Genomic DNA, 40,631 nt, shown 5'->3' with positions numbered 1-40,631 from the left:
GCCGACGACCTCGACCTTGTACCCGGATCCCTCCAGCAACGCCAGCGCCGCCGGGGTCGTCATCGCGGGGGGCGCGGTCGGTTCGTAGCCGGGGTCGCTGGGGGCCCGGATCTGGGCCTGATCCAGCGTCACGGTGTTGTCGCTGCCCGCGCCCCCCGCGATGACGACCCCGGCGGCGCTGGCGTTGCTGGAGGGATCCGGGTACAAGGTCGAGGGCAACTCGTCGGGGTCTTCGGCGCCGACGCCGACGAACACCGCGCCGCCCGAGGTCATCCGCGGCCGGATCAGCAAGGACGGTCAGCAGCTGGCGCTGGTCATCGGCGTCGCGGTCAACGACCCGACGTCCGTCGCGGTGGCCAACACCGCGGCCGACCAGTTGCGCAACGTCGGCATCGCCGCCAGCGTGCTGGCGCTGGACCCGGTGACGCTGTATCGCGACGCGCTGAACAACAACCAGGTGGACGCGATCGTCGGCTGGCACCAGGCGGGCGGAAACCTGGCGACGCGGTTGGCGTCGCGGTACGGCTGCCCGGCCCTGCAGGCGACGCAGGTACCGGCATCGACGGGGCCGACCACCAGTCCTGCGGCGACCGGCGGGCCGACGACCACCGGGCCCGGCACCTCCGCCACCACGCCGACGTCGACACCGCCGCCCAGCCGCCCGGCTGACCCCAACGCCTTGGTGCAGGCGCCGTCGAACCTCACCGGGATCTGCGATCGCAGCGTTCAGTCGAACATCGACGCCGCGCTGAACGGCACCAAGAGCATCAACGACGTGATCACGGCGGTCGAGCCGAGGCTGTGGAACATGTCCACCGTGTTGCCGATCCTGCAGGACACCACGATCGTCGCCGCCGGACCGAGCGTGCAGAACGTCAGCCTGTCGGGCGCGGTGCCGGTCGGCATCGTCGGCGACGCCGGCCAATGGATCAAGACCGGGCCATAGCCCGCGTCGTCAGTCGGCCGCCCGCCCCCGTCGCGGCGGAATCACGGTGTCGACGATGAGCGCCAGCTCCCGACGGTTCGGCGGCGATCCGGTCAGCAGGAAGTGCTGATTGATCAGGGCCGGGCCGATGCGGGCGGTCAGCGGGGTGATCAGCTCCGCATCGAGCTCGCCCTCCGCGACGGCGGCCTGCAGGATCGATTCGACGATCTGCAGGCGCGGCGCCACCACGGCGTCGGCGAAGATGGCGCGCATCTCGGGTTCGTGCAGGAGCTGGTTGACGGTGGCCATGCCGGGGAAGGCGGTCTTTCCGGCGCAGACGTCGCGGTGGGCGCTGAACACCGTCAGCAGGTTCTCCCGCGCCGACCGGCCGGGCCGCGCCTCGGGCAACGGCGGCAAGGTATGGACCAGTGCGGCGTGCACGAGCTCGCACTTGGTGGTCCACCGCCGGTACAGGGCCGCCTTGCCGGTGTGGGCGCGCGCCGCGATCCCCTCCATCGTCAGCCCGCCGTAGCCGACCTCAGCCAATTCGGCCAGGGTGGCCTCGTAGAGCGCCCGCTCGAGGACCTCGCCCCGTCGGCGGCTCCGGCCACCGGTCGGGGCGGTCTGGGTGAGCTGCGGCATCCCTCGATAGTAGCCGTATGCGTTCCTATCGGTGGCGACGAGACCGCCACCGGACCTGCGGTGCGGGTAGGGTGCGTCCATGCCCGAGACGCCACGGCTGCTGTTCGTCCACGCGCATCCCGACGACGAGAGCCTCAGCAACGGCGCCACCATCGCCCACTACACCGCCCGCGGGGCCGACGTGCGCGTCGTCACCTGCACGCTTGGCGAAGAGGGCGAGGTCATCGGTGACCGCTGGGCCGGGCTGGCCGTCGATCACGCGGATCAGTTGGGGGGCTACCGGATCGGCGAGCTCACCGCGGCGCTGCGTGCGCTCGGCGTCGGCGGCCCGCACTACCTCGGCGGCGCCGGACGCTGGCGCGACTCGGGCATGCGGGGAACACCGGGGCGGGCGCGGCAGCGGTTCATCGACGCCGACGAGCAAGAGGCCGTCGGCGAGTTGGTTGCCGTCATTCGCGAGCACCGTCCGCACATCGTGGTGACCTACGACCCGGGCGGCGGCTACGGCCACCCCGACCACGTCCACACCCACACCGTCACAACGGCCGCCGTGGCGGCTGCCGGCTCCGGCGACTTTCCCGGCGAACCGTGGACCGTGCCGAAGTTCTACTGGTCGGTGTTCGCCACCCGCGCCTTCCTGGCGGGCCTGCGTGCCCTCGATGGCGAGGACCTGCTGCCCGAGTGGGCGATCCCCCCGGAGGAAGAGTTCGGCTTCGGGTTTGCGGACTCCGACATCGACGCCGTCGTCGAGCCCGACCTTCAGGCCTGGGCGGCAAAGCGGGCGGCGCTCGCCGCGCACGCCACCCAGGTTGTCATCGGACCGACCGGCCGGGCCTGCGCCCTGTCGAACAACATGGCGCTACCGATCCTCGCCGAGGAGCACTACGTGCTGGCGGCTGGCACGGCGGGGAAGCGCGACGAGCGCGGGTGGGAGACAGATCTGCTTGCCGGGCTTGATTTCACCGCGGCCGGCACGGGGTAGGCTTGCCAATCAGGCAGCCACGGAAGGATTTCGCATGGACCCCGACCTGGACCCTAATCAGCAGCATTGGCAGGACCGGCTCGACAGCCTGCAGTGGGTTATCGGCTCGATACTCTCCAACATCGACAGCGTCCCGACCTGACCGAAACCAAGCCGCGCGCCGCATCTCTCGAAGACATCGGCGCGACAGACCCCGCGATACGTTTCGTTGTCTTGGCGCTGTTGGCCGTCGACGGGGTCCTTTCCGCACTGGCCGGGGCCCTGCTGCTGCCTTCCTATATCGGGTCGATCCCGTTTCCCATCAGCGGCTTGATTTCTGGACTGGTCAACGCCGCACTCGTGTGGGCCGCCGGACGGTGGACCGCGTCGTCGCGGCTGGCCGCGCTGCCGTTGTGGACGTGGCTGCTCACCGTGGCGGTGATCAGCATGGGCGGCCCGGCCGACGACGTGATCCTGGGCGGTCGCGGCGTGATGGCCTACGGGGCCTTGCTGCTGATCGTGCTGGGGGTGGTGCCGCCGTTCTGGATGCTGTGGCGGCGCGGGCGCCGGGCCTGACGTTTGTGCCGTCGCGCGGGGCGGGATGTCCCCGCTTGCGCGTGTGGCACTGCCGCTACTGTTGACTGTTGCGCAGACGGGCCCGCACGGGTCGGAAGAAAATTTCACATGTTGGGACACGCGGATGAAATTCGATCGTGGGGAAGTTACACGAAGGTGCCGCTGACTCCGGGCGAAGAGCCTATCGCTCTTCCTAATCCTGTGGTTTTGCCAAAGACCAGCGCCTCGGCGTTGCGACGGGTGTTACGTCGCGCCCGAGACGGTGTCGCGCTCAACGTCGATGAGGCCGCCGTCGCGATGACCGCGCGCGGTGCGGACCTCGCGGACCTGTGCGCCAGTGCGGCGCGGGTGCGCGACGCGGGCCTGGCATCCGCCGGCCGGCGCGGCCCCGGCGGCGGGTTACCCGTCACCTATTCGCGCAAGGTGTTCATCCCGATCACCCATCTGTGCCGCGACACCTGCCATTACTGCACCTTCGTCACCGTGCCGGGCAAGCTGCGCGCGCAGGGCGCCGGCATGTATCTCGAGCCCGACGAGATCCTCGACATCGCTGCCCGCGGAGCCGAATTGGGTTGCAAAGAAGCCCTTTTCACCCTTGGTGACCGGCCCGAGGACCGGTGGCCGGAGGCGGGGCAGTGGCTCAGCGAACGCGGTTATGACTCCACGCTGTCCTACGTGCGGGCCATGGCGATCCGGGTGCTCGAAGAGACCGGCCTGCTGCCGCACCTGAACCCCGGTGTGATGAGTTGGTCGGAGATGGCGCGGCTGAAGCCCGTGGCGCCGTCGATGGGCATGATGCTCGAGACCACGTCGCGACGGCTGTTCGAGACGAAAGGGCTTGCCCACTATGGCAGCCCGGACAAAGATCCCGTGGTCCGGCTGCGCACGCTCACCGATGCGGGCCGGCTGTCCATTCCGTTCACCACCGGCCTGCTGGTCGGCATCGGCGAGACGCTGACCGAACGTGCCGAAACTCTGCACGCGATTCGCAAGTCGCACAAGGAGTTCGGGCACGTACAAGAAGTGATCGTGCAGAACTTCCGGGCCAAGGAACACACCGCGATGGCCGCCGTCCCCGACGCGGGGATCGACGATTACCTGGCGACGGTCGCGGTCGCCCGGCTGGTGCTCGGCCCCGGCATGCGCATCCAGGCGCCGCCCAACCTGGTGTCGCGCGACGAGTGCCTGGCGCTGGTGGGCGCCGGGGTCGACGACTGGGGCGGCGTGTCACCGCTGACACCCGATCACGTCAACCCCGAGCGGCCGTGGCCCGCTCTCGACGAGCTGGCCGACATCACCGCCGAGGCCGGATACGAACTGGTTCAGCGACTTACCGCTCAGCCCAAGTACGTGCAGGCCGGGGCGGCGTGGATCGACCCGCGGGTGCGCGGCCACGTGATGGCGCTGGCCGACCCGGCGACCGGCCTGGCCCGCGACGTCAATCCGGTGGGGCTGCCCTGGCAGGAGCCCGACGACGTCGCCTCGGCCGGGCGGGTCGACCTCAACGCGGCGATCGACACCGAGGGCCGCGCCACCGAAGCGCGCAGCGATCTGGACAGCGCCTTCGGCGACTGGGAATCGATTCGCGCGCAGGTGCACGAGCTGGCCGCCCGGGCACCCGAACGCATCGACACCGATGTGCTCGCCGCGCTGCGCGCCGCGGAGCGCGACCCCGCCGGCTGCACCGACAGCGAGTACCTGGCGCTGGCGACCGCCGACGGACCCGCACTGGAAGCCGTTGCCGCCCTCGCCAATTCGCTACGGCGCGACACGGTGGGTGACGACGTGACATTCGTGGTTAACCGCAACATCAACTTCACCAATATCTGCTACACCGGTTGCCGGTTCTGCGCCTTCGCGCAGCGCAAGGGCGACGCCGATGCGTATTCGCTGTCCACCGAAGAGGTGGCCGACCGTGCGTGGGAGGCGCACGTCGAAGGCGCCACCGAGGTGTGCATGCAGGGAGGGATCGACCCCGAGTTGCCGGTCACCGGCTACGCCGACCTGGTCCGCGCCGTCAAGGCGCGGGTGCCGTCAATGCACGTGCATGCCTTCTCGCCGATGGAGATCGCCAACGGCGTGACCAAGAGCGGGCTGAGCGTCCGCGAGTGGCTGATCAGCCTGCGCGAGGCCGGGCTGGACACGATCCCGGGCACGGCGGCCGAGATCCTGGACGACGAAGTGCGCTGGGTGCTGACCAAGGGCAAACTGCCGACTTCGGAATGGATCGACATCGTGACCACCGCGCACGAGGTGGGCCTGCGGTCGTCGTCGACGATGATGTACGGGCACGTCGACAGCCCGCGGCACTGGGTGGGTCATCTCAACGTGCTGCGCGGGATCCAGGACCGCACCGGCGGCTTCACCGAGTTCGTCCCGTTGCCGTTCGTACACCAGAGCTCGCCGTTGTACCTGGCCGGCGCCGCCCGGCCCGGGCCCACTCACCGCGACAACCGTGCCGTTCACGCCTTGGCACGAATCATGTTGCACGGCCGCATATCCCAGATCCAGACCAGCTGGGTCAAGCTCGGGATCGAGCGCACGCAGGTGATGCTCAACGGCGGTGCCAACGATCTGGGCGGCACGCTGATGGAGGAGACCATCTCGCGGATGGCCGGTTCGGAGCACGGGTCGGCCAAGAGCGTCGAAGAGCTGACCGCGATCGCCGAGGGGATCGGGCGCCCCGCCCGCCAGCGCACCACAACCTACGCCCCACGGGCCGCTTAGCAGCCCGCGGCGGCGGGTATACCCGACGCCGTGAACCGACAGATCGACGACGACCGGTTCCCCGAGTGGCGGCCGTTCGTCGACGCGGTACAGCGGCGCCGGCCCGACGCCGGCACCTGGTGCGAGGCCTGGACGGTGCGCGACATCGTCGTCCATCAGGCCGGAAACGCCGAGGAGATCGCCCGGGTGCTGGCCGCCCATCTGGACGGCGAACCGGTTGGCACGCGCGGCTTCGAGGAACGTGAGGGACCACTGCGCGCGCTGAACGACGCGGACCTGTGGGACGCGCTGTTCGACCGGATGGCCACCCTCAACCGGATCGCGGAGGCGGCCGACGACGTGCCCCAGGACACCGACGTCGCGTGGACGGGCCGCACCATGAAGGTGCCCTGGTTCGCCGAACACATGCGCGAAGAGCTCGTGCTGCACGGTTGGGACATCACCGGGGACGCCGACATGCCGGCGGCGCTGAAAACCGGGCTGGCCGATCCCTGGATGACCACCCACAGCGTCATCGCGGTCGGAAAACCGCTGCTGGCCAAGGGGGCCAAGCAATTACGGCCCGGCGAACGCGTCGAGGCCAGGCTGCGGGCCGGCGGCACCGACGACGTCGTGATCAGCGCGGAAGCCGACCGCAGCACCATCGGACTCACCGAACCCGAAGGCCCGGCCACCCTGGAAACCGACCCCGCCGCGCGCGTGCTGCTGCTCTGGGGGCGTAAGCCCGCAGACCCATCGCGAATATGCAGCCGCGTCGGACCGGAAACCCTGGGCCGCGTCCGCGGCCTGCTCAGCGGTTACTGAACCGCGTGCTGGGCTCAGAAGTTGTTACAGGTGACCGCGACCTGGTTGATGTCGTCGTAGTACTTCATCGCCGACGGCATCGCCTGGATCTGCTGGGCCATCTGCTGGCGCTTCGGCGGCGGCGCGGCCAAGAAGTTGCGGATGTAGGACTGCGCGATCGGCGAGCTGTTCAGCTGCGTTGCGGCCGCCGGATCGGTGGCGTTGAGCGCGGCGATCACCTGCCCGTAGTTGCAAGTGGTGTTGATGATCGCGTCCGTCGGGTCCGCGGACGCGATTCCGGCCCCGGCGGTCAACGCCACGGCCGCGCCACCGAGCGCAACGGTCAATTTGGTCAACGACAGCCTCATGTGTGGACACCTTCCCCGTTTATGCACCGCTATCAAGGCGACGACATCTGCCCAGCGGTTGCCGTCTTCCGGTCGAGGCTACCAGGCACCACGACCGTGCTTCCATATCGATGGTTATCGCAGAGGCCCGCTGGAGTGCGACTCTTCGCAGGTCAGCAGGCTGGGCGGCCTGTTCGCCCTCGGCGAAACCGACCCCGGTCGCGGCGTCCGAGACTGACAGTCTTAAATCGTCAACTTAACGGGCGCGCCAAGTGGTTGACGTGTATGTGCAACGTCTAGTATCAGTAACCGAAAGCTTTGTCCTGGAGCGGCCGGAAGCACCGGGCGCGAGCCGAAGAGCAGCCCACACCGAAGCAGTACATGGAGGAGACGTCTGTGACCTACACGATCGCCGAGCCCTGTGTCGACATCAAAGACAAGGCATGTATCGAGGAATGCCCGGTCGACTGCATCTACGAGGGCGCGCGGATGCTGTACATCCACCCCGACGAGTGCGTCGACTGCGGAGCGTGTGAGCCCGTCTGCCCCGTCGAAGCGATTTACTACGAAGACGACGTGCCCGAGCAGTGGAGCCAGTACACGCAGATCAACGCCGACTTCTTCACCGAGCTCGGATCGCCGGGCGGCGCCGCCAAGGTCGGCATGACCGAGAACGACCCGCAGGTCGTCAAGGACCTGCCGCCCCAGGGCGAGGGCGACTGAGCGGGCCGGTGCTGGATAGGCCCGGGGTGAGGCAACGCGCCGCACGCGGGCGAGTCTCGGCTTCCCTGCCGGAATTTCCCTGGGACACGCTGGCTGACGCGAAAGCGCTGGCCGGTTCCCATCCCGACGGCATCGTCGACCTGTCCGTCGGCACCCCGGTCGACCCCGTCGCGCCGATCATCTCCGACGCGCTGGCCGCCGCCGGTTCCGCGTCCGGATACCCCGCCACCGCCGGTACCCCGCGATTGCGGGACTCGGCGGTCGCCGCGCTGGCCCGCCGCTTCGGTATCACCGGCCTCACCGAGGCGGCTGTGCTGCCGGTGATCGGCAGCAAGGAGCTCATCGCCTGGCTGCCGACCCTGCTGGGGCTGGGGTCCGCGGACCTGATCGTGGTGCCCGAGCTGGCGTATCCGACCTATGACGTCGGGGCGCGGCTGGCCGGAGCGACGGTGCTGCGGGCGGATTCGTTGACCCAGTTGGGCCCGCAGTCGCCGGCGCTGGTCTACCTCAACTCCCCGAGCAACCCGACCGGACGCGTGCTGGGCGTCGACCACCTGCGCAAGGTGGTCGGCTGGGCCCGCGAGCGGGGCAGCGTGGTGGCTTCCGACGAGTGTTACCTGGGGCTGGGCTGGGAGGCGCAACCGCTGTCGATCCTGCATCCGTCGGTGTGCGACGGCGACCACAAGGGGCTGCTCGCGATCCACTCGCTGTCGAAGAGCTCGTCGCTGGCCGGTTACCGGGCCGGGTTCGTCGCCGGGGATCCCGATTTGGTGGCCGAGCTGCTGGCGGTGCGCAAACACGCCGGGATGATGGTGCCGACGCCGGTGCAGGCGGCCATGGTCGCCGCCCTGGACGACGACGCCCACGAGCTGGCGCAGCGGGAACGGTACGAACGGCGGCGGGAAGCGTTGCTGCCGGCGCTGCGCTCGGCCGGATTCGCCGTGGACCATTCCGAGGCGGGCCTGTACCTGTGGGCGACCCGCGGCGAGCCGTGCGCGGACAGCGTCACCTGGCTGGCCGAACGCGGCATCCTGGTGGCGCCCGGCCACTTTTACGGCCCGCGCGGTGCGCAGCACGTGCGCGTCGCGCTGACGGCGACCGACGAGCGGATCTCCGCCGCCGTGCGGCGGCTCGCCTAGCCGAGACCGAAGCGGAATCCGACCAGCCGCCACCACGGCGGCCGCCAGCGTGCACAATGCATCGAAGGTGTTTCGCCCGCTCAGGTTAAGGACGGTGGTCGTGACGACTTCGGCCGACAAGCTGCGCATCCCCCTTTCGGTCGGGGACATCGTCAAGCGGGTGTTCCTGGGAAAGCCCCTGATCACCGAGGACATCGCCTCCGAGAAGTTGTCGAATCCGGTTGCCCTGGGCGCGCTTTCGCCGGACGCGGTGTCGTCCGTCGCGTATGGCCCGGAGCAGATCCTGATCGAACTGCTGCCGCATGCCGGGCTGGCCGCCTTCCTGCTCTTGCTCCCCATCACCGGCGTCATCCTGCTGATCCTGGTGCTGGTGGCCGCGTCGTACCGGCAGGTGGTGATGGCTTACACCCGGGCGGGCGGCTCCTACATCGTCGCGCGGGACAACTTCGGGCCGCGGGTGGCCCAAATCGCCGCCGCGGCGCTGCTGATCGACTACGTCGTGACCGTTGCGGTGCAGTCGGCGGCCGGGACGGTTGCGGTGGTGTCGGCGGTCCCCGCGCTGGGCCCGTACAGCCTCGAACTCACGGTCGGTGTGGTGCTTGCCATCTGCTACGCGAACCTGCGTGGGCTCAAGGAAGCGGGGCTGCCGTTCGCGGTGGCGACCTATTCGTTCATCGTCATGGTCGGCCTGACGATCGTCGTGGGCGTGATCCGCGCATTCGCCGGGAACCTACCGACTTACGATCCCGCGCACATGACCGGAACCGTGCCGGTCCACCAGGGCAACGGGTTGGTGCTGGGCGCAACGATTTTGGTCTTGCTGCGCGCGTTCGCCAACGGAGGCTCGTCGCTGACCGGGGTCGAGGCCATCTCCAACACGGTCGACTATTTTCGAAAGCCGCAGGGCCGCAACGCGCGCCGCGTACTCACCGCGATGGCCACCGTCCTCGGCCTCCTGCTGGCCGGTGTCGCCTACCTGGCGCACGTTACCCACGCCACGCCGTATCTCACGGAATACCCGTCGGTGCTGTCCCAGATCGGCCGTGCCGTCTTCGGCAACGGCGTGATCGGCGACATCTTCTACATTTTGGTCCAGGCCGCGACCGCGGCCATCTTGTTCACCGGTGCGAATACCAGTTTCAACGGTTTCCCGGCGCTGGCCAGTTTCGTCGCCGAGGACCGCTTCCTGCCGCGCCAACTGACCAAACGCGGTCACCGGCTGGTCTTTTCGAACGGCATCATCACCCTGACGGCGTTGTCGGTGGTGTTGCTGGTGGTGACCGGCGGGTCGGTCAACGCGCTCGTCCCGTTCTATGCGATCGGCGTGTTCACCGGGTTCTCGATGGCCGGCTACGGGATGACCAAACACCATCTGACGCACCGGGAACCGGGGTGGCGACGCCGCCTGGCGATCAACCTGTCCGCGGCGGTCCTGTCGACGATCGTGGTGGGCATCTTCGCGGTGGCGAAATTCACCGAGGGCGCATGGTTGGTGGTCGTCGTCTTCCCGCTGCTGGTGTTCATGCTGATGCGGCTCAACCGCGAATACCGCGCCGAGGCGGCCATTCTCGAGATGTTCCGCACCGACCGCCCGGAGTTGGTGAAGTATGCGCGGCACCGGGTGTTCGTTCTGGTCGACTCGGTGGATTTGGCGGTGATCGAAGCGCTGCGCTACGGCAGGGGTTTACGGGCCGACGAGCTGACCGCGGTGCACTTCATGGTCGACCCGGCGCACGCCGCGCAACTGCGAAAGCGCTGGGATCACTTCGATCTCGACACTCCGCTGCGCGTGGTGGACTGCCCGGACCGCCGGATCAGCCGGGCCGCGCAGCTGCTGGTCGCCAAGGCGCGCGAAGAACAACCGCACACCAACGTGACGGTGCTGCTGCCCCGGCGAACGTTCGCGCGGCTGTTGGGGAGGCTGCTGCACGACCGCACCGCGGACAAGATCTCCCGCGCGGTGAGCCTGATCCCCGACGCGGCGGCGACGATCGTGCCCTACGACGTGGAATCGCGCATCAAAGAGGCCTACCCCGACACCTTCGAGCAACGCATCGCCCAGGAGATCGACAAGCTCGAGGCCTGGGTGTCCAAGGGCGAGGACGAGAAGGTGGACGCCTACGAGCACCCCGAGCGGCCGGCCTCCGTCATCCTGGTGGCCGGGCTCATCTCAGGGCAACGGGCCACCGTCGAAGGGCGGGTCAACCAGGTCGAGGACGTCACCGACCGCGGGCGTACCTTCCGGCAGGTGGTCGTCGGGGACAACAGCGGGGAAATGACAATCACGTTCCGGCCAAGCCATGGGGGCGCCGACATTCAGCCCGGCCAGCTGTTGCGGATCACCGGGAAGGCGCGCCAGACCGGCAACCGGCCCATCTCGATGATCGATCCGACGTATTGCGTGATCGAAGACCCCGCGAAGGCCGTCGAATCCGGCGAATCCGGCGAAACCAGCAAAACGTAACGTCCGGGCGATCGCGGGATTGTCCCGCATGGGCAAACGCTGTTGTGCGGAACTCTTTGCCAAGCAAGACTATTCGTCGTTCTCCAATGGGCCGCTACCGACGTCCCGGACGGCTGATGGAGCCGGACACGGCTTCGGAGGCGATGAGTCGAGCCGTGACGGTAAGCTGACACCCGCATGACTGCCCAACGCCGTTGGGGGAGAACAGGGGACTGCACTTTGCGTGCCGCAACCGCCACACCCGTTGCTGTCATCGGTATGGCCTGCCGGCTTCCCGGTGGGATCGATTCTCCGCAACAGTTGTGGGACGCATTGCTGCGCGGCGACGACTTGGTAGGCGAGATTCCCGCCGATCGGTGGGACGCGGACCTGTACTACGACCCCGAACCGGGCGTGCCCGGCCGCTCGGTAACGAGGTGGGGGGCCTTCCTGGACGACGTCGGCGGTTTCGACTGCGACTTCTTCGGCATGACCGAGCGCGAGGCCACCGCGATCGACCCGCAGCACCGCTTGCTGCTGGAAACGTCCTGGGATGCCATCGAGCACGCCGGCCTCGATCCCGCGCGGTTGTCCCACTCGCAGACCGGGGTCTTCGTCGGACTGACGCACGGCGACTACGAACTGTTGTCCGCCGACTGCGGCGCCGCCGAGGGGCCGTACGGGTTCACCGGCACCAGCAACAGCTTCGCGTCGGGGCGGGTCGCCTACACCCTGGGCCTGCACGGCCCGGCGGTCACCGTGGACACGGCGTGCTCGTCGGGCCTGATGGCCGTCCACCAGGCTTGCGGCAGCCTGAACAGCGGTGAAAGCGACTTGGCCGTTGCCGGCGGTGTCGTCGTGACGCTGGAACCGCGGAAGTCCGTTTCGGGGTCGCTGCAGGGCATGCTGTCGCCGACCGGCCGCTGCCACGCCTTCGACGAGAAGGCCGACGGCTTCGTGTCCGGCGAGGGCTGCGTCATGCTCTTGCTCAAACGGCTGGGCGACGCGCAACGCGAAGGCGACCGCATCTTGGCGGTGCTGCGCGGAACCGCGGCCAATCAGGACGGCCGCACCGTCAACATCGCGGCCCCTTCGGAAACCGCCCAGGTGGCCGTCTACCAAAAGGCTCTCGAAGTCGCCGGCGTCGACGCCGCAACGGTCGGCTTCGTCGAGGCGCACGGCACGGGCACCCCCGTGGGGGACCCGATCGAATACTCGAGCCTGGCCGCGGTCTACGGAACCGCGGGACCGTGCGCGCTGGGCTCGGTGAAAACGAATTTCGGCCACCTGCAGTCGGCCTCCGGACCGTTGGGGTTGATGAAGACGGTCCTCGCGCTGCAGCACGGCACGGTGCCGCAGAATCTGCACTTCACCCGCCTGCCGGGCGAGCTGGCCACGGTCAAGACGGAACTGTTCGTGCCGCAGGCCAACACGCTCTGGCCCACCGCCGGCCGGCAGCCGCGGCGCGCCGCCGTGTCGTCCTATGGAATGTCGGGTACCAACGTGCACGCGGTGCTGGAGCAGGCTCCGGTGGCGACGCCCGAAGAGCCGACGGGCACACCGACCACCAACGGGGCGTTGTTGTTTCCGGTGTCGGCCACGTCCGCGGAGCAACTGCGCGACACGGCGGCCCGGCTCGCGGCCTGGGTCGACGAGCACGCCGGCGGCTCGGGCGTGTGGGATCTCGGTTACACCCTGGCCCGCCGACGCGCGCACCGGCCGGTGCGAACGGTGTTGTCGGCGAGCAACTTCGGTGAGCTGAGCGCGGCCCTGCGCGGGGTCGCCGGCAGCGACATCCCGTACGAGCCGGCCGTCGGGCAGGACGACCTCGGGCCGGTATGGGTGTTCTCGGGGCAAGGGTCGCAGTGGCCGAAGATGGGCGCCGAGTTGCTGGCGAAGGAGCCGGTGTTCGCGGCGACGATCGCCGAGCTGGAGCCGCTGATCGCCGAGGAATCGGGGTTCTCGGTCACCGAGGCCCTGTCGGCGCCCGAACTGGTGACCGGCATCGACCGGGTGCAGCCGACGATCTTCGCGATGCAGGTCGCGCTGGCCGAGACGATGAGGTCCTACGGGGTGCGTCCCGGCGCCGTCATCGGGCATTCGCTCGGTGAATCCGCCGCGGCGGTCGTCTCCGGCGGGCTTTCGCCGGCGGACGGGGTGCGCGTCATCTGCCGCCGCTCGAGGCTGATGGCGGGGATCGCCGGCAGCGGCGCCATGGCCTCGGTGGAACTGCCCGGCCAACAAGTGTTGTCGGAACTGTCCATCCGAGGGACCTCTGACGTCGTCCTCTCGGTGGTCGCCTCGCCGACGTCGACGGTGATCGGCGGCGATACGCAGACGATCCGCGATCTGGTCGCGGCCTGGCAGGAGCAGGACGTGATGGCGCGCGAGGTGGCGGTGGACGTGGCCTCGCATTCGCCGCAGGTGGAGCCGATCCTCGACGAACTCCTCGAGGCCCTCGCCGGCCTCGACCCGCGGGAGCCGGAAGTTCCCTACTATTCGGCGACGCTGTGGAACCCCCGCGAACGGCCGTCGTTCACCGGCGAGTACTGGGTCGAAAACCTGCGCTACACGGTGCGATTCGCGGCGGCCGTGCAGGCCGCCCTCAAGGACGGCTTCCGCGTGTTCGGCGAACTCGCACCCCACCCGCTGCTCACCCACGCGGTCGAGCAGAACGCCGCCAGCCTGGACATGCCCATCGCCGCGCTCGCGGCGATGCGCCGCGACCAAGAGCTGCCAATTGGCTTGCGGGGCTTCGTCGCCGACGTGCACAGCGCCGGTGCCGCGGTGGATTTCTCGGTGCAGTACCCGACCGGGCGCCTGGTGGACGCCCCGCTCCCGACGTGGACGCACCGCAGGCTCATGCTCAGTCGCGAGGGCAAAGAGCAGGCGCACGGGGCGTCGGTGCATGCCGTCCATCCGCTGCTCGGCGCGCATGTGCACCTGTACGAGGAACCCGAGCGCCACGTCTGGCAGGGCGATGTCGGCACCGAGGCACACCCTTGGCTCGCTGACCATCAAATCCACCAGGTGGCAGCGTTTCCCGGCGCCGCCTACTGCGAGATGGCGCTCGCCGCCGCGCGCGCGGCCCTCGGCGAACGCTCGGAGGTCTGCGATATCACGTTCGAGCAGACGCTCTTGCTGGACGGCCGGACGCGGGCATCGTCGGCGGCGACGGTCGCCGCGCCCGGGGTTCTCGAGTTCACGGTGGACACCCACGACGAGGGCGAACGCGTTCGCCGGGCGGGTGCGGTCCTGCGGGCCCTCAACGAATCGGAAGAGGCCGAGCCGGCCGCCCACGACATGGCCACGCTGATCGCCAATCACCCGTCTGGCATGGACGGTGCCGAATTGCGAAAAGCCTTCGACGCGATAGGGATTCAGTACGGTCCGGCCTTCTCCGGTCTGGCCGCCGCGCTCGTCGCCGACGGGCAGGCCGGCTCCGTGCTCGCCGAGGTCGCGCTTCCCGGCGCGATCCGCTCGCAGCAGTCGGGATACGCCATCCACCCAGCCCTGCTGGACGCGTGCTTCCAGTCGGTCGTCGTCCATCCCGAGGTGCAGAAGGCGAGCGCGGGCGGTCTGCTGCTGCCGGTCGGCGTGCGCAGGTTGCGCAGCTATTCCTCGACCCGCAACGCGCAATACTGCCTCGCCAGGGTGACGTCGTCGCGCCCCGGCGAGTGCGAGGCGGACCTCGACGTGCTGGACCAGTCCGGCGCCGTCCTGCTGACGGTCGATGGGCTTCGGCTGGCCGGCGGCGCCTCCGAGCACGAGCGGGCGCAACGGCTGCTCAACGAGCGGTTGTTGACCATCGAATGGGAGCCACGGCAATTGCCGGAGGAGTCCCGGGGCGAGCCGGGATCGTGGCTGTTGCTCAGCGCGGGTGAGGTGACGGATCCGCTGACGGCGCAATTGGCCGAGGCATTAAGCGATGGCGCCCAATGCACCGTGGTGCCCTTGCCGCTGGGGTCGGTGGAAACCGCACAGTTACGCACCCTGCTGTCGGGCGGCGGCCTGCCGGCCTCCAACGGGCACGGCCCGCTCAAGGGCCTCGCGGGCGTCGTCGTGGTGACCGCGCCGCAGACCGGGGGAGCCGAAGAGACGCGGCGCGGGTGCGACTACGTGTCGTATCTGGTGGCGATCGCCCGTGAGCTCTCCGAGCTGCCCGGCGAGTCACCCCGGCTCTTCGTGGTGACCAGGAATGCCGCCAACGTGGTCGCCGGCGACGTGGCCAACCTCGAGCAGACCGGGTTGCGCGGGCTGATGCGGGTGATCGATTCCGAGCACCCGCACCTGAGCGCCACCCAGATCGACGTCGACGCGGTGACCGAAGCCAAACACGTTGCACTGCAGTGCAAGAGCGGGTCGCAGGAGGACGAGACGGCGTGGCGCGGCGGGCAGTGGTACACCGCGCGGCTCCGGCCGGGTCCCCTGCGTCCGGCCGAACGGCGGACCACCGTCGTCGATCGTGAGCGGGACGGCATGCGCCTACAGATCCGCACGCCGGGTGACCTCGAATCGCTGGAGTTCATCGCGTTCGACCGCGTCGCGCCGGGGCCGGGGGAGATCGAGGTCGCGGTCACCGCGTCCACCATCAACTTCGCCGACGTGCTGGTCGCCTTCGGCCGTTATCCCACCTTCGAGGGCTACCAACAGCAGCTGGGTGGTGACTTCGCCGGTGTGGTGACCGCCGTCGGTCCCGGCGTCACCGAGCACCGGGTGGGGGACCGCGTCGGCGGCGTGTCGCGCCACGGCTGTTGGGGCACGTTCGTCATCGCCGACGCCCGGCACGCGGTCACCCTCCCGCCCGGCCTGTCGCTGGAAGACGCCGCCGCGGTGCCCACCGCCTCGGCCACCGCCTGGTACGGGTTGCATGATCTGGCCCGCATCGCGCCGAGCGACAAGGTGCTCATCCATTCCGGCACCGGCGGCGTCGGACAGGCGGCCATCGCGATCGCCCGGGCCGCGGGCTGTGAGATCTTCGCGACCGCGGGCAGTCCGCAGCGCCGGCAATTGCTGCGGGACATGGGGATTGAGCACGTTTACGACTCGCGCAGCACGACGTTCGCCGACGAGATTCGCCGCGACACCGACGGATACGGCGTCGACGTGGTGCTCAACTCGCTGCCCGGGGCCGCGCAGCGCGCGGGAATCGACTTGCTGGCCTTCGGCGGGCGATTCGTCGAGCTGGGCAAGCGCGACATCTACCGCGACACCCACCTCGGGTTGTTTCCGTTCCGGCGCAACCTGTCCCTGTTCGCGGTCGACCTGGCGTTGCTGACGTTCAGCCACCCCGAGACGGTTCGCCGCCTGTTGACCACCGTGTACCAACGCACGGCCGACGGCGAGTTGCCGCTGCCGCGGACCACGCACTACCCGATCCACGACGCGGCCGCCGCGATCCGCCTGGTGGGTTCCGCCGGGCACACGGGCAAGGTCGTGCTGGACGTGCCGCGCGCGGGACGCAGCGTGGCGACGGTTCCCCCGGAAGACGTGCGGCCGTTCCGCACCGACGGCGCCTACATCGTCACCGGTGGTATCGGCGGGCTGGGATTGTTCTTGGCCGGTGAGATGGCGGCCCGGGGCGCGGGACGGATCGTGCTCAACTCCCGCTCGGCGCCCAACGAGCAAGCGCGCCAAGCCATCGAGCGGCTGCGCGCCGGCGGCGCGGACATCGCGGTGGAGTGCGGAGACATCGCCGAGCCGGGCACGGCCGACCGCCTGGTGGCGTGCGCCACCGCGACGGGACTGCCGGTGCGCGGGGTGCTGCATGCGGCGGCGGTGGTGGACGACGCCACGTTGACCAACGTGACCGACGAGCTGATCGAGCGGTGTTGGGCGCCAAAGGTTTACGGAGCCTGGAACCTGCATCGAGCCACCCGGGAACAGCCGCTGGACTGGTTCTGTTCGTTCTCGTCGGCCGCCGCGCTGGTCGGCTCCCCGGGCCAGGGCGCTTACGCCGCGGCGAACAGCTGGCTGGACGCGTTCGCGTACTGGCGCCGCGCCCAGGGGCTGCCCGGCAGCGCGATCGCCTGGGGCGCGTGGTCCGAGGTCGGCCGCGCCACGGCCCTCGCGGAAGACGCCGGCATCGCGATCAAGCCGGCGGAGGGCTATCACGCGTTCGAATCTCTGCTGCGCTACGACCGCCCCTACTCGGGCTACGCCCCGATCATGGGAACGCCGTGGCTGACCTCGTTCGCGCAACGCAGCCGGTTCGCCGAGGCGTTCGGATCGATGGGGCAGGGCAACCCGGACGCGGGCAAATTCCTGGCCGAACTCAAGACGCTGCCCCGCGACGAATGGCCCACCGCCATTCGTCGGCTGGTGTCCGGTCAGATCAGCCTATTGCTCCGGCGCACAATCGATCCCGATCGTCCGTTGTCCGACTATGGGTTGGATTCACTCGGCAATCTCGAGCTGCGAACCCGCATCGAGACGGAAACCGGTGTGCGCATCAGCCCCACCAAGATCACCACGGTTCGCGATCTGGCGGAGCATCTGTGCGACGAGCTGGCCGCTTCGGAAGCGGCGGCGTCAGCATCCTGACGAGGCGGATGCGCGGCCCTACCCCGGATGGGCGAGTGCCGCAACGCGAACCCCAGAAAACCGCCCTAAACTGACCATCTTGACTTGTAGACTTGCTGAAATCCGGTTTTATTGACGTTGCCAGGAATGACCGCGGCGGGGCGCCGGTTGAGAGGACCACGGGCGACGTACCGATGAGGCGTGCAAATCCGACGAGGAGCTGAGGATGTCCACCAACATCACCTGGCATGACCACCAGGTCTCTCGCGAGGCCCGCGAGCGGCTCAACGGCCACAAGGGCTGCGTCATCTGGTTCACCGGGCTGAGCGCCAGCGGTAAAAGCACGGTCGCGAACATCGTCGAGCAGAAGCTCTACGAGCGCGGCGTGCGGAGCTACCTGCTGGACGGCGACAACGTCCGCCACGGGCTCAACGCCGGCCCGACTCTCCTCGAAGAGCGCCACGGAGTCGAGTTCGCGAAGCGGTTCGGTCTGGGGTTCTCCGCCGAGGACCGCGAGGAGAACATCCGGCGCCTCGGAGCGGTCGCGAAGTTGTTCTGCGATGCCGGGGTCATCACCTTGACCGCCTTCATCAGCCCGTACCGGCACGATCGTGACGCGGTTCGCGCCACCCTCGCCGAGGGCGATTTCCAGGAGATCTTCATCGATACGCCGATCGAGATTTGCGAGCAGCGTGATCCGAAAGGCTTGTACAAGAAGGCCCGGGCCGGTGAGATCCGGGGTTTCACCGGAATCGACGATCCGTACGAACCTCCGCTGAGCCCGGAGCTGCGGCTCGACGGTGGCACAAAGGATGCGGACACGCTGGCCGAGGAAGTGGTCTCGCACCTCGAGAAGGAGGGCGTCATTCCCGCCCCCGCCGCCCGCGGGTTCGACACCCACCGCGAAGCGAGGTCATGAGATGAACTATCACGGTCACAACGGGAAACCGATCGTGGAAAGAGTGTCCACGGACGGCGCCGCCGGACAGATCAAAGGCCTGCCGCGCGTGCCGATTTCGAAGGCGACCGCGCATGAAGTGATCAGCCTGTCCTACGGATTCTTCACCCCGCTGTCCGGGTTCATGGGCCGGCAAGAGGTCGACGGGACGCTGGACAAGTTGCGGCTCCCGGACGGAACGCTGTGGAGCATCCCGATCGTGTTCGACCTGTCCTCCGACGACGTCGAGAAGCTGGGCGTCAACGAGGGCGGCAGCGTCGTGCTGGAGTACCTCCATGCACCCATCGCGATCCTCGACGTCACCGAGATCTACGAGTACGACCTGCACCGCTTCGCCGAGAAAACCTACGGCACAACCGATCCCAGGCACCCGGGCGTGAAGAAGACGCTCGCGTACGCGAACCGGTTCATCGCCGGTGACGTCACGCTCATCAACGAGCCGGTGTTCAACGAGCCTTTCAAGAGCTTTTGGCTGACGCCCAGGCAGCACCACGACGCGCTCGCAGAAAAAGGCTGGAAGCACGTCGTCGCCCACCAGACTCGCAACGTTCCCCACACCGGGCACGAGGCGCTGATGAAGCAGGCGTGGCTGGCCGCGAACGAGGACATGCCCGTCGACAACCTGAACACCGGAGTGCTCGTCAACGCCATCATCGGGCAGAAGCGGGTGGGGGATTACATCGACGAGGCCATCCTGCTGACGCAGGACGAGCTGAGGAAGAGCGGGTACTTCCGCGAGGACGTCCACAAGGTCACCTTCACGCTCTGGGACATGCGGTACGCCGGGCCCCGCGAGGCGATCTTCCACGCGATCCTGCGGACCAACCTCGGCTGCACCCACCACATGTTCGGACGCGACCACGCCGGCGTCGGCGACTTCTACCACCCGTACGACTCGCAGGACCTGCTGCAGCAGCACCGGTCGGAGCTGGGCATCAAACCGGTTTTCCTGCGGGAGAACTGGTACTGCCCGGAATGCCGGGAGGTGACCAACTCCGCGTTGTGCGGTCACGACTCCCAGGCGCAAAGCTTCAGCGGCAGCCTGATCCGAAGCATCCTCACCGACGAGGTGAAGCCCACCCAGCAGGTCATGCGCCACGAGGTGTTCGAGGTGGTCTTGGACTCCGCCGCCAAATACGGGCGGGGTTCGCCGTTCGTCACCGAGGATTACCTGAAGGACAGGCTGCCGGTGTTCACGCTGAACCAGTTGGGGGAAGCCGACTCATGAGCGGTGACGGAAAGCAGATCAAGGTCAACGTGTGGATCAACGAGGAACGGCTCGAGGCGCTGGCGAACGCCGGAATGGCCGACTCGGCCAAGGACGCCTTCGCCGGTATGAAGCTCCTAGAGATCTACACCACCGAAACGCAGAAGGACATTGTGCTGCAACGCTTCCCGGGGGCCAAGTACGACTCGGCCACCACCAAGTCCATCGAGTTGCTGCCCAAGAAGGCCAAGGACAGGTTGTTGGAGTTGTCCATCGCGCTGCGCTCCACCGGTCCCGACGTGGTGGACCGCTTCCTTGCCGAAGCGCAACCCTAGCCGGAACTAGCGCGAGGCGCTCAGGCGTCCAGCCGGGTGAACTCCTGCCGCCGGTACTGCTCGACACAGGCGGCCCGCCGGATCTTGCCGCTCGTGGTGGTGGGAATCGACCCCGGTGACACCAAGACGAGGTCGGCGACATTGAGGCCGTGCGTGCTCGAAATCGCCGCGGTGACATCGTTTTTGACATCGGCGAGCCGACGCAGCGCCGCATCGTCGGAATCGTCGCGCTTCTTCAATTCGATGATGGTCACCAGCTTTTCGGTCTCGTCGACCGGGACGGAGATCGCCGCGACCCGGCCCCCGGTAATGCCCTGGACCGTCGACTCGATGTCCTCGGGATAGTGGTTGCGCCCGTAGACGATCAACAGATCCTTCATGCGGCCCACGATGAACAGCTCGCCCTCGGAGACGAAGCCGAGGTCGCCGGTGCGCAGCCATGGCCCTTCCGGCGTGCCCGGCGACGGGCCGGCCAGAATGCCGCCGAAGGTGCGCTCGGTCTCCGCCGGCTTCTGCCAGTACCCGCCGGCCACATTCTCGCCGTGGACCCAGATCTCGCCGACCGTTCCCGCCGGGCATTCCCTGCCGGTGTCGGGGTCCACGATCCGCACGGAAGGCGACTTCGGCATGCCGTAGCTGAGCAGCGGGGAGCCGGTTCCCTCCGAACACCGTTCCGCGGTGCCCTCGGACAGCTTCCCGGGTTCGAAGTGCACGACCTTGGGGGCCGCGCTCACGGTGCGGCTGGCGACGTAGACGGTCGCCTCGGCCAGCCCGTAGGAGGGGCGCATCATGTCTTGGCGAAAGTTGTACGGGGCGAACCGTTTCGAGAAGCGATCCAGCGTGGCGGGATGGATGCGCTCGGCACCGCTCACGATGCCCAGCACGTTGCCCAGATCGACGTCTTCCAAATCGGAATCCGATGTCTTGCGGGCGGCCAACTCGAAAGCGAAGTTGGGCGCCGCCGACATCACCGGGCCGGCGTTCGCCATCGCATGGATCCACCGCGCCGGCCGCTGCAGGAACGCGACCGGACTTGTCAGGTCACCGCGATAGCCGCCCAGGATCGGCGCGATGACGCCGAGCACGAAGCCCATGTCGTGGTAGAAGGGCAGCCACGACACCACGGCCGTGTCGCGCGGCGGCACGCCGTTGCCCTCCGCGAAGTAGTCGGCCATCAGCTGCCGGAAGTTCACCTGAAGGTTCCGGTGCGAGATCATCACGCCGGCGGGAAGCCGGGTCGATCCCGACGTGTATTGCAGGTAGGCCGTGTCGGGGGCACCGCTGATCCGGATGCTCGACGCGCTCGCGTCCAAATCCAGTGCGTCGACCTCGATGACGGCCGGCGCGCGGGCCGGGCCCGGCCGCTCGAGGTATTCGGTGACGGTTCCGGCGACCGCGGACGTGGTGAGGACGACGGTGGGCGTGGTGTCGGCAAGGACGGCGCTCACCCGTTCGTCGTGCGAACCGGCCGCCGGTACCGACAGCGGCACCGCGATGAAACCGGCCTGCATCGCCCCGAGAAACGCCGCGATATAAGCCAGCCCCTGGGGAGCGACGATTACGGCCCTATCCCCGACGGCGCCGTGCCGCTTGGCCTCGTGCGCGACGTTCAGGGTGCGCTGGTAAAGCTGTGCCCACGTCCACGTCTCGGTGACGCCGGCCCAATCCTGCTCATAGTCGGTGTACCGGAAAGCCACGTCGTCGGGCTGCAGGCCCGCGCGTTCCCGCAGCAGCGAGACCACGGACGCGTTCGGCATGGCCGTTAGGTTACCGCCTGGCGGCGGTTCCGCATCGCGGTCGTTCGTTTTCCGCTCCGGCCAGCTGCGGACATCGGGGCGATCCTGCGCGACCACACGAAAGGCGCTGCAGCGCAGTCCGATCAGGGTTCGGCGCCCCACGTGCTTGGCAGCATCGGCGCGCGCGTGCTCCCGCCGAACGCGTCATCGGTGAAGGCCGTCAATCCCGCCGGTGTGGTAGCGGACCGCACCGGTGCGGTTCCGGCGAACCCCAGGGCTGTCGCGCCCCCGGCCGAGGCTGTCGGCTCCGCGTCCAGGTATTCGTAGCGGCGACCGAATTGGGTGGCCTTCGCCCGCTGGCGCCGCCCGTGCGAACGGTGCTCCTCGGGCTGCACCGCTGCGAAAGATTCGGCATGGTCGGGCTCCGGCGCCTTCGTCGCACGCGCGCTGGCGCTCGCCGGCCTCCGAACGTCAGCCGTCAGGCCACCGACCAGGTAGGCGAGACCCTGCATCGTTGCCACCGGTGGTCCCGACGGTGCGGGTGGCGGCCCACCGTGCGAGGGCGGCGCGGGCGCCGCTGCGGGCGCGGCTGTGGGGGTTGGTGCGGGCGCCGGCGCCGGCGCCGGCGCGGCGGGTGGGGTAGGCGCCAGCGCGGCGGGAACGAACGAAGGGGCCGGCACGATTGGCACCACCGGGATGGCATGCAGCCCGGCCAGACCCGTCAAGCCCGCGAGCCCCCCCACCAGCGTGGGCACCACCAGCGGAATCACCGAGACCGTCAGCAGCGGGAGAATCACCGGGATCAGCACGATCATCTGCTCGAGGAACGTCTTCAGCAGCGCGATGGTATCGGTGATGATCGTCCCGATGGCTTCGACGGCGGTGAACAACAGGGTCCACGCGATGGTCGCGGGATTGCCGGAGGCGAATGCCGCCGCAAGGTCGGCCGCGATGAAGGAGAAGGTTTGCGCCAGATAGGCGAAGTACGAACCGAAATCCATCGGATAGCCAAGGGCGAACGCGATATTGAACGGGTTGAGAAAGCTCAGCGGATTCCCGAGGACGGGCAACCACGGATCGAATCCGGAGAACAGCGCCTGGAAGAACGGGTTGTTCATCAGTTGGTCTATCAACGGCTGGATGAACCTGTTGTAGAAGTCGACGAAGCCGATGCGCCGCAACCAGTCCAGCACCGCGTCCTGCCGGTCGGGCGGCGACGCCGGCGCGACGGAAGCGGCCGCCAGGGCGTCGGCCGTCATGACCTGCGGCGCAGGTTCCGTTAGCGGTGCAGCGGCCACCGCGGCGGTGGCAACACCCTGATAGGTGGTCATCACGGTGGCGGCCTGGACCCACATGCGCGCATAGTCGGCCTCGTTGAGCGCGATCGGAATGGTATTCAGGCCAAGAAAATTCGTCGCCACCAGGGCGGCGTGGGTGGCACGGTTGGCGGCCAGCTCGGAAAGCGTCGGTATGGCCGCCAGCGCGGCCGAGTAGGCGGTGGCCGCGGTTTCCTGCTGGGCGGCCACGGCGGCGCTGTCGGCGCTTGCCCGCACCAGCCATGCCAGATAAGGCGCGTGCGCGGTCACGTATACCTGCGCGGTCGGGCCGTCCCAGGTTCCGGACTCAATCGCGCCCAACAGCGCGGCCAGCTCGTCTGCGGCCTCCGCGTACTCGGCGCTCAGCGAGCCCCACGTCGCCGCTGCGGCCAGCAGCGGTCCGGGCCCCGGCCCGCTGCTGAGCAACGCAGAATGCACCTCCGGTGGCGAGGCCATCCAGATGGGCGCGGTCATCGACCGACCGCCGCGGTGCTGACGAAAATCCTTGCATTGCTCGATCTTTCAGAGAAGATGGGAAGGTTGGTGGCAACGACAACGGCCACCCATGCAAAACGTGACATGGACGTTGACAGCTCTCTCGGGGTGCTCCGCCCCGGGTCGCAGGACGCAATGACGCGAGTGTCCTGGCTCTCGGATCGCCGCTCGCCTCGCCTTCCAGCTTGTCAGCCGTGGCCGTTGAGGGTCGCTCCCCGATGACAGTGGCGGGACCGCGCCGGATTCGCACCGGCTTCCTGCATCGTCATCACCTTACGGCTGGCATTGTTACATCCGTTGTGTCCAAAAGCCAGCAAATCACCCGAAGCTCTCGCCGCCGACGGTGTCACCGGTTCTCCAGGACCCGCAGGCTCAGCGAAAACAGCAGCCGCACCTCGGGATCGGCCAAGGACGTCGTCAACAATTTCTCGACACGCCGGACGCGGTAGCGAACCGTGTTGGGGTGAACGTGTAGCGACTGCGCGGCGGCGGCGACGTCGCCGAAGCTGTCCAGATACACCCGCAGCGTCGCGGCCAGGACCGGCTCTTGGGCGCGCAGGTCGACGATCCGCGGATCGACCGATCGCTCCTCACGCCCAACCAAAGCGAGGATTTCATCGAGCAGGACGGTGGTGCGCGCCTCGGCCAGCGACGTCACTTGCGGGATCGAAATCGGATGGCGCGCAGCGCTGTCGAGCACCCGGTCCACCTCGGCGCGGGCGGCGGCAATGCCGGCGAGGCCGGCGACGGGGGCGGCGATGGCGGCCCGCAGCTGCACCCCGAGTTCGCTGCGCATCGCCGCGATCGTGCCGCGGACCCACGAGGTGACCGAGCGGGTTTGCGTCTGGGGCAGCAGCACATAGATTCGCGATCCCCGTAAGGCGAGCTGGGCATCCCGCCGAAAAGCGCTGGCGCTCAGCGCCATTACGTCGGCCAATCGGGCCGGACGGGGTGCGCCCGCGGTGTCCGAGGCGTCCCAGCCGATCAGCGCCGCGTTCCCGTCGGTGGCGAGGCCGAGTTCGCGGGCGACGGCGGCCACGTCGGGCTCGCCGTCGGTCAGGCCCAGCAGCTGCTGCACCCGCCGCGCGTGCGTGGAGGGGCGGGCCGCAAGTCGCGCCATGATGCGCCCGGCCAGTACGGCCGCGCCCCGCAAGATCTCCTCGGCGTCGGCGGCCAGCGGTCGTGCGCCCTGCTGAACCCAGATGGTTCCGGCGAACGCCGGCGGCCGCCGCGCATCGACCTCCTGATAGATCCCGACCGCCAGCCGCGGGCGCAGGCCCAATTCGGGACGCTCGGCGACGCGCACCACTTCGTCGCTCGCGCGCAGCGCGTCGAAAATGCCCCACTGGCCGATCCATTCGAGGTGTTCGGGCGGCCCTGCCCGGCCGAGGATGGAAAGGCGGCGCAGCTCGTCCGCTTCGTCGTTGGACGCCGAATACGCCAGCACGTGCGATTGGGCGTTTTCGATGCTGACCATGCCGTGGATGCGGTCGGCGAGCGACTGCGCCAAGCCGAACAGGTCGGTGCCCGAGTCCTCCGTCGCGTCGGCGCGGTCCCCGTGATGCTCCAGCACGTGGTTGACCAACTGGTAGAGCCGTTCCCAGCGGGCCCGCGGCTCGACGGCGACCACCGCCGACCCCGTGCCGACTGCCGCGCTCACCAACGCGGTGGACGGCTCCTTGGCGAAGATCGCCACCGGGATGCGCTCGCGGGCCTGCTTGTCCATCCACCGCAGCGCCTCGTCGTCGGCCACGCCCAGCAGGAAGAACACGTCGGCCGAGCTCGCGGCCGCCGCCAGCCCAAGCCGCACGTCGTCGCTGTCGATCAACGCCGCCGAGCCCACCGAAAGGTCCAGGCCTCGCGGCGCTTCCACCAGGCGGACCAGGGTCGCGTCCAGCGCGAGCAACAGCTGACCAAGCCCCACACCGGCCATTGTTCGATCGTACTACCAGCCGACCACTATCCTGTCCGATCGGCTAACTCCGGGGGCGCCCGCGGCGAGGATCCTGGCAGCATGGACGCGATAACCCAGGTGCCGCTGCCGGCCAACGAGCCGGTCCACGACTACGCGCCGCACTCTCCGGAACGCGGCCGGCTGCGCGCCGAACTGGCAGCGCTCGCCGAGCGCCCCATCGACCTCCCGCACGTCATCGGCGGTACGCACCGGATGGGCGACGGGGAACGCATCGACGTCGTCCAGCCGCACCGGCATGCCGCCACGCTGGGCACTCTGACGAACGCCGTCCACGCCGACGCGGTCACGGCCATCGACGCCGCGATGGCCGCGAAAACGGCGTGGGCGGCGATGCCGTTCGACGAGCGCGCGGCCGTCTTCTTGCGGGCCGCCGACCTGCTCGCCGGGCCCTGGCGGGAGAAGATCGCCGCCGCGACGATGCTGGGCCAATCCAAGTCCGTCTACCAGGCCGAGATCGACTCGCCCTGCGAGCAGATCGACTTCTGGCGGTTCAACGTGGCGTTCGCGCGTCAGATCCTGGCACAGCAGCCGATCAGCGGACCCGGGGAGTGGAATCGCAGCGACTACCGCCCGCTGGACGGATTCGTCTATGCGATCACGCCGTTCAACTTCACCTCGATTGCCGGAAACCTGCCGACCGCGCCCGCGCTGATGGGCAACACCGTCGTGTGGAAGCCGTCGATCACCCAGACCCTGTCGGCCTATCTGACCATGCGGCTGCTGGAGGCCGCGGGGCTGCCGCCCGGTGTGATCAACCTCGTCACCGGCGACGGCTTCGCGGTGTCCGACGTGGCGCTGGCCGACCCGCGGCTGGCCGGCATCCACTTCACCGGGTCGACGGCCACCTTCCAGCACCTTTGGCAGCAGGTGGGCGCCAATATCGGCCGTTACCAAAGCTATCCGCGGCTGGTCGGCGAAACCGGTGGCAAAGACTTCGTGGTGGCGCATGCCTCGGCGCGGCCGGATGTGCTGCGCACCGCGCTGATTCGCGGCGCGTTCGACTACCAGGGGCAGAAATGCTCGGCGGCGTCGCGGGCGTTCGTCCCGAATTCGGTGTGGCGGCGGATGGGCGACGACTTCCTGGGCCAGACCGCCGCGCTGCGCTACGGCGACGTCACCGACCTGACCAACTACGGCGGCGCGCTGATCGACCGGCGCGCGTTCATCAAGAACGTCGACGCCCTCGAGCGGGCGAAGAGCGCGGCCCATGTCACCATCGCAGTCGGCGGCGAATACGACGACAGCGTCGGCTATTTCGTGCGCCCCACGGTGTTGCTCTCCGACGACCCGACCGACGAAGCGTTTGCCACCGAGTACTTCGGTCCGCTGCTGTCGGTGCACGTGTACCCCGACGACGACTACGAACGGATCCTGGACGTGATCGACACCGGGTCGCGGTACGCGCTGACCGGCGCGGTCATCGCCGACGACCGCGAGGCAGTGCTGACCGCCCAGGAGCGGCTGCGGTTCGCCGCCGGGAATTTCTACGTCAACGACAAGCCGACCGGCGCGGTCGTCGGGCGCCAGCCGTTCGGGGGATCGCGCGGCTCGGGCACCAACGACAAGGCCGGTTCGGTGCTGAACTTGTTGCGGTGGACGTCGGCCCGCACCATCAAGGAGACGTTCGTCCCGGCGACCCACCACACCTACCCGCACATGGCGGCCGACTGATGGCCGGGGTGTTCGCCAGCACCATTCGGCCCGCGATCATGGCCGCCAGCCGGCGACCGGCGTTGCGCCGGGCCGCCGAAGGGCTGCCGGTCACCCGTCGCGTGGTGCACCGCTTCGTGCCAGGCGAGACGATCGACAGCGCGCTGCATAGTGTTGCGGCCCTTCGCTCTTCGGGTCGCTACGTCAGCGTCGACTACCTGGGTGAAGACGTCACGGCCGCCGACGACGCCGGCGCGGCGGTGCGCGTTTACCTGGACCTGATCGAGCACCTGGCGGGCTTCGGCTCCGACGCCCACGCCGCGCGGCCGCTGGAGGTGTCGCTGAAGCTGTCGGCCTTGGGGCAGTCGCTGGATCGCGACGGTGAGAAGATCGCCCGGCAAAACGCCTTCACGATCTGCGAAGCGGCGCAGCGGGCCGGCGTGTGGGTCACGGTGGACGCCGAAGACCACACGACCACGGACTCGACGCTGGCGATCGTGCGCGAGCTGCGGGGCGAATTCCCTTGGCTGGGTGTGGCTTTGCAGGCCTACCTGCGGCGCACGCTCGGCGACTGTGCGGAACTCGCGGCGGCCGGGGCCCGGATCCGGCTGTGCAAGGGCGCCTACGACGAACCGGCCTCGGTGGCCTACCGCGACCCCGACGCGGTGACCGACGCATATTTGCGCTCCTTGCGGGTGTTGATGGCCGGCTCGGGCTACCCGATGGTGGCCAGCCACGACCCGGCGATCATCGATGCCGTCCCCGCGCTGGCACGCGAAGCGGGCCGCGGGGCGGCCGATTTCGAGTATCAGATGCTGTACGGCATCCGCGATATCGAGCAGCGTCGGCTGGCGGAAGCGGGAAACCAGGTGCGTGTCTACGTGCCGTTCGGCACCCAGTGGTACGGCTACTTCATGCGCCGGCTGGCCGAGCGGCCCGCCAACCTGACGTTCTTCTTGCGCGCGCTGGCCCAGCGCGGTCATTGAGTGTGCGCTCACGGCTTTGCGTGTGCGCCCACGGCGGCGACACGCCGGCAGCCTCCGCCCTGGCCGCACACTCAAGCCCACGGATGCTCCGGTCAATCACCACACCCAGGCGTAACCTCTCGGCCATGAGCCTGGTCATCGAGGAGATGCCCGATCTCGGTATCACCCGGGTCTCGCGCTGGGTCTTCAACTGTTATGTCCTGCACGGCGGTGACGGCGCGGTGGTCGTCGACGCCGGATTGCCGCGGGTCGCCAGCGATCTGGCGGCCGTTCTGGGTCATCTCGGCGGCAGCGTCCATGCCGTGGTCGCGACTCATGGGCACAGCGACCATGTCGCCGGCGCGGCCGAATTGACCGCCCGCTATCCCGCGCCAATCTGGTTGCCCGCCCGCACACTCACCTACCTCGACGGGGCGAAGCCGCGCACGCCGACCCCGGCCCGCGCCGCACGTATCTGGCCCACCTTGTTCGATCAGCCCTTTGATCGAGTCGGCGCGGCGGGGCTGCTGAGCGGCGCGCGGGTGGCGGGATACGGCACCCCGGCCGGCATGCGCTGGACCGGTCCGCCCCCCGACGGGGGACTGACCGACGGCCAGGCGCTGCCCAGCGCACCGGATTGGACCGTCATCAACGCGGGCGGACACACCGACGACAGCATCGCGCTGTGGAACCCGACAACGCGGACGCTGCTTTCCGGCGACGCCGTGCTGACCGCTCGCGGCAAGGTTTGGCACACGCCGGAGATCGTCGACACTGCAAGCGCCGCTGCCACGCGAAGGCGTCTCGAAGGGCTACCGGTGGCACACCTACTACCCGGCCATGGCCGACCGGTTCACGTCGCCGAAGCCGTGTGGCCCGGGCAACGCCGTTGACATCACGGCTTTGAGTGTGAGCCCTGGGCGGTGACACGCCGACCATTCCCGCCCTGGGCGCACACTCAACGCCGCCGCGGGCGGTCGCCCGCGAAGCCGCGCACCACGTGCGCGCGCACGAACTCCGCCGCCACCTCGGGATCGTCCATGTCCCGCATCGGGGAGGGCGTGCTGAAGAGCGAGAACAGGATGCGGGCAAACCACTCGGCGGCGGCCTCGACGTCGAGGTCCTTGCGCACCTCGCCGGTGAGGCGGGCGGCCGACAGGTACGGCGCGAAGAAGTCGACGCATTCGCGCAGCAATACGGCGGCATCCTTGGTGAGCAACAAGCTGACCGCGTCCTCGTCGAAGTACTTCTCGGACGCGATGGACCGCCGCGCCTGCGTCACGAAAACGGCTGCCTGACTTAGCTTTTCCTCGAGCGAACCACCCCGGTCCATCGCCCTGGACATCTCGCGATAGAACCGCTCGGAAGCGTGTTCCGCGCACGCCTCGATGATGGCGCCCTTGTCGCTGAAGTACTCGTAGATGGTGCTTCGGGACACCCCGGCGGTCCGGGCGATGTCGACGATCGTCGCCTTCTGCAATCCCTGCTTGCGGAAGCAGGCGTACGCGGATTCCACGATCACCTCGCGCGTGTCGATGGCCTGGGCCGCTTGAGTCGTCATGGCACCAACGCGCCCCTGGGCACCAGCCCACCGTTGGCCGACGCGAAGGCGGCGTTGACGTCGGCCAGATGGAACGGATCGGGCATCAGGCGGTCGAATGGAAAGCGGGTGTGCTGCAGGAACTTCAAGCCTATCGCCAACGTCACGGGCTCGTAGAACATGACGCCGCGCACGGATTTGTTGCCATAGACCAGCGCGCTCGGGTCCAGCTCGAAGGTCCGCCCCATCCCGACGTTGCCGACCTCTAGGAGCGTGCCGCCGTTGTTGAGGAAGCCGATCCCCTCAGGAATGACGCCGGGCACCCCGACGACCTCGAGCACCCAGTCGGCGCCGATGCCTTCGGTGCGCGCGCGGACCTGCTCGGTGACCTCCGCCGTCGAGACCGCACTCGCGTCGATGCAGTGCGTGGCGCCGAAATCGGCCGCGACATCCAGCCGTTCGGCGATCTTGTCGATGACGATGACCTCCGCGGCCCCCGCGGTGCGGGCCACGGCAGCGGCGTTGATGCCGAGCCCGCCCGCACCCTGGATGACCACCGTGTCGCCAAGCCGCACATCCCGCAGCGCGAAGAGCACCTGCGCCAGAGCGCAATTCAGCGGGGCGACGGCTGTGTCGGGCAGCTCCTCGGGCACCTTGTACAGCGGCTGGCGCCGACTGGTGTAGTAATACTCCCCATAGGCGGCGACGAAGTGCGGCTCCCGATCGTGCGTCCGGTATTCGCCGGCCATCAGGTTCTGGCACGCATAGGAACGGCCGCGCGCGCAGGCGTGACACTGGCCGCAGAACCAAAAGTACGGTGTCACCACGCGATCCCCGACGGCCAGCGGCCTGCCGGTCGCGTCGGCGGTCAGGCCCTCGCCCAGTTCGGCTATCTCGCCGACCATTTCGTGCCCCATGGCAAACGGGCACGGCAACGGCAGTTCGCCACGGAAGATGTGCAGGTCGGACCCGCAGATGCCGGCCATCCGCAACTTGAGCGCCGCGGTGCCGGGTGCCGGCGGAGTCAACGGAAACTCGGCCAGCTCGATGGGCCCGCCGTGCGCGGTCAGCAGTGCGAGCTTCGGCATGGTGGCTCCCCCTTAGCTGGCGGGCGCCAGGATCAGCCCACTGGTGGGTACCCCGGTGCCCGACGTGACCAGGACGTGCTCGACGCCCTCGACCTGGTTGTACGACGTGCCGCGCACCTGGCGCACCCCCTCGGTGATCCCGTTCATGCCGTGGATGTAGGCCTCGCCCAGCAGGCCGCCGTTGGTGTTGATCGGGAACTCCCCACCCAGCGAGAGCCGCTCGACGGTGGCGAAATCCTTCGCCTCACCGCGCCCGCAGAACCCGAGTTCTTCGAGTTGGGTGAACACGAACGGCGTGAAATGGTCATAGATGAAGGCGGTTTGGATGTCCTGCGGCTTGAGCCCAGAATCGCGCCACAGCCTGTTGGCGACCACGCCCATCTCCGGCAGGCCGGTGATGTCGTCGCGGTAGTAGCTGGTCATCATCTCGCCGTTGGCGGCCGCGCCCTGGGCAGCCGCGGTGATGATCGCCGGCGGCTGCCGCAAGTCGCGGGCCCGCTCGGCGCTGGTGACCACGAGCGCGACCCCGCCGTCGCTTTCCTGGCAGCAATCCAGTAGGCGCAGCACCGGTTCGACGATCCAACGCGAATTCTGGTGGTCTTCCAGCGTGATCGGGCGCTGGTAGAACCAGGCATCGGGATTGCGGGCGGCGTGCGTGCGGTCGACGACGGCGATGCGGCCGAAGTCCTCGTTGGTGACGCCGTAGGTCGACATGTAGCGCTGGGCGTGCATCGCGACCCACGCCGCGGGAGTGAGCAAGCCGAACGGCGCGTAGTGCGCCATGAACAACGGCGTGCCCAGGTCGGTGCGACCGCTGCCGCCGAACCGCATGCCGGAGCGTTCGTTGAAGGCGCGCCAGCACACCACCACGTCGGCGACGCCAGTCGCGACGGCCATCGCGGCATGCACGACGGTGCCGGCGGCGGCCCCGCCGCCGTGGTGCACACGGGAGAAGAAGCTCAGGTCGCCGATGCCGACGTTGCGCGCGATCTCGATCTCGTCGCTGGAGTCCATGGTGAAGGTGACCATGCCGTCGACGTCGCTGGGTGTCAGGCCGGCATCGTCGAGCGCGGCGCTGACCGCCTCGCACGCCAATTGCAGTTCGCTGCGGCCGGATTCCTTCGAGAACTCGGTCTGCCCGATCCCGACGATGGCCGCGGCGCCGGGCAGGGAGCCGCTCACCCGGCCGCCTCGTCGAGCAGGCTGAGGATCGCGGTGCCCGAGACGTGATCGCCGAGGCTGTTGGAGCCCTTGAACGTCACCTCGACGAAGTTCTCACCCTGCGTGCCTTCGATCTTCCCGGTGACGCTGCCGGTGAAGCGCAGCGGATCATCCGGAAAGCACGGCACGCCAAGGCGAATCGACAGCTTCTTGACCATCGCCTCCGGTCCTGCCCAGTCGGTGAGAAACCGCACGCAGTAGCCGTTGGTGGTGAGGATGTTCATGAAAAGGTTCGGCGAGCCCTGCTTGTTGGCGTAGTCGCGGTCGTGGTGCACGGGCATGAAGTCGCGGGTGGCGATCGCCCCGGCGACGATCATCGTTGTGGTGATGGGGATCTCGAGCGGGGTGACCTCGTCCCCGACGGAGATGTCGGCCCAGCGCAGGGTGGTGGTGCGGCTCGCGGTTGTCGTCATAGGAGTCCTTCCGAATATGTTGCGCCGAGGTGGGCCAGCTGCGCGGTAGCCGGGCCGAGCATGAGCTCGTTGTGCTTGGCCCACAGGAAATAGCGGTGCAGGGGATAGGTGGTGTCGATCCCGATGCCGCCATGGACGTGCTGGGCGGTGGCAGCGACGCGGGCGCCGGCCTCGGCGGCCCAGAACTTCGCGATCCGGGCGGCGCGGCCGGCCTCCTTCAAGGACCGCCCGTGCGCGATCAGCCACGCCGCGTGCCACGTTGTCCACCGGATCGCCTCGACGTCGATGAACGCGTCGGCCATGCGCTGCTGCACGGCTTGGAAGCTGCCGATGGGCCGGCCGAATTGTTCGCGCCCCGTTGTGTATTCGGCCGCGATCCGCAGGGCTCGCTCCGCGACACCGAGCTGAATCGCGCACAGTCCGACCAGTGCGCGCGTGTGCAGCGACTCGATCACGTCTGGCCCGACGATCAGGTCGGCGTCCGAAACGGTTGCGCCATCCAGATATACGTCCGCGTGCGGTTCGCGGTTGGTGGTCGTCGCAGGCCGGATCTCGACGCCGTTGGCGTCGGCCGCCACCAGGAACAAGCCGGCCTCACCGCCGTCCATCGAGGCAGGGATCAACAGGGTGTCGGCGAGTTGGGCGGCCGGAACCAACTCCTTGGCGCCGTCGATCCGCCAATTGCCGCCGTCGCGTCGCGCGGTGGTGGCGGGAGTCGCTGCGTCGGAGCGGCCCGGCTCGGCCAGCCCCGCGGTCAGGATGCGGCTTCCGGCGACGACGCCCGGCAGAAAGCGTTGCTGCTGTTCGGAATTGCCGTGCCGAGCGATGGGGTCGGCCCCCAGCGTCAGCGTCGCGTAGGCCGGCACCGGAGCAACCGCCCAGCCCACCTCGGCCAGCAGCACGCCGAGCTCGACGAAGCCGCCGCCGTTACCGCCCACCGACTCCGGCAGCGCGGTGCCCAGCAGGTCGGTGCCCGCCAGCTCTTGCCACAGTGCGTCGTCGAAGCGAACGTCGCCGGCTTCCAACTCGGTCAGGCGCTCCGGCGTGGCGCGTCGCTCGAGGAGGTCGCGGGCGAGCTTGGAGATGGTCTCCTGCTCTTCGGTGAACGTGAAATCCATGGTTCCCGCCTAGGTGGCCGGCCGGAACTGATGCAGCACCAGGTCGTTGTCGAAACTCTGGTAGTACACCTCGACCGGCATCCCGGTCCTGAGATCGGCCGGGTCGATGCCGGTCAGGTTCGATACCAGCCGCACGCCCTCCTCGAGCTCCACCAGCACGACGACGTATGGATACTCGAAGAACGGGAACTTCGGCTCGTGTGGCATCACGTAGCTGTACACCGTGCCGCGGCCCGACGACTCGACGGTGCCCCAGTCCAGGGAACGGCAGTGTGGGCACATCGGGCGCGGCGGGTGGCGCAGCTGCCCGCATCCGCCGCAGCGCTGGATCAGGAGTTTGTTGTCCCGCAGTCCGTTCCAGAAGAACTCGGTGTCCGGGGTGATGGCCGGGGCCAGTCGGGTCGCCATCAGCGCTCCGGCCTGAATCGCAGCACCCGGAATCGCTGCCTTCCCAGCACCTCGCCGTTCTGGTCGGTGTAGGTCGTCAGCCAGGTCAGAAAGAATCCGGTGCCCAGCGCCGTCTTCTTCTCCTCGGAAACCGATTCGTACACCGTCGTCGCGCTGATGACGTCGCCCAGTCGCGGGTAGCGCTCGATCTCGAACTCCGAGTTGGTCGCCACCGTGCTGGTGTAGCCCGCCTCGTCGAGGAACGCCGTTGGGTTGCTTTTGATCTCGATGGGCGCGCCACCCCGCTCGCCGATGCCCTCCAGGAGCGGCGACGGCATCGTCCAGGTCTGCAGCATCACCGGCGGCGACACGATGCCGCCGAACCGCGACCTCTCGGCGAACTCCGGATCCAGGTAGACGGGGTTCATGTCGGCCATCGCATACGCCCAATGCCGGATCATCGGCTGGTTGACCGGATCCGGGGCCAGCGAGGGCTTTCCGGTGCCGCCGGTCGGCCGGCCGACGAGGGCCTTAACCTTGGCGCTGACGGTTTCTGAGTCGGTCACTGACGGCTGTCCTCCTATGTTGCGGTGGCGCGAAGGTCACGGGGAGCGCGCGGCATGCCCAGTCCGGCCATGGCAATGATGTCACGCTGAATTTCGTTGGCGCCGCCACCGAACGTATTGATGACCGCCCATCGGTACGCGGTTTCCAGCGCACCCCTTAACGGCGCGTCGGTCCCGCGGCGTACCCCGTTGTGGTCGAGCACTTCCAGCAGCTGGCGGGCGACCTGCTGGGTCAGCTCGGTGCCAAACACCTTGGCGGCGGAGGCTTCTCCCATCGAGAGCACGCCCTTCGTCATGGCCGCATTCACCCGCAGATTGACCAATTTATACGCCGCGACCTGGGCCTCAACCCGGGCCAGAGCGAGCTGCACCCACGGCTGGTCGATGACGCGCCCACCATCGAGCTCGGCGACCGCGGCCCACTCCAGCGTCTTCTCGAACAGCGGCTCGAGCGCGCCAAGGTTGCCCAGGGCCGCCCGCTCGAAGTTCAACTGCGTGGTGATCAGCTGCCAGCCCTGGTTCTCGCCACCCACGAGCGCGCTGGCCGGGACCCGAACGTTGTCGTAGAACGTATAGAAGGTGGAGATGCCCGGCATGGTGTGCAGCGGCTGCCAGGAGAACCCGGGCGACGAGGTGGGCACGATCAGGATGGAAATGCCCTTGTGCTTCTTGGCATTGGGATCGGTGCGGGCGGCCAGCCAGATGTAGTCGGCGTAGGCGGCGCCGCTGGTGAACATCTTCTGGCCGTTGATCACGTATTCGTCGCCGTCGCGTACCGCGGTGGTGCGCAGCGAGGCCAGGTCGCTTCCGGCTCCGGGCTCGGAGTAGCCGATCGCGAATTCGACGCTGCCGTCCAGGATCGCGGGCAGGAACCTCTGCTTCTGTTCCTCGGTGCCGCACTGCATCAGCGTCGGCCCGACGGTGTTGAGCGTCACCAGCGGGATCGGGGCATTGACGCGCTGTGCCTCCTCGGAGAAGATGAACTGCTCGATCGCCGAGAAGCCGCGTCCGCCATACTCTTTGGGCCAGCCGACGCCCAACAGGTCGGCCGCGGCCAGCGCCCGCACGCACTCGCGCACTTCGGGGCCGCCTTCCATGCGCGCGCTGAGTGCGAGGCTACGTTCGGGTGTCATCACCTCTTCCAGCGCGGCGCGGATCTCGGCGCGCAGCCGCTCCTGCTCGGGCGAGTATTCCAAATCCATCAGGCCCCCAGCCGTACCGGCATCCGCTTGACCCCGGGCACCATCGTGGCGCGCATCCGGTCGACCGCACCCACCAGCTCGAGCCTGGGGAAGCGGCGCAGCAGCTCGTCGAACATCACGCATGCCTCCAGCCGGGCCAATTGCGCACCCACACAGGAATGCTCGCCGCACCCGAACGCGATGTGCGGGTTGGGATGCCGGGTAACCCTGAACTCCTCGGAGTCGGCGCCGAATATCTCCTCGTCCCGGTTGGCGGACCCGTAGAGCATCACCACCACGTCGCCCTCCGCGATCCGCTGGCCGCGGATCTCGACGTCGGTCGTCGCGGTGCGCGCCATGTGGACCACGGGGCTGGTCCACCGCAGCATCTCCTCGACGGCGCCCGGGATCAGCGTCGGATCGTCGGCCAGCAGGCGGCATTGGTCGGGGTGAGCGATCAACGCCAGCGTGCCCAGCGCGATCAGGTTGCGGGTGGTTTCGTTGCCGGCCACCAGCAGCAGGTAGGCGAAATTCAGCAGGTCTTCGTCGGTCAGCCGGACGCCGTCGATCTCCGCGCCGGCCAGCACCGACAGCAGGTCGTCCCGCGCGTCCACGCGCCTGGCGGCGATCAGCTTCTGGAAGTACTCGTAGAGCTGCCCCATGGCGACCAACGGGTCCAGCTCGATCTCGGGGTCGGCCGTGCCGGTGGCCGCGTCCGACCACGCCCGGAACTGCTCCCAGTCATCCGCCGGGGCACCGATCAGCTCGGCGATCATCCGGGTGGGAAGCGGGGCGGCGATCTCATCGGCGAACTCGTGCACGGAATCCGGCTCGATGCCGTCGAGAATCCCCCGCACGATCTCGCGGATCTTGGGCTCCAGCACGGCGACCCGCCGCCGGGTGAAGCCCGAGTTGATCAGCTTGCGCAGCTGCCGGTGCCGCGGCGGGTCGGTGAAGATGAGGTTGCCCTCCTGCACCGCGTTTCCCATCTGCGGATCGGGGATGGTGATGCCCCGGGTTGAGGTGAACGTGGCCGGGTTGGTCGACACGAACCGGATGTCCTCGTACTTCAGCAGCGCCCAGAAGTTGGTGACGTCGTTCCAGCACACCGGCGCGGTCGCGCGCAGCTCGCGGTACGCCGGATACGGATCGCCCGCATAGAAGTCGGGGGAATGCAGTGGAAAGGTGGTCCGCACGGCGACCTCCCTGGCAGGCAATCCGACACATTGACGCAATGTGTCTTGCGGCCTTGTGTCTACCCCGCGCCGTCCATCTCTGTCAATAGCGCCGCGATACGCCGAAATAGCGTGTAATTCGCATGCTTCGTGATTGACGACGCTCAGCCATGGGTGTACACCAAGTGGTTAGATGACCGACGTTCGGGTGAGGAAACGCATGACCGAGCTACAAACTCCGGGAACTCTTGTCGACACCTACCAGCTCTACATCGATGGGAGATGGGTCGAGCCGGAGGACGGTCGCTACGACGACATCAACCCGGCCACCGAGCAGTCCATCGGCACCGCGCCGGACGCCAGCGTCGCCCAGGTGGGCGCGGCGATCGAGGCCGCGCGCCGGGCGTTCGACAGCGGGCCGTGGGGCCGCATGGGCCCCGACGAGCGGGCCGGCTGCCTCAACCAGCTCGGTGGGGCTCTGCTCGAGCACGCCGACGAGATCTTCGCGCTGTCACAGGTCGAATGGGGTTGCGTCGCAGTCGAGCGCATGATGCAAATCGACGGCGCCGGCTACATGTCCATGCATGCGGCCCAGCTCGCCACGAAGTTGGTCGATGAGCCGGTCACCGGGATCGGCGCCGGGACGACGTTGCTGCGCCGCGAGCCGCTCGGAGTCGTATCGATCCTGACGCCGTGGAACTTCCCGCACTGTCTCAACGTGATGAAGGTGAACAACGCGCTGGCCGCGGGCAACACCGTCGTGCTCAAGCCCTCGCCGCTGACGCCGCTCGCGGGCCTGGCGCTGGCGCGCATCATCGACGAGGAGACCGACATTCCGCCGGGCGTGGTCAATGTGGTCACGCCCTCGGGGCTCGAGGCCGCCAAGTCGCTCACGACGGATCCGCGCATCGACATGATCAGCTTCACCGGGAGCTCGGTGGTCGGGTGTGAGGTCATGCGGGCCGCGGGCGACGCCATGAAGCGGCTGTTGCTGGAGTGCGGCGGGAAGTCGGCGAGCATCATCCTCGACGACACGCAGCTGACCGACGAGATGCTGCGTCAGATGCTGTTCGATTGCTGCTCGTTGCACGCCGGGCAGGCCTGCATCCTGCACAGCCGGTTGCTGCTTCCCGATTCCTTGCACGACGACGTCGTCGACCGGCTCGTCGCGCTCGCCCGCGAGGTCAAGGTCGGGGACCCCAGGGACCCGACGGTGGAGATGGGGCCGCTCATCAGCGCGGCGCAACGCCAGCGTGTGCAGGCCCACGTCGACGGTGCGGTCAACGATGGAGCGAAGCTGGCGACCGGCGGCGGCCGCCCGGCCGGCCTGGAGACCGGCTTCTACTTCGAACCGACGATTCTCACTGGCGTGCAACCGGATTCGACGATCGCGCAGGAGGAAGTGTTCGGGCCCGTGCTGTCGGTGCTGCGCTACCGCGACGACGACGACGCCGTGGCGATCGCGAACAACTCATGCTACGGGCTTTCCGGCGCCGTGTGGGGCACCGACGTCGACCGGGCCGTCTCGGTCGCCCGGCGCATGCGCACCGGTCAGGTCGCCGTCAACGGCGTCGGGCCCGGTGATGCGCCGTTCGGCGGCTTCAAGCTGAGCGGGTTCGGCCGGGAGAGTGGCGGAATCAGCGGACTGCACCAGTACATGGAAGTGAAGGCCATCGGAATCCCGGCATGACGGGACCCCTCGCCGGGCTCCACGTCGTCGAACTCGCCGGCGAGCTCTCAGGTCCTTACGCCGCAAAGCTTTTCGTGGACCTCGGAGCCGAGGTCACCAAGATAGAGCCGCCCGCCGGAGATCCGTTGCGCCGGTGGGGTCCGTTTCCGGGTGGAGTCCCCGACCCCCAGCGCAGCGGGTTATTCGAGTACCTCAACGCCGGGAAGCGCGGTGCCGCCATCGACCTGGCCCAGCCGGCCGCCCGCGAGCTCGTCGCGCGGGCGCACGTGGTCATCGAGGATTTCGGGCCGGGAATGCTGGAACGCCGGGGGCTGGGCCCGGAGGTCTTGAGCCGGCTGAACCCAAACCTGGTGTTGCTGCGGATCTCTGGATTCGGTCAGTGCGGACCCTGGCGGCAGCGGCAAGCCACACCCCTGACCGTGCAGGCGGCTTCGGGATGGATCAGCGCCCGGGACCCGGGCCGCCCACCGGTGCAGGTCGGCGCCCGCATCTCCGAGTACGTCGCGGGTGTTTACGGCGCGCTGGGTGCGCTGACCGCGTTGCGGCTGCCGCCCGCGGGCCGGGTCAGAGAGGTCGACGTCTCCCAGCTGGAGGCGCTGCTGTCGACGTTGCCCTATCCGATGCTGATGGCGCAGCGCATGAAAAGCCTTGGCCTGCCGCCGAACCTGCGGTCGGCGCCCATGCTGGGCGTCGTCCGGGCCGCCGACGGCTGGGTGGGCATCAACTGTCTGACCGGTCAGCACTGGCTGGACGTGTGCGCCATGCTCGGTCTGCCCGAGTACGGCGAGCAGCAGATCGCGATCATGATGGGCGGCCCGGAGCGCGATGAGTTCTTCCGCATGGCGGAGCCGTTGCTCGCCCAGCAGACCGTCGCCGAGATCGTGGAACTCGCTCAGGCCCTGCGCATTCCGGCCGCGCCGGTCAACGACGGGGCCACCGTGTCGGCCTGCCCGCAGTACACCGCGCGCGGTTTCTTCGTGTCATCCGGCGGGCCCGGCTGGTCGTTTCAACGCCCAGGGTCGCCGTTCCGTTTCGCGAAAACCCCGGTGCCCCAACCCCGTCCGGCGCCGAACCTGGGCGCGGGCGCCGGACCGTGGGCCACCGCGGCCCGCTCGCTCAATACGACCGAGGGGCCGCTGCCCTTTTCCGGACTGCGCGTCCTCGACCTGACCACGTTCTGGGCAGGCGCTTATCTAACCTGCTACCTGGGCGCGTTCGGCGCCGACATCGTCAAGGTCGAGTCGATCCAGCGACCGGACGGGCATCGCTACTCCGGTGCCTTCGCCTACGAGGGCGACGACTGGTACGAACGCAGCCCCATCTGGCAGGGCACCAACCTCAACAAGCGTGACCTCACCCTCGACCTGACCTCCGAGCGGGGCCTGGACATCGCCCGGCGGTTGGCCGCCGAGGCCGATGTGGTCGTGGAGAACTTCTCGCCCCGAGTGGTCGAGCAGTTCGGCCTGGACTACGACGCGCTGGTGGCGCTGAACCCCGACGTGATCGTTGTGCGGATGCCGGGATACGGCCTGCGGGGCCCGTGGCGCGACTACGTCGGGTGGGCGCTGAACTTCGAACAGACCTCGGGAATGTCGGCCGTGACCGGTTACCCCGACGGCCCGCCGTGCAACCCGCAGGGCCCCGCCGATCCCATCGTCGGCGTGCACGCGGCGGTGGCGCTGCTGGCCGCCCTCGAGCACAGGAGCCGCACGGGTGTGGGGCAGTTGATCGAGATCGCCCAGATCGAGGTCACCGCCTGCGTGACCGCCGAACCGGTGATCGAGTACTCGATGAACGGCGTCGTGCGTCCGCGGGAGGGCAACAGGC

30 protein-coding genes, 1 pseudogene and 1 riboswitch are annotated in these 40,631 nt (G+C 68.6%); of the genes and pseudogenes, 17 read left to right on the top strand and 14 right to left on the bottom strand.

Annotated elements, in window-relative coordinates:
* Positions 1-148: 148 nt before the first annotated feature.
* Positions 149-946, top strand: a pseudogene (locus tag A5709_RS00305) (ABC transporter family substrate-binding protein); the annotation flags it as partial.
* 9 nt (positions 947-955) lie between these two features.
* Here A5709_RS00305 and A5709_RS00300 read toward each other — a convergent pair.
* Positions 956-1,567, bottom strand: a complete 612-nt coding sequence (locus A5709_RS00300) for a TetR/AcrR family transcriptional regulator (protein ID WP_068007235.1) — start codon at positions 1,565-1,567, stop codon at positions 956-958.
* Positions 1,568-1,646: 79 nt separating this feature from the next.
* On the opposite strand from A5709_RS00300, the gene mshB reads away from it, so the two are divergent.
* From mshB to A5709_RS00280, 4 genes are all read left to right on the top strand, one after another.
* On the top strand, positions 1,647-2,549 hold the full coding sequence (gene mshB / locus A5709_RS00295) for an N-acetyl-1-D-myo-inositol-2-amino-2-deoxy-alpha-D-glucopyranoside deacetylase (protein WP_068117139.1): 903 nt from the start codon (positions 1,647-1,649) through the stop codon (positions 2,547-2,549).
* A 93-nt stretch (positions 2,550-2,642) separates the two neighbouring features.
* Positions 2,643-3,104: a hypothetical protein gene (locus A5709_RS00290; protein ID WP_067946069.1), complete on the top strand. Its 462-nt coding sequence runs from the start codon at positions 2,643-2,645 to the stop codon at positions 3,102-3,104.
* Positions 3,105-3,212: 108 nt separating this feature from the next.
* On the top strand, positions 3,213-5,831 hold the full coding sequence (locus A5709_RS00285; protein ID WP_082973728.1) for a bifunctional FO biosynthesis protein CofGH: 2,619 nt from the start codon (positions 3,213-3,215) through the stop codon (positions 5,829-5,831).
* A gap of 30 nt (positions 5,832-5,861) precedes the next feature.
* Entirely contained in the window at positions 5,862-6,635 is a 774-nt protein-coding gene (locus A5709_RS00280) for a maleylpyruvate isomerase N-terminal domain-containing protein (RefSeq protein ID WP_068007249.1), read from the top strand.
* 14 nt (positions 6,636-6,649) lie between these two features.
* Here the strand turns inward: A5709_RS00280 and A5709_RS00275 are convergent, their stop codons facing one another.
* A complete protein-coding gene (locus tag A5709_RS00275) occupies positions 6,650-6,982 on the bottom strand; it encodes a hemophore-related protein (RefSeq protein ID WP_067946075.1) in 333 nt (110 codons plus the stop codon).
* Positions 6,983-7,357: 375 nt separating this feature from the next.
* Here A5709_RS00275 and fdxA point away from each other — a divergent pair, with 375 nt between their 5' ends.
* The 7 genes from fdxA (at position 7,358) to A5709_RS00240 (ending at position 20,288) form a co-directional block, all read left to right on the top strand.
* The gene (gene fdxA, locus A5709_RS00270) at positions 7,358-7,684 is read left to right on the top strand and encodes a ferredoxin (protein ID WP_055398945.1); all 327 of its coding nucleotides are present in this window, start codon (positions 7,358-7,360) and stop codon (positions 7,682-7,684) included.
* Positions 7,685-7,710: 26 nt separating this feature from the next.
* Positions 7,711-8,823 (top strand): succinyldiaminopimelate transaminase, encoded by a 1,113-nt coding sequence (dapC, locus tag A5709_RS00265; RefSeq protein ID WP_067946077.1) that lies wholly within the window; start codon positions 7,711-7,713, stop codon positions 8,821-8,823.
* A gap of 100 nt (positions 8,824-8,923) precedes the next feature.
* Positions 8,924-11,287, top strand: a complete 2,364-nt coding sequence (locus A5709_RS00260; protein ID WP_068117148.1) for an APC family permease — start codon at positions 8,924-8,926, stop codon at positions 11,285-11,287.
* A 219-nt stretch (positions 11,288-11,506) separates the two neighbouring features.
* On the top strand, positions 11,507-17,809 hold the full coding sequence (pks2, locus tag A5709_RS00255; protein ID WP_068117131.1) for a type I polyketide synthase: 6,303 nt from the start codon (positions 11,507-11,509) through the stop codon (positions 17,807-17,809).
* Positions 17,810-18,014: 205 nt separating this feature from the next.
* Positions 18,015-18,707: an adenylyl-sulfate kinase gene (gene cysC / locus A5709_RS00250; RefSeq protein WP_067943978.1), complete on the top strand. Its 693-nt coding sequence runs from the start codon at positions 18,015-18,017 to the stop codon at positions 18,705-18,707.
* 1 nt (position 18,708) lies between these two features.
* Positions 18,709-19,974 carry a sulfate adenylyltransferase gene (gene sat, locus A5709_RS00245; protein WP_068117128.1) on the top strand — a complete coding sequence of 422 codons (1,266 nt, stop codon included), beginning with the start codon at positions 18,709-18,711 and terminating at the stop codon, positions 19,972-19,974.
* Complete coding sequence (locus A5709_RS00240) at positions 19,971-20,288, top strand: hypothetical protein (RefSeq protein WP_068117123.1); 318 nt, start codon at positions 19,971-19,973, stop codon at positions 20,286-20,288. Before sat ends, A5709_RS00240 begins: the two co-directional genes overlap by 4 nt.
* 20 nt (positions 20,289-20,308) lie before the next feature.
* Here the strand turns inward: A5709_RS00240 and fadD21 are convergent, their stop codons facing one another.
* The 3 genes from fadD21 to A5709_RS00225 all read right to left on the bottom strand — a co-directional run bounded on the left by fadD21 (position 20,309) and on the right by A5709_RS00225 (position 25,768).
* Positions 20,309-22,045 (bottom strand): fatty-acid--AMP ligase FAAL21/FadD21, encoded by a 1,737-nt coding sequence (fadD21, locus tag A5709_RS00235; RefSeq protein WP_068117144.1) that lies wholly within the window; start codon positions 22,043-22,045, stop codon positions 20,309-20,311.
* Between the two features lie 122 nt (positions 22,046-22,167).
* Complete coding sequence (locus A5709_RS00230) at positions 22,168-23,814, bottom strand: PPE family protein (protein ID WP_068117121.1); 1,647 nt, start codon at positions 23,812-23,814, stop codon at positions 22,168-22,170.
* 142 nt (positions 23,815-23,956) lie between these two features.
* Positions 23,957-24,146: riboswitch (cobalamin riboswitch) on the bottom strand.
* Positions 24,147-24,181: 35 nt separating this feature from the next.
* Positions 24,182-25,768 carry a CdaR family transcriptional regulator gene (locus tag A5709_RS00225; RefSeq protein WP_068117118.1) on the bottom strand — a complete coding sequence of 529 codons (1,587 nt, stop codon included), beginning with the start codon at positions 25,766-25,768 and terminating at the stop codon, positions 24,182-24,184.
* A gap of 81 nt (positions 25,769-25,849) precedes the next feature.
* Between A5709_RS00225 and pruA the strand changes: the two genes are divergently transcribed.
* The 3 genes from pruA (at position 25,850) to A5709_RS00210 (ending at position 29,318) form a co-directional block, all read left to right on the top strand.
* Entirely contained in the window at positions 25,850-27,481 is a 1,632-nt protein-coding gene (gene pruA / locus A5709_RS00220; protein WP_068117115.1) for an L-glutamate gamma-semialdehyde dehydrogenase, read from the top strand.
* Positions 27,481-28,446 (top strand): proline dehydrogenase family protein, encoded by a 966-nt coding sequence (locus A5709_RS00215; protein WP_068117113.1) that lies wholly within the window; start codon positions 27,481-27,483, stop codon positions 28,444-28,446. The genes pruA and A5709_RS00215 overlap by 1 nt, the downstream gene beginning before the upstream one ends.
* A 125-nt stretch (positions 28,447-28,571) precedes the next feature.
* Entirely contained in the window at positions 28,572-29,318 is a 747-nt protein-coding gene (locus A5709_RS00210; protein ID WP_068117111.1) for an MBL fold metallo-hydrolase, read from the top strand.
* 65 nt (positions 29,319-29,383) lie between these two features.
* On the opposite strand, the gene A5709_RS00205 is transcribed toward A5709_RS00210, so the two are convergent.
* The 9 genes from A5709_RS00205 to A5709_RS00165 are packed head-to-tail and all read right to left on the bottom strand — an operon-like array spanning position 29,384 to position 37,135.
* On the bottom strand, positions 29,384-29,986 hold the full coding sequence (locus A5709_RS00205) for a TetR/AcrR family transcriptional regulator (RefSeq protein ID WP_068007279.1): 603 nt from the start codon (positions 29,984-29,986) through the stop codon (positions 29,384-29,386).
* Positions 29,983-31,053: a zinc-binding dehydrogenase gene (locus tag A5709_RS00200; RefSeq protein WP_067943996.1), complete on the bottom strand. Its 1,071-nt coding sequence runs from the start codon at positions 31,051-31,053 to the stop codon at positions 29,983-29,985. Before A5709_RS00200 ends, A5709_RS00205 begins: the two co-directional genes overlap by 4 nt.
* Before the next feature lie 12 nt (positions 31,054-31,065).
* Positions 31,066-32,235, bottom strand: a complete 1,170-nt coding sequence (locus tag A5709_RS00195) for a lipid-transfer protein (RefSeq protein WP_067943998.1) — start codon at positions 32,233-32,235, stop codon at positions 31,066-31,068.
* Entirely contained in the window at positions 32,232-32,687 is a 456-nt protein-coding gene (locus tag A5709_RS00190; protein WP_068117108.1) for a MaoC family dehydratase, read from the bottom strand. The genes A5709_RS00195 and A5709_RS00190 overlap by 4 nt, the downstream gene beginning before the upstream one ends.
* Entirely contained in the window at positions 32,684-33,805 is a 1,122-nt protein-coding gene (locus A5709_RS00185; RefSeq protein ID WP_068117106.1) for an acyl-CoA dehydrogenase family protein, read from the bottom strand. The genes A5709_RS00190 and A5709_RS00185 overlap by 4 nt, the downstream gene beginning before the upstream one ends.
* A 9-nt stretch (positions 33,806-33,814) precedes the next feature.
* Positions 33,815-34,213 carry a Zn-ribbon domain-containing OB-fold protein gene (locus A5709_RS00180; RefSeq protein WP_067944004.1) on the bottom strand — a complete coding sequence of 133 codons (399 nt, stop codon included), beginning with the start codon at positions 34,211-34,213 and terminating at the stop codon, positions 33,815-33,817.
* Positions 34,213-34,758: a MaoC family dehydratase N-terminal domain-containing protein gene (locus A5709_RS00175; protein WP_067944006.1), complete on the bottom strand. Its 546-nt coding sequence runs from the start codon at positions 34,756-34,758 to the stop codon at positions 34,213-34,215. Before A5709_RS00175 ends, A5709_RS00180 begins: the two co-directional genes overlap by 1 nt.
* Before the next feature lie 14 nt (positions 34,759-34,772).
* Complete coding sequence (locus A5709_RS00170) at positions 34,773-35,960, bottom strand: acyl-CoA dehydrogenase family protein (protein WP_068117103.1); 1,188 nt, start codon at positions 35,958-35,960, stop codon at positions 34,773-34,775.
* On the bottom strand, positions 35,960-37,135 hold the full coding sequence (locus tag A5709_RS00165; RefSeq protein ID WP_067944010.1) for a cytochrome P450: 1,176 nt from the start codon (positions 37,133-37,135) through the stop codon (positions 35,960-35,962). Before A5709_RS00165 ends, A5709_RS00170 begins: the two co-directional genes overlap by 1 nt.
* 199 nt (positions 37,136-37,334) lie before the next feature.
* On the opposite strand from A5709_RS00165, the gene A5709_RS00160 reads away from it, so the two are divergent.
* Both A5709_RS00160 and A5709_RS00155 read left to right on the top strand, forming a co-directional pair.
* Positions 37,335-38,804 (top strand): aldehyde dehydrogenase family protein, encoded by a 1,470-nt coding sequence (locus A5709_RS00160; protein ID WP_068117142.1) that lies wholly within the window; start codon positions 37,335-37,337, stop codon positions 38,802-38,804.
* The coding region (locus tag A5709_RS00155) for a CoA transferase (RefSeq protein ID WP_068117100.1) at positions 38,801-40,631 on the top strand (1,831 nt) is incomplete at its 3' end. The genes A5709_RS00160 and A5709_RS00155, both read left to right, overlap by 4 nt.

It is taken from the genome of Mycobacterium sp. E1386 (genome assembly GCF_001672745.1).
Taxonomy (GTDB): Bacteria; Actinomycetota; Actinomycetes; order Mycobacteriales; family Mycobacteriaceae; genus Mycobacterium.
Note: the sequence above shows the minus strand (reverse complement) of the source record. Positions and strands in the feature narration are given on the sequence as shown.

Bases quoted from the DNA above. Each gene is read 5' to 3' on its own strand.
- A5709_RS00300 (WP_068007235.1), bottom strand. From the start codon at position 1,567: ATGCCGCAGCTCACCCAGACCGCCCCGACCGGTGGCCGGAGCCGCCGA.
- mshB (WP_068117139.1), top strand. From the start codon at position 1,647: ATGCCCGAGACGCCACGGCTGCTGTTCGTCCACGCGCATCCCGACGAC.
- A5709_RS00285 (WP_082973728.1), top strand. From the start codon at position 3,213: ATGTTGGGACACGCGGATGAAATTCGATCGTGGGGAAGTTACACGAAG.
- A5709_RS00275 (WP_067946075.1), bottom strand. From the start codon at position 6,982: ATGAGGCTGTCGTTGACCAAATTGACCGTTGCGCTCGGTGGCGCGGCC.
- cysC (WP_067943978.1), top strand. From the start codon at position 18,015: ATGTCCACCAACATCACCTGGCATGACCACCAGGTCTCTCGCGAGGCC.
- sat (WP_068117128.1), top strand. From the start codon at position 18,709: ATGAACTATCACGGTCACAACGGGAAACCGATCGTGGAAAGAGTGTCC.
- A5709_RS00240 (WP_068117123.1), top strand. From the start codon at position 19,971: ATGAGCGGTGACGGAAAGCAGATCAAGGTCAACGTGTGGATCAACGAG.
- fadD21 (WP_068117144.1), bottom strand. From the start codon at position 22,045: ATGCCGAACGCGTCCGTGGTCTCGCTGCTGCGGGAACGCGCGGGCCTG.
- A5709_RS00230 (WP_068117121.1), bottom strand. From the start codon at position 23,814: ATGACCGCGCCCATCTGGATGGCCTCGCCACCGGAGGTGCATTCTGCG.
- A5709_RS00225 (WP_068117118.1), bottom strand. From the start codon at position 25,768: ATGGCCGGTGTGGGGCTTGGTCAGCTGTTGCTCGCGCTGGACGCGACC.
- pruA (WP_068117115.1), top strand. From the start codon at position 25,850: ATGGACGCGATAACCCAGGTGCCGCTGCCGGCCAACGAGCCGGTCCAC.
- A5709_RS00215 (WP_068117113.1), top strand. From the start codon at position 27,481: ATGGCCGGGGTGTTCGCCAGCACCATTCGGCCCGCGATCATGGCCGCC.
- A5709_RS00210 (WP_068117111.1), top strand. From the start codon at position 28,572: ATGAGCCTGGTCATCGAGGAGATGCCCGATCTCGGTATCACCCGGGTC.
- A5709_RS00205 (WP_068007279.1), bottom strand. From the start codon at position 29,986: ATGACGACTCAAGCGGCCCAGGCCATCGACACGCGCGAGGTGATCGTG.
- A5709_RS00200 (WP_067943996.1), bottom strand. From the start codon at position 31,053: ATGCCGAAGCTCGCACTGCTGACCGCGCACGGCGGGCCCATCGAGCTG.
- A5709_RS00190 (WP_068117108.1), bottom strand. From the start codon at position 32,687: ATGACGACAACCGCGAGCCGCACCACCACCCTGCGCTGGGCCGACATC.
- A5709_RS00185 (WP_068117106.1), bottom strand. From the start codon at position 33,805: ATGGATTTCACGTTCACCGAAGAGCAGGAGACCATCTCCAAGCTCGCC.
- A5709_RS00180 (WP_067944004.1), bottom strand. From the start codon at position 34,213: ATGGCGACCCGACTGGCCCCGGCCATCACCCCGGACACCGAGTTCTTC.
- A5709_RS00170 (WP_068117103.1), bottom strand. From the start codon at position 35,960: ATGGATTTGGAATACTCGCCCGAGCAGGAGCGGCTGCGCGCCGAGATC.
- A5709_RS00160 (WP_068117142.1), top strand. From the start codon at position 37,335: ATGACCGAGCTACAAACTCCGGGAACTCTTGTCGACACCTACCAGCTC.